The 50,223-nt window shown below is 71.6% G+C and carries 35 protein-coding genes and 3 pseudogenes; 28 read left to right on the top strand and 10 right to left on the bottom strand.

Annotated features, from left to right (window positions below):
• A pseudogene (locus P1P75_RS10415) lies at window positions 1-188 on the top strand (hypothetical protein); the annotation flags it as partial.
• Window positions 189-194: 6 nt separating this feature from the next.
• Here P1P75_RS10415 and P1P75_RS10410 read toward each other — a convergent pair.
• Window positions 195-938 (bottom strand): spermidine synthase, encoded by a 744-nt coding sequence (locus tag P1P75_RS10410; RefSeq protein ID WP_319253825.1) that lies wholly within the window; start codon window positions 936-938, stop codon window positions 195-197.
• 70 nt (window positions 939-1,008) lie between these two features.
• Window positions 1,009-2,694, bottom strand: a complete 1,686-nt coding sequence (locus tag P1P75_RS10405) for a ribonuclease J (RefSeq protein ID WP_319253823.1) — start codon at window positions 2,692-2,694, stop codon at window positions 1,009-1,011.
• A gap of 291 nt (window positions 2,695-2,985) precedes the next feature.
• Here P1P75_RS10405 and pcaC point away from each other — a divergent pair, with 291 nt between their 5' ends.
• The 5 genes from pcaC to P1P75_RS10380 all read left to right on the top strand — a co-directional run bounded on the left by pcaC (window position 2,986) and on the right by P1P75_RS10380 (window position 7,508).
• The gene (pcaC, locus tag P1P75_RS10400) at window positions 2,986-4,287 is read left to right on the top strand and encodes a 4-carboxymuconolactone decarboxylase (RefSeq protein WP_319253821.1); all 1,302 of its coding nucleotides are present in this window, start codon (window positions 2,986-2,988) and stop codon (window positions 4,285-4,287) included.
• A 67-nt stretch (window positions 4,288-4,354) separates the two neighbouring features.
• Window positions 4,355-4,990: an MBL fold metallo-hydrolase gene (locus P1P75_RS10395; RefSeq protein WP_319253829.1), complete on the top strand. Its 636-nt coding sequence runs from the start codon at window positions 4,355-4,357 to the stop codon at window positions 4,988-4,990.
• 39 nt (window positions 4,991-5,029) lie between these two features.
• Entirely contained in the window at window positions 5,030-5,809 is a 780-nt protein-coding gene (locus tag P1P75_RS10390; protein WP_319253819.1) for an exodeoxyribonuclease III, read from the top strand.
• Between the two features lie 272 nt (window positions 5,810-6,081).
• Entirely contained in the window at window positions 6,082-6,504 is a 423-nt protein-coding gene (locus tag P1P75_RS10385) for a DUF6278 family protein (protein ID WP_319253817.1), read from the top strand.
• Window positions 6,505-6,764: 260 nt separating this feature from the next.
• Entirely contained in the window at window positions 6,765-7,508 is a 744-nt protein-coding gene (locus P1P75_RS10380; protein ID WP_319253815.1) for an amino acid ABC transporter ATP-binding protein, read from the top strand.
• 114 nt (window positions 7,509-7,622) lie between these two features.
• Here the strand turns inward: P1P75_RS10380 and P1P75_RS10375 are convergent, their stop codons facing one another.
• Together P1P75_RS10375 and P1P75_RS10370 are read right to left on the bottom strand one after the other, a co-directional pair.
• Window positions 7,623-9,191 (bottom strand): alpha/beta fold hydrolase, encoded by a 1,569-nt coding sequence (locus P1P75_RS10375; RefSeq protein ID WP_319253813.1) that lies wholly within the window; start codon window positions 9,189-9,191, stop codon window positions 7,623-7,625.
• 175 nt (window positions 9,192-9,366) lie between these two features.
• Window positions 9,367-10,128, bottom strand: a complete 762-nt coding sequence (locus P1P75_RS10370) for a hypothetical protein (RefSeq protein WP_266464457.1) — start codon at window positions 10,126-10,128, stop codon at window positions 9,367-9,369.
• A gap of 142 nt (window positions 10,129-10,270) precedes the next feature.
• Here P1P75_RS10370 and ggt point away from each other — a divergent pair, with 142 nt between their 5' ends.
• Complete coding sequence (ggt, locus tag P1P75_RS10365; RefSeq protein WP_319253811.1) at window positions 10,271-12,070, top strand: gamma-glutamyltransferase; 1,800 nt, start codon at window positions 10,271-10,273, stop codon at window positions 12,068-12,070.
• A 13-nt stretch (window positions 12,071-12,083) separates the two neighbouring features.
• On the opposite strand, the gene P1P75_RS10360 is transcribed toward ggt, so the two are convergent.
• Window positions 12,084-14,630: an ATP-dependent Clp protease ATP-binding subunit gene (locus tag P1P75_RS10360; protein ID WP_319253809.1), complete on the bottom strand. Its 2,547-nt coding sequence runs from the start codon at window positions 14,628-14,630 to the stop codon at window positions 12,084-12,086.
• A 362-nt stretch (window positions 14,631-14,992) separates the two neighbouring features.
• On the opposite strand from P1P75_RS10360, the gene P1P75_RS10355 reads away from it, so the two are divergent.
• From P1P75_RS10355 to P1P75_RS10320, 8 genes are all read left to right on the top strand, one after another.
• The gene (locus tag P1P75_RS10355) at window positions 14,993-16,639 is read left to right on the top strand and encodes a hypothetical protein (protein WP_319253807.1); all 1,647 of its coding nucleotides are present in this window, start codon (window positions 14,993-14,995) and stop codon (window positions 16,637-16,639) included.
• A 183-nt stretch (window positions 16,640-16,822) separates the two neighbouring features.
• Window positions 16,823-17,665, top strand: coding sequence for a nitrilase-related carbon-nitrogen hydrolase (locus tag P1P75_RS10350; RefSeq protein ID WP_150473447.1), 843 nt, complete (start codon window positions 16,823-16,825; stop codon window positions 17,663-17,665).
• Window positions 17,662-18,945: an aspartate aminotransferase family protein gene (locus P1P75_RS10345; RefSeq protein ID WP_319253805.1), complete on the top strand. Its 1,284-nt coding sequence runs from the start codon at window positions 17,662-17,664 to the stop codon at window positions 18,943-18,945. Before P1P75_RS10350 ends, P1P75_RS10345 begins: the two co-directional genes overlap by 4 nt.
• Before the next feature lie 58 nt (window positions 18,946-19,003).
• Window positions 19,004-20,590 carry a PucR family transcriptional regulator gene (locus P1P75_RS10340; RefSeq protein ID WP_319253803.1) on the top strand — a complete coding sequence of 529 codons (1,587 nt, stop codon included), beginning with the start codon at window positions 19,004-19,006 and terminating at the stop codon, window positions 20,588-20,590.
• Between the two features lie 268 nt (window positions 20,591-20,858).
• A complete protein-coding gene (locus tag P1P75_RS10335; RefSeq protein WP_319253801.1) occupies window positions 20,859-21,701 on the top strand; it encodes a nitrilase-related carbon-nitrogen hydrolase in 843 nt (280 codons plus the stop codon).
• Between the two features lie 157 nt (window positions 21,702-21,858).
• Window positions 21,859-23,259 (top strand): dihydropyrimidinase, encoded by a 1,401-nt coding sequence (hydA, locus tag P1P75_RS10330; RefSeq protein ID WP_319253799.1) that lies wholly within the window; start codon window positions 21,859-21,861, stop codon window positions 23,257-23,259.
• Window positions 23,260-23,270: 11 nt separating this feature from the next.
• Window positions 23,271-24,290 (top strand): TIGR03842 family LLM class F420-dependent oxidoreductase, encoded by a 1,020-nt coding sequence (locus P1P75_RS10325; RefSeq protein WP_319253797.1) that lies wholly within the window; start codon window positions 23,271-23,273, stop codon window positions 24,288-24,290.
• A 158-nt stretch (window positions 24,291-24,448) separates the two neighbouring features.
• Window positions 24,449-25,975, top strand: a complete 1,527-nt coding sequence (locus P1P75_RS10320) for an NCS1 family nucleobase:cation symporter-1 (RefSeq protein ID WP_319253795.1) — start codon at window positions 24,449-24,451, stop codon at window positions 25,973-25,975.
• A 93-nt stretch (window positions 25,976-26,068) separates the two neighbouring features.
• Here P1P75_RS10320 and P1P75_RS10315 read toward each other — a convergent pair whose 3' ends face one another.
• From P1P75_RS10315 to P1P75_RS10295, 5 genes are all read right to left on the bottom strand, one after another.
• Entirely contained in the window at window positions 26,069-26,734 is a 666-nt protein-coding gene (locus P1P75_RS10315) for a hypothetical protein (protein WP_319253793.1), read from the bottom strand.
• 294 nt (window positions 26,735-27,028) lie between these two features.
• Window positions 27,029-27,445, bottom strand: a complete 417-nt coding sequence (locus tag P1P75_RS10310; protein ID WP_319253791.1) for an SRPBCC family protein — start codon at window positions 27,443-27,445, stop codon at window positions 27,029-27,031.
• Window positions 27,446-27,607: 162 nt separating this feature from the next.
• Window positions 27,608-27,808 carry a DUF2795 domain-containing protein gene (locus P1P75_RS10305; RefSeq protein WP_319253789.1) on the bottom strand — a complete coding sequence of 67 codons (201 nt, stop codon included), beginning with the start codon at window positions 27,806-27,808 and terminating at the stop codon, window positions 27,608-27,610.
• Between the two features lie 235 nt (window positions 27,809-28,043).
• Entirely contained in the window at window positions 28,044-29,831 is a 1,788-nt protein-coding gene (locus P1P75_RS10300) for a transglycosylase domain-containing protein (protein WP_319253787.1), read from the bottom strand.
• Complete coding sequence (locus P1P75_RS10295; protein WP_319253785.1) at window positions 29,828-30,901, bottom strand: sigma factor-like helix-turn-helix DNA-binding protein; 1,074 nt, start codon at window positions 30,899-30,901, stop codon at window positions 29,828-29,830. The genes P1P75_RS10300 and P1P75_RS10295 overlap by 4 nt, the downstream gene beginning before the upstream one ends.
• A gap of 247 nt (window positions 30,902-31,148) precedes the next feature.
• Between P1P75_RS10295 and P1P75_RS10290 the strand changes: the two genes are divergently transcribed.
• The 13 genes and pseudogenes from P1P75_RS10290 to P1P75_RS10230 form a co-directional block, all read left to right on the top strand.
• The gene (locus P1P75_RS10290; protein WP_319253783.1) at window positions 31,149-31,685 is read left to right on the top strand and encodes a SigE family RNA polymerase sigma factor; all 537 of its coding nucleotides are present in this window, start codon (window positions 31,149-31,151) and stop codon (window positions 31,683-31,685) included.
• Window positions 31,675-32,445 carry a hypothetical protein gene (locus P1P75_RS10285; protein WP_319253830.1) on the top strand — a complete coding sequence of 257 codons (771 nt, stop codon included), beginning with the start codon at window positions 31,675-31,677 and terminating at the stop codon, window positions 32,443-32,445. The genes P1P75_RS10290 and P1P75_RS10285 overlap by 11 nt, the downstream gene beginning before the upstream one ends.
• Window positions 32,409-32,619, top strand: a pseudogene (locus tag P1P75_RS10280) (integrase); the annotation flags it as partial. The gene P1P75_RS10285 and the pseudogene P1P75_RS10280, both read left to right, overlap by 37 nt.
• 50 nt (window positions 32,620-32,669) lie before the next feature.
• Entirely contained in the window at window positions 32,670-34,496 is a 1,827-nt protein-coding gene (locus P1P75_RS10275; RefSeq protein WP_319253781.1) for a gamma-glutamyltransferase, read from the top strand.
• Window positions 34,497-34,734: 238 nt separating this feature from the next.
• Window positions 34,735-35,583 (top strand): inositol monophosphatase family protein, encoded by an 849-nt coding sequence (locus P1P75_RS10270; protein ID WP_319253779.1) that lies wholly within the window; start codon window positions 34,735-34,737, stop codon window positions 35,581-35,583.
• Between the two features lie 172 nt (window positions 35,584-35,755).
• Window positions 35,756-37,168, top strand: a complete 1,413-nt coding sequence (locus tag P1P75_RS10265) for an NAD(P)/FAD-dependent oxidoreductase (protein ID WP_319253777.1) — start codon at window positions 35,756-35,758, stop codon at window positions 37,166-37,168.
• Window positions 37,169-37,450: 282 nt separating this feature from the next.
• Entirely contained in the window at window positions 37,451-37,960 is a 510-nt protein-coding gene (locus P1P75_RS10260) for an O-acetyl-ADP-ribose deacetylase (protein WP_150473459.1), read from the top strand.
• A gap of 491 nt (window positions 37,961-38,451) precedes the next feature.
• Entirely contained in the window at window positions 38,452-42,720 is a 4,269-nt protein-coding gene (locus P1P75_RS10255) for a bifunctional nitrate reductase/sulfite reductase flavoprotein subunit alpha (protein WP_319253775.1), read from the top strand.
• Between the two features lie 168 nt (window positions 42,721-42,888).
• Window positions 42,889-46,791: a glycoside hydrolase family 2 TIM barrel-domain containing protein gene (locus P1P75_RS10250; protein WP_319253772.1), complete on the top strand. Its 3,903-nt coding sequence runs from the start codon at window positions 42,889-42,891 to the stop codon at window positions 46,789-46,791.
• 154 nt (window positions 46,792-46,945) lie between these two features.
• A complete protein-coding gene (lpdA, locus tag P1P75_RS10245) occupies window positions 46,946-48,358 on the top strand; it encodes a dihydrolipoyl dehydrogenase (RefSeq protein WP_319253770.1) in 1,413 nt (470 codons plus the stop codon).
• Between the two features lie 275 nt (window positions 48,359-48,633).
• The gene (locus P1P75_RS10240; RefSeq protein ID WP_319253827.1) at window positions 48,634-49,083 is read left to right on the top strand and encodes a hypothetical protein; all 450 of its coding nucleotides are present in this window, start codon (window positions 48,634-48,636) and stop codon (window positions 49,081-49,083) included.
• A 9-nt stretch (window positions 49,084-49,092) separates the two neighbouring features.
• Window positions 49,093-49,449, top strand: a pseudogene (locus tag P1P75_RS10235) (heavy metal translocating P-type ATPase); the annotation flags it as partial.
• Window positions 49,450-49,529: 80 nt separating this feature from the next.
• Window positions 49,530-50,223 (top strand): Ada metal-binding domain-containing protein (locus P1P75_RS10230; RefSeq protein WP_319253768.1); only part of this gene is annotated, 694 nt, incomplete at its 3' end.

Below are 50,223 nucleotides of genomic sequence, written 5' to 3'. Positions count from 1 at the left end.
CCTTCCGCCCCTGGCGCAACCACCTCACCCACCCCCGCGGCCACGTCCAACTCCGCTTCGGCCGCGACGGCTTGTGGTACCCCTACGAATCGGAGCCCGGCCACGACGACTGGTGGCCCCGCGGTACCCCCGACACCGACCCGGTGGGCGCCCTGACCGGCCTGGGCGGTTCGGCCGACGGCCTCTGAGAGGCCTCAGCCGTCGCCCGGTGTGTGGCCCTGGTCTCTGCGCGCCAGATAGACGGTGTTGGTCGCGGTGCCGCTCTGGAGCGGGTTGTCGAACTCCACGACGTGGGCTTCGACGCCCGCGAAGACGCCCGCGAGCGTGGCGGTGAACTCCTCGTCCGGCGGGTCGTTGGACCACAGGGCGAAGACGCCCTCGGGGTGAAGGTGCTCGGCGAGGGCGCGAAGCCCGTCCGGGCGGTACAGGGCGGCGTGGCGGGGGTTGAGCACGTGCCGCGGGGAGTGGTCGATGTCCAGCAGGATCGCGTGGAAGCGGCGCCCCGGTGACCGTGGGTCCAGGCCGGCCGGGCCCGCGGCCGCCTCGAAGAAGTCGGCGTGCACCAGAGCGCAGCGGGGATCGCCTGTCAGGCGGGCGCCGAGGGGCACGAGGTGGCGCTCGTGCCAGTCGATGACCTCGGCGAGCGCGTCCACCACGATCAGGGAGCGCACCCTGGGGTCGTCCAGAGCGGCTCGCGCGGTGTACCCGAGGCCGAGCCCGCCGACCGCGACGTCCAGCTCGGCGCCGCCCGGCAGGCGCGCCAGCCCCAGCTCCGTCAGCGCGATCTCGCCGGCCGTGAAGAGGCTGGACATCAGGAACTCGTCGCCCAGTTTCACCTCGTACACGTCGTCGTCCGAGCCGGGATACCTGCGCCGCCGCAGGCTGATGTCCCCCAGCGGCGTCGGACGCCAGTCGATCTCGTCGAAGCGCGCGCTCATCGGTGTTCCTCGTCTCTGTCCCGGCCGCCGGCGGTGGGCCGGCGGCCGGAGGGTTCGGCCCGGATCAGGCTCAGGCGTCGATGATGACGGGGATGATGAGCGGCTTGCGGCGATAGGTGCGGAAGGCCCAGTTGGCCACCGCACGGGCGATCATCTGTTCGAGCTGGCGTGAGTCGCCCACGCCCTCCTCCGCGGCGGTGGCCAGCGTCTTCTCGATGACCGGGATGACGGATTCGAACGTCGTCTCGTCATGGACGAAGCCACGGGCCAGGAAGTCGGGCGCCTCGGCCAGGGCGCCGGTGTCGGCGTCGACGAGGGCCACGACGGTGACCACGCCCTCCTCGGCCAGGGTGAGGCGGTCCTTGAGGGACGCCTCGGTGACGCCGCCGACCTCCATGCCGTCCACGTACACGTTGCCCGCGGGCACCTTGCCGGTGATGGACGCGCGCCCGTCGACGAGGTCGACGACGACACCGTCCTCGGCGATGACGACCCGGTCGGGGTCGAGACCCGTACGGATGGCGAGGTCGCCGTTGGCCCGCAGGTGGCGGAACTCGCCGTGGACCGGCATGACGTTGCGCGGCTTGACGATGTTGTAGCAGTAGACGAGTTCGCCGGCGCTGGCGTGCCCGGAGACGTGCACCTTGGCGTTGCCCTTGTGGACGACGTGGGCACCCCACCGGGTCAGCCCGTTGATCACCCGGTAGATGGCGTTCTCGTTGCCGGGGATCAGCGAGCTGGCGAGCAGCACGGTATCGCCCTCGCCGATACGGATCATGTGGTCGCGGTTGGCCATCCGGGACAGCGCGGCCATCGGCTCGCCCTGGGAGCCGGTGCACACCAGCGTGATCCGGTGGTCGGGGAGCTTCTCCAGCTCCCTGGTCGTCACGACCAGACCGGACGGCACCTTGAGATAGCCCAGCTCGCGGGCGATGCCCATGTTGCGGACCATCGAGCGGCCGACGAAGGCGACCTTGCGGCCGTGCTGGTGGGCGGCGTCCAGGACCTGCTGGATGCGGTGCACATGGCTGGCGAAGCTGGAGACGATGACCCGGCGCGGAGCCGTACGCATCACCTGCTCGATCGCCGGGTTCAGCTCGCGTTCCGACGTGGTGAAGCCGGGCACCTCGGCGTTGGTGGAGTCGGTGAGGAACAGGTCCACACCCTCCTCGCCGAGCCGCGCGAAGGCACGCAGGTCGGTGATGCGGTCGTCGAGGGGGAACTGGTCCATCTTGAAGTCGCCGGTGTGCAGCACCAGCCCGGCTCCGGTCCGGATCGCCACGGCGAGACCGTCCGGGATGGAGTGGTTGACCGCGACGAACTCGCACTCGAAGGGGCCGAACTTGCGCTTGTCGTCCTCCTTCACCCGCACCGTCCGCGGCCGGATGCCGTGCTCCTTGAGCTTGGCCTCCAGGAACGCCAGCGTCAGCTTCGAGCCGACGACGGGAATGTCGGACCGCTCGCGCAGCAGGTAGGGCACGCCGCCGATGTGGTCCTCGTGCCCGTGGGTCAGGACGACGGCCACGATGTCGTCCAGGCGGTCCCTGATCGAGGTGAAGTCGGGAAGGATCACGTCCACCCCGGGCTGCGTCTCCTCGGGGAACAGCACCCCGCAGTCCACGATCAGTAGTTTGCCGGCGTACTCGAAGACGGTCATGTTGCGGCCGATCTCGCCCAGGCCGCCCAGGGCGACGACCCTCAAACCTTGGGCGGGCAGCGGCGGGGCGGTCTTCAGGCCAGGATGCGGATGACTCATACCTTGACGTTACCGGAGACCGGAGCCCGTGACGTGACCCCGCCACCGCAGCGGCCCGCCCGCCCTCCGCCGAGCGGCCACCGCGAAGTCCGCGCTGGTCAGCCCCCGGACCGCGACAAGGGCCCGAGCCGGCCCGTGCGCCCCCGCCTCCCGCCTCACCGATCACCGTGCCGGACAGCACCCGACGGCCGGTTGTGGACCCTCTCCTCGAGGTCGTCACAACGTGGGACGCCTTGTACGGGGTTGGACCCCCGCACGTGAGAAATCGTGGGATGTGAGACCGTGCAGGGCGTGAGTGAGACACCGACGAACACCCTCCAATACCGCTTTGACGGGCCGGAAGACGCCCCCGTACTGATCCTGGGTCCCTCACTGGGCACCACCTGGCACATGTGGGACCGGCAGGTTCCCGAGCTGGCCCAGCAGTGGCGGATCTTCCGGTTCGACCTGCCCGGTCACGGCGGGTCCCCGGCCTATCCGGCGGGCTCCGTGAGCGACCTCGCCGAGCGGCTGCTGACCACACTCGACGCACTCGGGGTGCAGCGCTTCGGCTACGCGGGCTGTGCGCTCGGCGGTGCGGTCGGTGTGGAGCTGGCACTGCGTCACCCCGAGCGGGTGGCCTCGCTCGCGCTCATCGCGGCCTCGCCGCGGTTCGGCACGGCGGACGAGTTCCGCCAGCGCGGCGTGATCGTGCGGACGAACGGTCTCGACCCCATCGCCCGCACCTCGCCCGACCGTTGGTTCACCACCGGCTTCGCCGCCGCGCAGCCCGCGATCACCGAGTGGGCCGTACAGATGGTGCGCACCACCGACCCCGGCTGCTACATCGCGGCCTGCGAGGCGCTCGCCTCCTTCGACGTGCGGGCCGAACTGGGCATGGTCGGTGTGCCGACGCTGGTCCTCGTCGGCTCGGACGACCAGGTCACCGGCCCCGCCGAGGCCCGCACCCTGGTCGCCGGCATCCCCGACGCCCGTCTCGCCGTCGTCCCCGGCGCCTCCCACCTGGTCCCGGTCGAGCAGCCCGCCGCCGTCACCGACCTCCTGGTCCGGCACTTCTCGACCGCCTGGCAGCCCGCCTACGAGCACAGCACGGGCCAGACCGCCGTCCCCGGCGTCTCCCTCAGGCCGGTGCAGGCCGTGTCCCCGCAGGCCGCGCCCATCGCGGAGATCGCCCCCGCCCCGATGACCGTGCCGGCGCAGATCATGGGCCGCCCCGACCCCTACGACGCCGGGCTGAAGGTGCGCCGCGAGGTCCTCGGGGACGCCCATGTGGACCGGGCACTGGCACAGGCCGACGACTTCTCCGGTGACTTCCAGGAACTGCTCACCCGCTACGCCTGGGGCGAGATCTGGGACCGTCCCGGCCTCGACCGGCGGTCGCGCTCCTGCGTGACACTCACCGCGCTGGTGGCCGGCGGGCACCTCGACGAGCTGGCCTTCCACACCCGCGCCGCCCTGCGCAACGGCCTCACCCCGGACGAGATCAAGGAGGTTCTGCTCCAGGCGGCGGTCTACTGCGGCGTACCGGCCGCCAACAGCGCGTTCCGGGTGGCGCAGCAGGTCATCCGGGAGGAGACGACGCCCTCCGAGTGAGCGGGCCGCCCGGCGGAGGCAGGATGGGACCATGACGGCCATGACTTCCGAGACACCCGTGACGCCCCTGAAGCTCACGAAGAAGGCGCATGCCTGTGTCCGCCTGGAGAAGGCGGGCCGCACGCTCGTTCTCGACCCGGGCGCGTTCACCGAGGAGGACGCGGCGCTCGGCGCGGAGGCGATCCTGGTCACGCACGAGCACCCCGACCACTTCAGCGAGGAGCGGCTGCGGGCGGCCCTGGACGCCGACCCGGCCGCCGAGATCTGGACCCTCGCGTCGGTCGCGGAGAAGATCGCGGGCGCCTTCCCGGGCCGCGTCCACACCGTCGGCCACGGGGACTCCTTCACCGCCGCGGGCTTCGACGTCCAGGTCCACGGCGAGCTGCACGCCGTGATCCACCCGGACCTGCCGCGCGTCACCAACGTGGGCTTCCTGATCGACGGCGGCCGTGTCTTCCACCCCGGCGACGCCCTCACCGTCCCCGGCCGGCCGGTGGAGACCCTCCTCGCCCCCGTCCAGGCCCCCTGGAACAAGATCGCCGAGGTCATCGAGTACGTGAGGGAGGTCGCTCCGCGGCGGGTCTACGACATCCACGACGCCCTCCTCACCGACCTCGCCCGCCCGATCTACGACATGCACCTGGGCAACCTGGGCGGCGCGGACCACGGGCGGCTGGCGCCGGGAGCCTCGGCGCAGATCTGAGCGACGGCGTTGTCGGACCCTGCGGGTAGGTTGTCGGGCATGCGCATCGCGACCTGGAACGTGAACTCGATCACCGCCCGCCTGCCGAGGCTCCTGGCCTGGCTGGAGAGCAGCGGCACCGACGTGCTCTGCCTCCAGGAGGCCAAGGTCTCCGAGGACCAGTTCCCCTTCGCCCAGCTGCGCGAGCTGGGCTACGAGGCGGCGGTCCACGCCACCGGCAGGTGGAACGGCGTGGCGGTGCTCTCCCGCGTGGGCATCGAGGACGTCGTCAAGGGCCTGCCCGGCGATCCGGGCTACGAGGGCGCCCCGGAGCCCCGCGCGATCGCGGCGACCTGCGGCCCGGTCCGCGTCTGGTCGGTCTACGTGCCCAACGGCCGCGAGGTGGAGCACCCGCACTACGCCTACAAGCTCCAGTGGTTCGAGGCCCTCAGGGCCGCGGTCGCCGGTGACGCGGGAGGCAGCCGCCCCTTCGCCGTGCTGGGCGACTACAACGTGGCGCCGACCGACGACGACGTCTACGACGTGGCCGCCTTCGAGGGCTCCACGCATGTCACCCCCGCCGAGCGCGCCGCCCTCGCCTCCCTGCGCGGTGCGGGCCTCTCCGACGTCGTCCCGCGCCCCCTGAAGTACGAGCACCCCTTCACCTACTGGGACTACCGCCAGCTCTGCTTCCCCAAGAACCGCGGCATGCGCATCGACCTGGTCTACGGCAACGCGCCCTTCGCCAAGGCCGTCAAGGACTCCTACGTCGACCGCGAGGAGCGCAAGGGCAAGGGCGCCTCGGACCACGCACCGGTCGTCGTCGACCTGGACGTGTAGGCCCCGGGGAACACGGCCACCGCGCTCGTGGGCAGGGGCGCCAGGGTCACCACGGGAACCCCGGGTACAGGCCGGCACACGTACCGACTCCTCCCGTACATCCGGTCGGTCGTTCCGGCCCACCGCGACGGCGGCGCGTTCCGGCACCGCGACGGCGGCGAGAATGCCACGTACCGGTCAATCCGGTGTGCGGGTGGGGCAGGGGATCCGGCCGCCCGCGGCCGCCCGCGCGCCTGTGGTGCGCACGCCGGTGTGAATGTCACGCTGGGCGTATGAACATCCCTTTCCTGGGCATCAGGCGCAAGAAGCACGCCGAGGCGACGCTGACCGCCGCCGACCCCGAAGGGGTCGCCGAACTCCTCTCCGAGTGCGAGCTGCTGCGCACTCTGGCGGAGCGGGAGGGTATCCGGCTCGACGACACACCGGCCTCGCTGGAGGCGCTCGACCAGTTGCTGCCGCGCTGGCGCGACGACGAGGAGAACCTGCCCTGGCTCGGCAACGACGCCGGCCTCTACCTCGGCACCGTGATCGTGCGCACCGTCCCCGGCGCCGCCTGGGAGGTCTGGCCCGGCGGCCAGCCTGTCGTGCGGCTGGCGTCGGGCCGGGAGTTCGACGTGGTGACGGCCGGGCAGGAGTGGGCGGTCAACGGCGTTCCCGAGCTGACTCAGCGCTACGGCGAGGTGGCGGAGGTCTGAGGCGGAGGTCTGGGTCGGATGTCTGGGGCCGTCTCGGTCGGAGGTCTGGGGCGGAGGTCCGAGGCTGAGATCTGAGGCGGCGGCTCGGGTGGCGGCTCGGGCGGAGGCTTGGGTGGAGGCTGAAGTCGAGGTTCGATCAGAGGGTTTGCCGGGAGCTTAAATACGGCTAATGCGGGACAAGTGCGTGTCGTGTCTTTAGGTCAGTTTTATCTGGATAGTTTGCGGCTGCACGGGACAGCTGAGAGTGAGTAGGGCTGCGCATGGCCGCCGATCCGTTGATCGAGCTGCGTGACGTCAACAAGTACTACGGGGAACTGCATGTCCTCCAGGACATCGACCTCACCGTCGGCAAGGGGGAGGTGGTCGTGGTCATCGGCCCTTCGGGGTCGGGCAAGTCGACGCTCTGCCGGGCCATCAACCGGCTGGAGACCATCCGCTCGGGCACCATCCTGCTGGACGGCAGACCGCTCCCGGACGAGGGCAGGGAACTGGCCCGGCTGCGCGCCGACGTCGGCATGGTCTTCCAGTCCTTCAACCTGTTCGCACACAAGACCGTGCTCCAGAACGTGACGCTGGGCCAGGTCAAGGTCCGTAGGACCGACAAGGCGAAGGCCGAGGAGAAGGCGCTCGCCCTGCTCGACCGCGTCGGTGTGGCCGGCCAGGCCGACAAGTACCCCGCACAGCTCTCCGGCGGTCAGCAGCAGCGCGTGGCCATCGCCCGCGCCCTCGCCATGGAGCCCAAGGCGCTGCTGTTCGACGAGCCGACCTCCGCCCTGGACCCGGAGATGATCAACGAGGTGCTGGAAGTCATGCGGCAGCTCGCCCGGGACGGTATGACGATGGTCGTCGTCACCCACGAGATGGGCTTCGCCCGCTCGGCCGCCAACCGTGTGGTGTTCATGGCCGACGGCCGCATCGTCGAGGACCGCAGCCCGGACGAGTTCTTCACCGATCCGCGCAGCGACCGGGCCAAGGACTTCCTCTCCAAGATCCTCAAGCACTAGCCGAGTCCGCGCCCGCCATGACCCCCCGGACACAACCTCGTCTAGGATGGGTCGTTCATCTGGGCCGTAGGGGCAGATTCACAGGAGCCATACCCGCCCGGCGGCGGCCGGAGATCACTGCTCGCGCAGCGGAATCGACACGTAGGACGGGTCGTTCGGCGGTGAGGAGAAGGTCAGCCGCGCGCCGGTCGGGTTGTGCTCGATGTAGAGCGGGTCGACCGTGTCGACGACCAGCGCCAGCCGGTGCCCGGCCGGGACGTCGTAGGCCGTGGAGAACAGTTCCAGGTCCACGCCGAACGGCTCGCCCGGGGTGCGCGCGTGGAAGGTGTACGGCGCGTTGGTGACCAGCTTGCCGAGGCCGAGCGGCCCCACGTCGTAGAGGTAGGCGACGACGGTGCCGCTCTCCTGGGTGGGCGTCACCGTGGTGTGCAACCTCGCGGTGCCGCGCACCTGTTGGGTCCTGGCATACGCCGGCGACTGCCAGACGGCGGCCCAGCGGCGGGGGAGCAGGGGGATCGAGGCCACCGGGGGCAGCCGGGCGACCTGGTCGAGGATGCTCGACAGGAACACGATCCCGGCGTCCGCACCCGAGTTGACGTTGGCGCGGATGGTGGTGGTGCCGGCGAGGTTCACCTTGCGGGTGGTAGCGGTAACCGATTTCCAGTCCGGGTAACCCTCGTAACCGCTTGTGGAACGGGACTTGATCCGCACCGGCTGCTCACGGCCGATGCCGTTGTCCACGCCCCTGAGGTGGTGGTCGAACCAGCGCACGGTGTCGGTCCACACGTCGTTGGGCAGTCCGAACAGGCCGGTGAGTTCGGCCGTCGCGTGGTCGCCGGGCCGGAACGCCAGCCGCTTCGGGCCGGTCAGCTTCTCGTAGAAGTCCGCGTACTGGTTGGGCGGGAAGACCGTGTCGCCCCAGGTGTTGGCGAGCATGACCGCCGCGCCGTTGTCGTTGAGCTGGTCCAGGTAGGTTACGGGGGAACGTTTCTTCCCCCAGGCGATCAGGTCCTGCTCCTTCGACAGGTCGGCGGAGTAGAAGTCGTCGAAGGCCCGGCGGGTCTCGGCGCTGTGGCGGCCGGTGACCGTGCCCGTGGCGTCCAGCAGGGCGGCCGCCTGGACGTGTTCGGTGCGGCCGGAGTAGATCGACCCGGTCAGGTCCGCCCAGCCGCTGAGCGCCGCGACGGCCTTGATGCGCGGGTCGTGCGCGGCGGCGAGCAGACTGATGCCGGCGCCGTAGGAGACGCCTCCGATGCCGATGTTGCGCGGGTCGGCGGCGGTGTGCGCGAGTGCCCAGTCGACCACCGTGGACGCGTCGGCCACGTCGGGCGGGCCCGCCACCTCGATCTCGCCGCCGGACTGCCAGAAGCCGCGCACGTTGTACGTGAGCACGATGTAGCCCGAGTCGGCGAGCCGCCTGGCCTGGGCCAGGTACTCGACCTGGGGGAAGGACCAGCTCGTCGGGAACACGATCAGGGGGTGGCGGCCGGTGCCGTCGGTGCCCGCGGGCGTGACCACGTTCGCCTTCAGCACGGTGCCGTCCGCGCTCCGGATGTCGACGAAGCGGATGCCGCTCGTGGCGGCCTGCGCGGCGGGGGCGAGACCGAGGACGCCACCGGCGACCAGGGTCGCACAGACGGCGCCCACGGCGGTCGTACGCAGGGCCCTGCGGCGGTGTCCCACGGTCACTCCTCACTCGTGCCGGTGCAAAGTGACCCGACGGTAACCTCTCGCTCCTACCGTAAGTAACCAGCCGGTAAGTTACGTGCGAGTAACGATTGTTGAGCGGGTGAGGAACCGGGTGCGGGTCATCTGCGGACGGGCCGGCAGGAGTGGGGGAGGGGCAGCCGTGCAGACGTCAGGACGCGCGGTGTGAGGCGCGGGTGGCGACGGCCTGCGCGGGCAGCGGCGTCTGGGCGGCCCGCGTCACATCGGCGACCAGTTCCACCACGTCCGGGCCGTACGCCTGGGAGTTGACGACCTTCAGCAACAGCACGAAGGAGTTGTTTCCGTGCTTGCGGTGGAGGCGCTCGTGGTTGCGGGCCAGATAGCGCGTGGCGGCCTGGTTGGTGATCGCGCGCTGGCCGCAGAAGAGGAACACCGGCCGGGCGTCGCGGCGCTGGGCGGCGGTCAGCCGGGCCAGCAGCACGTACTCGGTGACGCCCGCCTCCAGGCGGTGCCGCTCGCTGCCGATCTGGAACGCCCCGCGGTCCGGGCCCGGTTCGGCGTCGACGTTGACCCGCACGCCGGGCAGCATCGCCGCCATGTGCGCCATCATCCGCCGGTTGGAGGCCGGGCCGCCCACGCAGAACTCGGTGCGCTCGCCGAAGCCCTGCTGGGCCGTGTCCTGGGTGACCACCTGGACGTTGGCCCCGCAGTCCTTGATCAGTGCGGACAGCTCCAGGAGCGCGAAGACGTCGAAGCGGTGGACCGCCGGTTCCGAGGCCGCCGGGTCGCGGTTGACGACGAGCAGGCACTCCGAGTTGTCCGGCAGCCCGAAGAATGCCTGCTTGCGCCGTAGTCTGCGTCGCCAGAGGTAGGTGCGGGCGACCCAGCCGAGCGCGGCACTGATACCGGCCGCGACCAGACCCAGAACGATGTTGCGCACGTCGTCATTCATGGGCGCGCATAGTACTGGGGTCCCATGGCCGGAACGTACCCCTGTTCGATGTGTGCCAGTCGTACGACACTGCCCAAAAGGGGCTGTCGGGGGCCTGGCGTTGTGGTTACGCTGCGCGGACGTTCCCGGACTGGAGGTACGGATGCGTCGCTCTGCCGCGCGGAAACTGCTCGTCCTGGCGGTTTCCGCTGCCGTTGTCTCGGTGGGAGCGGCGGCGCCACCCGCCGCCGGAGGGACCGCCGCCGAGAAGACACCCGTCGCCGTCGGCTACGGCGGTGCCGTGGCCAGCGTCGACGCGGACGCCTCCGCGGCCGGCATCGAGATCCTGCGCAAGGGCGGCAACGCCGTGGACGCGGCCGTCGCGACCGCCGCCGCCCTCGGCGTCACCGAGCCCTACTCCGCCGGTATCGGCGGAGGCGGTTACTTCGTCTACTACGACGCCAAGTCCCGTACGGTGCGCACGATCGACGGCCGCGAGACCGCGCCGCTCACCGCCGACGCGCACCTGTTTCTCGAGAACGGCAAGCCCCTCGCCTTCGCCGACGCCGTCAGCAGCGGCCTCGGCGTCGGCACCCCCGGCACGCCCGCCACCTGGGCGACCGCCCTCGACCGGTGGGGCAGCAGGAAGCTCGGCACACTGCTCAAGCCCGCCGAGCGCCTGGCCCGCGACGGCTTCACCGTCGACGCCACCTTCCGCAGCCAGACCGCCGCCAACGAGACCCGCTTCCGCTACTTCCCCGACACCACCGAACTGTTCCTGCCCGGCGGACAGCTCCCGGCCGTCGGCTCCACCTTCAAGAACCCCGACCTCGCCCGCACCTACGCCGAGCTGGGCCGCAAGGGGGTCGGCACGCTCTACCGGGGCGACCTCGCCGAGGACATCGTCGACACCGTGAACAAACCGCCGGTGGACCCGGCTTCGGGCTGGAACGCCCGGCCCGGCGAGCTGTCCGCGAAAGACCTCGCCGCCTACCGCGCCAAGCTCCAGGCGCCCACCAGGACCACCTACCGCGGCCTCGGCGTGTACTCCATCGCGCCCTCCTCCTCCGGCGGCACGACCGTCGGCGAGGCCCTCAACATCCTGGAGCGGACCGACCTGTCCGAGGCGAGCCGAGCCCAGTACCTGCACCGGTACATCGAGGCCAGCCGCATCGCCTTCGCCGACCGCGGGCGCTGGGTCGGCGACCCCGCCTTCGAGGACGTACCGACCGGGGAACTGCTCTCCAAGCGGTACGCCGACTCGCGGGAGTGCCTGATCAGGGACGACGCGGTGCTCACCAGCCCGGTCGCGCCCGGCGACCCGCGCCACCCGGCGGCCTGCAACACGGCGGGCACAGCAGCGCCGACGACCTACGAGGGCGAGAGCACCACGCACCTGACCGTCGCCGACAAGTGGGGAAACGTCGTTTCCTACACGCTCACCATCGAGCAGACCGGCGGCAGCGGCATCACCGTCCCCGGACGCGGATTCATCCTCAACAACGAGCTGACGGACTTCTCCTTCGCCCCGGCCAACCCGGCCGTGCACGATCCGAACCTGCCCGGTCCGGGCAAGCGGCCGCGGTCCTCGATCGCGCCGACCATCGTCCTCGACCGGCACAACCAGCCGGTCGTGGCCCTCGGTTCACCCGGCGGCGCCACCATCATCACCACCGTCCTGCAGACCCTCACCCAATTCCTCGACCGCGGGCTCCCGCTCGTGGACGCCATCGCCGCCCCCCGCGCCAGCCAGCGCAACGCCGCCCAGACGGAACTCGAACCCGGCCTCTACGGCACCGGCCCGGCCCAGGAACTGGCGGCGATCGGGCACTCCTTCCGGCTCAACCCGGAGATCGGCGCCGCGACCGCCGTCCAGCGGCTGCCCGGCGGGAAGTGGCTCGCGGCGGCCGAGACCGTACGGCGGGGCGGCGGTTCGGCGCAGGTGGTGCTGCCGGCGCCGTAGGGCGCCGGGAACCTCACAGCTCGGGAGCGGGCGGCTCGTCGGGGACCGTACGGAACGTGAGCCGCCCGTCCTGGACGTCGACCGTCACGCGGGCGCCCTCCTGGACCCGCCCGTCGAGCAGCAGCCGCGACAGCTGGTTGTCGACCTCGCGCTGGATGGTGCGGCGCAGCGGGCGGGCCCCGTACTCGGGCTGGTAACCGCGTTCGGCAAGCCAGTCGACGGCCGCTTCGGAGAACTCCACCGCGATGCCCTGCGAGTGCACCAGCCGACGGGTCCCGTCCAGCAGCAGATCGGTGATCCGCCGCAGTTGGTCACCGCTGAGCTGGCGGAAGACGACGATCTCGTCGATGCGGTTGAGGAACTCCGGCCGGAAGTGGTCGCGCAGCGGACGCAGGATCTGCTCCCGGCGCGCCTCCTCGTCGGCCTCGGCGCCGCCCGCACCGAAACCGATTCCCGCGCCGCGCCGCGTGATCGCCTCCGAACCCAGGTTGCTGGTCATCACGATCACCGTGTTGGTGAAGTCGACCGTGCGGCCCTGTGCGTCGGTCAGCCGCCCGTCGTCGAGAACCTGCAGCAGGATGTTGAAAACGTCCGGATGCGCTTTCTCCACCTCGTCGAGCAGCAGCAGCGAGTACGGGTGACGACGGACCGCCTCGGTGAGCTGGCCGGCCTCCTCGTGGCCCACGTAGCCGGGCGGGGCGCCCACCAGACGGCTCACGGTGTGCCGCTCCTGGTACTCGCTCATGTCCAGGCGCACCATGCGCTCCTCGCTGCCGAACAGCGCCTCGGCGAGCGCACGGGCCAGCTCGGTCTTGCCCACGCCGGTCGGGCCGAGGAACAGGAAACTGCCGATCGGCCGGTCCGGGCTGGACAGTCCGGCGCGCGAGCGCAGCACGGCGTCCGAGACGACCCGCACGGCCTCGTCCTGCCCGACGACCCTCTCGTGCAGATGCTGTTCCAGGCCGAGCAGCCGGTCCTTCTCCTCCTGGGTGAGGCTCGCGACGGGGATGCCGGTCTGGCGGGAGACGACCTCGGCGATGGCCTCCGCGGTGACCTCCAGATGCTGGCCCTCGTCGGCCTCGCCGTCCCCGGCCGCGTCCGCGATCCGCCCTTTCAACTCCACGATCCGGTCCCGCAGTTGGGTGGCCTGCTCGTACTGCTCGTCGGCGACGGCCTGATCCTTGTCACGGGTGAGCTGCTCGACCTCGCGCTCCATGGCGCGTACGTCGGTGCCCTTGGTGCGGGCGCCGAGACGCACCCGGGCGCCCGCCTGGTCGATCAGGTCGATGGCCTTGTCGGGCAGCCGCCGGTCGGTGAGATAGCGGTCGGACAGCCCCACCGCCGCCACCAGCGCCTCGTCGGTGTAGCGGACCTGGTGGTGGGCCTCGTACCGGTCGCGCAGACCGCGCAGGATCTCGATCGCGTCCGGGGCCGACGGCTCCGGCACCAGGATCGGCTGGAACCGCCGGGCCAGCGCCGCGTCCTTCTCGATCCGCCGGTACTCCTCCAGAGTGGTGGCACCCACGATGTGCAGCTCGCCGCGGGCCAGCGCCGGCTTGAGGATGTTCCCGGCGTCCATCGAGCCGGCCTCGCCGCCACCGCCGGCACCGACCACCGTGTGCAACTCGTCGATGAAGACGATGAGTTCGCCGGAGTGCTCGCGGATCTCGTTCACGATGGCGTTGAGGCGCTCCTCGAAGTCGCCTCGGTAACGGGTTCCCGCAACCACTCCGGGCAGGTCCAGGGCGACGACCCGGCGGCCGGTCAGCACGTCCGGCACGTCACCGTCGGTGATGCGCTGCGCCAGACCCTCCACGATGGCGGTCTTGCCCACACCCGCGTCACCGATCAGCACGGGGTTGTTCTTGCCGCGCCGCGACAGCACCTCGATCGTCTGCTCGATCTCGTCGTCCCGGCCGATCACCGGGTCGATACGGCCCTTGCGCGCCAGGTCGGTCAGATCGCGCCCGTACTTGTCCAGCGTCGGCGTGGAGCTGGGCCGCTGCCGCTCCTGGCCGGTCTGCGGAGGCAGCGTGTCCGCGGGCTCGGACGGGCCGGAGGGCGGCGCGAAGCGGGCCGCGTTGAGGATGTGCCCGGCCGCGGAGTCCGGGTTCGCGGCCAGGGCGCTCAGCACGTGTTCGGGGCCGATGTAGCCCGCCCCGCGCGAGCGCGCCAGGTCGTGGGCGTCCAGCAGGGCCCGCTTGGCGGCCGGCGTCAGCGACAGCGAGGTGGGCGGCGGCACCTCGCCCGGCGGGTGCTGCGCCGGGCCGGAGCGCTCGTCGATCTCCGTCGCGAGGGAGTCGGGATCCGCGCCGGCCCTGCTGAGCAGAGTGCGGGTCGGCTCCGCCGCGAGGGCGGCCCGCAGCAGGTGCTCGGTGTCCAGGTCGCGGCTGCCGTGCTCGGCGGCGTACTGGGCCGCGCCGCGGACCAGTTCCCTGGCCGGCTGGCTGAGGAGCTGGCCGATGTTGATCTGGCGGGGGCCGGGGCGGGGCCCGCCGAAGAAGCGCGCCAGGAATTCACCGAAGGGGTCGCCCTCAGGGCCGATGTAGCCGCTGGTCATGGCATTCCGTTCCCTCGACTGCGTTGCCGGTGCGGACGGGTTTCCTGTCCGGGTCGGGCTACACCACGATGACACGTTCCTTTTGGGGTGGCATGTCCGGACGCGACCTGACGGAGCCGGCGTCGGTGGACGGGGTCCGGAGTGGGCCGCGGAGGGCCGGCGGGTTCCGCGGCGGCTCTTCTGGGGTTTCCGGAAACGTTTGCGGGAGCGCGAGCTGGGGGTGGCCGGAAACCGGTTCCGCTCATCCGTCGGGGCGGTGTCGGGAGACGCTTGCGCCCCCAAGGAAAACTCCCTGTATCCGCGCTGTAACACGTATGGTGTTTTCTACGGACCGGAGTGTTCCGGTCGGCGGGAGTTGGGCGATGGCTTTGGATCAACTCCCAGAGCAACTGCGGGAGTTCGCGAACTACCTGGACGGACTGCTGGCGCGCCTGGATCAGGGTGCCGGTTGGTGCGCGGTCTTCTGGCAACGTGACCCGGACGGTATGCGGGCCTGCCTCGACGGCCGTGAGGTGCCGCCCTGGGACGTCGTGGAGGCCCTGCTCCAGGACCTCGCCGCGCACTACGGCACCCCCGTCGCCGCTCAGCAGGCGGAACGGGCCCGGCCCCTGCACATCGCCGCCCTCGCGGCCTACGACGCCGGACCCGGCGCTCGCGACGCCCTCGGGGACCGGCTCGACGTCATGCTCCGCGAGCAGCGCTACGCCGTCGACCGGCAGGCCGAACTGGGCCGCCTGCTCGCCGCCGCGACCACCCGCGAGGAGGCCGAGGCCATCCGCCTCGACCTCGCCTGGGCACACGACGACCACGAACGGGCCACCGCTCGCTGCGCCGAGCTCCGGTACCGGATCGCCGAGTTGGACCGGCGTGGTGGTGGTGCGGGTGGGGGTGCCGCTGGTGGCGGCCGGATCGACGGAGTCGTGCCGGTCCGGCGGGCGGAAACAGACGTACACGGTTACGCCCGGCCGGCCACGGCTCCCGCTCCAGGCGACCCGCACACCTCCCAGGTCTCCCCGTACGGGGAGACCCGTACCTCTCCGGCATCCCCGTACGCCGGCTCCCGTACGTCCCCCGTGTCCCCGTACCCGGATGAGGCCCCGGCCGCCCCGGCCGCCCGGAACACGGAAGACGGCGGCGCGTACTCCCGCGAGAAACCGCATCCCCACCAGGACCCGCATCCCCACCAGGACCCGCGTTCCCGTCAGGAAACACCCGCCGCCCCGGCCGCCCGCCGGCACGCCCCTGACGACGCCGCCCCCGCCTCCGTGCCCAAGCAGCGCAAGCGTCGTCGGGGCGGTGCGCGGTTCGCCGGGATGGCCGAGGAGGAGGCCGCGCCCCTGGCCGTACCGCCCGTCGACGAGGCTGTGACGCTGCCGGCGCCCGCGCCGAGCACGCGCCGCACCCCGCGCGGTGCCCGGTTCGCCGGGGCCGCCGAGGAGCCGCAGCAGCGGCCGGAGCCGTCGGCCCGGCCGGTGGACGCGGCGGCTCGGCGCGAGACCACCGAGGCGGTGGAGCGGCTGATCCGGCTCCGCAGCGAGGGCCGCAGCGGCGAGGCGCACGCGCTGCTCGTCGAGTTCGCCTACTGGCCCGCCGCTCGCATCCCGCTGCTCGCCGCCGGCCTCCAGCGCTCCGGGCTCACCGCCGACTGGACGACCCTGCTGTGGGAGGCCGCCTCGCTGCCCGCCGACCGGCTCGTCGCCGCGGCGGACGCCCTGGCCGAGGCGGGCCGCACCGCCGACGGGGAACAGATCCTGCGCCAGGGCGTCGCCCGCCCGGCCGAGGAGATCGGGGAGGCCGTCGGCGCCCTGGTGGCCGACGGACGCCGCCGCGAGGTGCGCGCGCTGCTCGACGCCTACGTCCGCGTCCGCACCCCCGAAGAGGCGGCCCGCAGCGTCGCCCCCGACCCGCAGCTCCTGGTCCCGCTGCTGCTGGAGGCCGCCCGCGGCGCCTCGGACGAGCGCCACTGGGACCTGGTCCACGCGCTGCGCGTCGCGGGCTTCACCACCTGACCCGCACGCCCGCGCGTACGCCGTCCGCCCGCGGCTCACCCACCGGAGTGTGAAACGCGATCGACTCAGCGGGTTAACGACGATGGTCTTGGCAAGCCCGTCCCCGAGGCTTACGTTCGTCCCTCTACGACCAGCGTCTACGGGCGTAGAGGGCCCTGACGTTTCCCGTCGAAGGAGCAGCTCATGGCCAACGTCGTACGTGCCGCTCTGGTCCAGGCCACCTGGACCGGCGACACCGAGTCCATGGTGGCGAAACACGAGGAGCACGCCCGCGAGGCGGCCCGGCAGGGCGCGAAGATCATCGGTTTCCAGGAGGTCTTCAACGCCCCCTACTTCTGCCAGGTCCAGGAGCCGGAGCACTACCGCTGGGCCGAGCCGGTCCCCGACGGACCGACCGTGCGCCGTATGCAGGAGCTGGCCCGCGAGACGGGCATGGTGATCGTCGTCCCCGTCTTCGAGATCGAGCAGTCCGGTTTCTACTACAACACCGCGGCCGTGATCGACGCCGACGGCAGCTACCTCGGCAAGTACCGCAAGCACCACATCCCGCAGGTAAAGGGTTTCTGGGAGAAGTACTACTTCAAGCCGGGCAACCTCGGCTGGCCGGTCTTCGACACGGCCGTCGGCAAGGTCGGCGTCTACATCTGCTACGACCGCCACTTCCCCGAGGGCTGGCGCCAGCTCGGCCTCAACGGAGCCCAGCTGGTCTACAACCCGTCGGCCACCCACCGGGGACTCTCCTCCCACCTCTGGCAGCTCGAACAGCCCGCCGCCGCCGTCGCCAACGAGTACTTCGTCGCCGCCATCAACCGGGTCGGCGTCGAGGAATACGGCGACAACGACTTCTACGGCACGTCCTACTTCGTGGACCCGCGCGGACAGTTCGTGGGCGGGACCGCAGGCGACAAGGAGGAGGAACTCCTCGTCCGCGACCTCGACCTCGACCTGGTCGAAGAGGTGCGGCAGACGTGGGCCTTCTACCGCGACCGCCGCCCCGACGCCTACGAAGGGCTGGTCCAGCCGTGAACGACCTCCACGCCCGTCACCGCCGGGTCCTGCCGGACTGGCTGGCCCTCTACTACGACCAGCCGCTGGAGATCACCCACGGCGAGGGCCGCCACGTATGGGACGCCCAGGGAAACAAGTACCTCGACTTCTTCGGCGGCATCCTCACGACCATGACCGCGCATGTGCTGCCCGAGGTCACGAAGGCGGTGAGCGAGCAGGCCGGACGGATCATCCATTCCTCCACGCTCTACCTCAACCGCCCGATGGTCGAACTCGCCGAGCGCATCGCCCATCTGAGCGCCATGCCGGACGCCCGCGTCTTCTTCACCACCTCCGGCACCGAGGCCAACGACACCGCGCTGCTGCTCGCCACCGCCTACCGGCGCAGCAACACGATCCTGGCGATGCGCAACAGTTACCACGGCCGTTCCTTCAGCGCCGTCGGCATCACCGGCAACCGCGGCTGGTCGCCCACCTCGCTGTCCCCGCTCCAGACGCTGTACGTCCACGGAGGCGTGCGCACCCGCGGTCCGTACGCGTCGCTCGACGACAGCGCTTTCATCGCGGCCTGCGTCGAGGACCTGAAGGACCTGCTCGGCCACACCCGGCCGCCCGCCGCCCTGATCGCCGAGCCGGTCCAGGGTGTCGGCGGCTTCACGTCCCCGCCGGACGGGCTGTATGCGGCATTCCGTGAAGTGCTGAACGCATACGGGATCCTGTGGATCGCCGACGAGGTGCAGACCGGCTGGGGCCGCACCGGCGACCACTTCTGGGGCTGGCAGGCACACGACCGCAACGGCCCGCCCGACATCGTCACCTTCGCCAAGGGCATCGGCAACGGCATGTCCATCGGCGGGGTCGTCGCCCGCTCCGAGATCATGAACTGCCTCGACGCCAACAGCATCTCCACCTTCGGCGGCACCCAGGTCACCATGGCCGCCGGCCTCGCCAACCTCTCCCACCTGCTGGAGCACGACCTCCAGGGCAACGCCCGGCGGGTCGGCGGACTCCTCATCGAACGGCTGCGGGCCGCCGCCGCCCAGGACCCGGGCGTACGGGAGGTACGCGGCCGCGGGCTGATGATCGGCATCGAGCTGACCCGGCCCGGCACCGACGAGGCCGACCCCGACCGGGCCGCCGCGGTCCTGGAGGCCGCCCGCGCCGGGGGACTGCTGATCGGCAAGGGCGGCGGCCACAGCACCAGCGCACTGCGTGTCGCCCCGCCCCTGTCCCTGACCGTCGCGGAGGCCGAGGAGGGCGCCGCGATCCTCGAAAGCGCGCTCAGAAGCACGCAGTAACGCCTGAGCGCACCGCGGTGCCTGAGCGCACGCGGCGCCCGAGCAAGGGAACCACGCCATGACCACCACCACCCGGGAGTACCGGGGGCCCGTCGAGCCCTTGGAGCCGGCCCTGTCGGTCCGTCAGGTCCTCGCGCTGGAACGCGTGCTGGCCGGGGAGCCCGAGGTGGTGGCCGGCGCGGCCCAGCTCGACCGGCCCGTGCGCTGGGTGCACGTCGCCGAGGCCGCCGACGTCGGCGTGATGCTCAGCGGCGGCGAGATGGTCCTCACCACCGGAGTACTGCTCGCCGGCGACGAGCACGCTCAGGCCGAGTACATCCGCTCGCTGCACCGTGCGGAGGCCGCCGCCGTCGTCCTGGGCCTCGGCCGGGCCTTCCCCTCCCCGCCGGACACGATGCGGCGCGCCGCCGAACGCTGCGGGCTGCCCATGGTCGTCCTGCACCGGCCCTTCCCCTTCGCGGAACTGACCGAGGAGGTCCAGTCGCGACTCGTGCGGCGCAAGTTCGCCGCCGTCAGCCTCTCCGAGGCCGTACGCACCGCGCTCACCGGACTCATCACCACCGGTGCGCCGCTGCAGCACCTGCTAGACGAGATCGCCCATCACACCGGCTGTCCCGTCGTCGTCACCAACCTCGCCCACCGGGTCCTGGCCACGGCCGGGGAGCGGTCCGCGGTCGACGACGTGCTGCGCGACTGGGAACGCATCGCCCGTCAGGCGGGCGGCAGCGAGGGCGACGGCTGGATCCGCGCCGAACTGGGCGGACGCGGTGAACGCTGGGGTCAGATCATGCTCTGCGGCTACCGCGGCGACACCGCGGGCGGGCGGCTGCTCGCCGACCGGGCCGCCGAGGCCCTCGTCCTGCACCGCATGCTCGGCGGCGCCACCGCCCACTCCTGGGAGGAACAGTCCACGCAGGGTCTGCTCACCGACCTGGTCTCCGGCGTCGTGGCGGCCCGCCAGCTGCTGCCCCGGGCGCGGGCCGCCGGACTACCGGTCAACCGGCGCACCTTCGTCCCGCTGGTCGTCCGGGACGGCGACTGCGCACAGCTGGAGAGGATGCTCCGCCTGCTGGGCATGGCCGGGCTGGTCGCCGAACTCGCCGACGGGGCCACCGCGGTGCTGCTCAGCCTCGCCCGGGACCAGGACGCCGACGCGCTCACCGCGCACTTCGCCGCCCGGCTGCGCACCGAGTCCGGGGAGAGCGGCACCGTCGTGGCCGCCGCCGCGCCCCGCGTCGCCTGGGACGACGTGCCCGCGGGACTGCGCGAGGCCCAGCACGTCGCGGACGCCGTCGCCGACTCCTGCGCGGTCCTCGACCTCCCGGCCGTCGTCCGCCTCAGGGATGTCCATCTCCGGGGGCTGATACGGCTGTTGAGGGACGACCCGCATGTGCAGGCCTTCGCCGAGCGGGAACTGGACGGGCTGCTGTCCGCGGCCGGGGAGGATCTGCTGGCCGTCCTGCGCACCTACCTCGCCACCGGCCGCAACAAGTCCCGCACCGCCCAGCTCCACCACGTCTCACGGCCCGCGCTGTACCGGCGGCTCGAGGCGATCCAGGGCCGGCTCGGGGTGGACCTCGACGACTTCGAACAGGCCGCGTCGGTGCACATCGCCCTCCTCGCGCACGACGCGCAACAGGCATGAGCCGCACCGGTGCGGCCGGCGTCCCCGGCAAGGGGCCGGCCGGCAAGGGGCCGGAAAGCGCGGTGGGCAACACGGGGAAACCGGTCGGCACGGCCGGTGCGCAACAGGAGTGAAACATGCGACGACCTGGGAAAACGGTGGTGAAACATGCGTCGACGAAGTCGTGACACCGTGGCACGCCCAACGCCCCCAGACGTGACACGGTGCACCTCAAAGCCCGCTTTCGGCACTCCTAGGCTCCTCGCACACCCAGCGACCGGAGGTCCCGATGAGCAGAGTGATCCGAGCCGCCGTCTTCCAGACCGCGTGGACCGGCGACAAGGAGTCGATGATCCAGGTGCACGAGCAGGCGGTGCGCGACGCGGCCGCCCAGGGTGCACAGGTCCTGTGCTTCCAGGAACTGTTCTACGGACCGTACTTCTGCCAGGTCCAGGACCCGGCGTTCTACGAGTACGCCGAGCAGATCCCCGACGGGCCGATCGTCAAGCGCTTCCAGGAACTTGCCAGGGAGCACGGCATCGTCCTGGTGCTGCCGATGTACGAGGAGGAGCAGCCCGGCGTCCTCTACAACACGGCCGCGGTGATCGACGCGGACGGCTCGTACCTCGGCAAGTACCGCAAGCACCACATCCCGCAGGTAAAGGGTTTCTGGGAGAAGTTCTACTTCCGTCCCGGCAACGTGGGCTGGCCCGTCTTCGACACCGCCGTCGGCAGGATCGGCGTCTACATCTGCTACGACCGCCACTTCCCCGAGGGCTGGCGCGCCCTGGGTCTGGAAGGCGCCGAGATCGTCTTCAACCCGTCGGCCACCTCCCGCGGCCTGTCCGCCTATCTGTGGCAGCTGGAGCAGCCGGCGGCGGCCGTCGCCAACGAGTACTTCGTCGGCGCGATCAACCGGGTCGGCGTCGAGGAACTGGGCGAGAACGATTTCTACGGGACCTCCTACTTCGTGGACCCGGAGGCGCAGTTCGTCGGCGAGGTGGCGAGCGACAAGGAGAGCGAACTCGTCGTCCGCGACCTGGACATGGCCAAGCTGCGCGAGGTCCGCGACCGCTGGCAGTTCTACCGGGACCGTCGTCCCGACGCCTACCCCCCGCTGACCGCGCCCTGACCGGTGCGGCTCCCCGCGTCCCCCGTGCGGGGCGAAGCCCTCGTCAGGGGGCGCGGGGCGGGGTCCCCGTGAGCCCGGTGCGGTCCCGCACCGGGACGCGACCCGCACCCGCCCACGACCCGTATCTGCCGACCACAACCCAGCGGAGCGTCAACGCATGAGCCGAACCGTCATCCGTGGTGGCCTCGTCATCACCGCGTCCGACGAGATCCACGCCGACGTCCTGATCGAGGACGGCCGTATCGCCGCCCTCGCCGCCTCCGGAACCCCGGCCGCCGAGGCCTGGACCGCCGAGAAGGTCATCGACGCCACCGGGAAGTACGTCATCCCGGGCGGGGTCGACGCCCACACCCACATGGAGCTGCCGTTCGGCGGCACCTTCGCCTCCGACACCTTCGAGACCGGCACCCGCGCGGCCGCCTGGGGCGGTACGACGACGATCGTCGACTTCGCCGTGCAGAGCGTCGGCCACACCCTGCGCGAGGGCCTGGACGCCTGGCACGCCAAGGCCGAGGGCAACTGCGCGATCGACTACGCCTTCCACATGATCGTCTCCGACGTGAACCAGGAGACGCTCAAGGAGATGGACCTGCTGGTGGAGGAGGGCGTGACCTCCTTCAAGCAGTTCATGGCCTATCCGGGCGTCTTCTACAGCGACGACGGCCAGATCCTGCGCGCCATGCAGCGCTCCGCCGAGAACGGCGGCCTGATCATGATGCACGCGGAGAACGGGATCGCCATCGACGTCCTGGTCGAGCAGGCGCTGGCGCGCGGTGAGACCGACCCCCGCTACCACGGCGAGGTGCGCAAGGCACTGCTGGAGGCCGAGGCCACCCACCGCGCGATCAAGCTCGCGCAGGTCGCCGGAGCGCCCCTCTACGTGGTGCACGTATCGGCGATGGAAGCGGTTGCGGAACTGGCGCGGGCGAGGGACGAGGGGCTGAACGTCTTCGGCGAGACCTGCCCGCAGTACCTGTTCCTGTCCACCGACAACCTGGCCGAGCCCGGCTTCGAGGGCTCCAAGTACGTGTGCAGCACGCCGCTGCGCCCCAGGGAGCACCAGGCCAAGCTGTGGCAGGGCCTGCGGACCAACGACCTGCAGGTGGTGTCGACGGACCACTGCCCCTTCTGCTTCGTGGGCCAGAAGGAGCTGGGCCGAGGCGACTTCTCCAAGATCCCCAACGGTCTGCCGGGCGTCGAGAACCGTATGGACCTGCTGCACCAGGCCGTCGTCGACGGCCACATCTCGCGCCGCCGCTGGATCGAGGTTGCGTGCGCCACCCCGGCGCGCATGTTCGGCATGTACCCGAAGAAGGGCACCATCACCCCGGGCGCCGACGCGGACGTCGTCATCTACGACCCGCACGCCGAGCAGACCGTCTCCGCCGAGACCCATCACATGAACGTCGACTACTCGGCGTACGAGGGCAAGCGGATCACCGGCCGCGTCGAGACGGTCCTCTCGCGCGGCGAGCCCGTCATCACCGAGCGGGAGTACACCGGCCGCGCCGGCCACGGTGTCTACACCCCGCGCTCCACCTGTCAGTACCTCAACTAGGAGTGGCGCAAATGGACTTCGGACTCGTCCTGCAGACCGACCCGCCGGCCTCGAAGGTCATCAGCCTGATGCAGCGGGCCGAGCGCAACGGCTTCACCCACGGATGGACCTTCGACTCGGCCGTGCTCTGGCAGGAGCCGTTCGTGATCTACAGTCAGATCCTGTCGAGCACCACCACGTTGACGGTCGGCCCGATGGTCACCAACCCGGGCACCCGCACCTGGGAGGTCACCGCCTCCACCTTCGCCACCCTCAACGACATGTTCGGCAACCGCACCGTGTGCGGCATCGGGCGCGGCGACTCCGCGATGCGCGTCGCGGGCCGCAAGCCCAACACCCTGGCCCGGATCAGCGAGGCCATGAAGGTCATCCGCGCACTCGGCCGCGGTGACGAGGCCGACCTCGGCGGCACGGTGATCAGGTTCCCGTGGATCAAGCCGGGCGCCGAACTCCCCGTCTGGATGGCCGCGTACGGGCCCAAGGCGCTGAAGATGACCGGCGAGGAGGCCGACGGGTTCATCCTCCAGCTCGCCGACCTGTACCTCACCGAGTACATGGTCAAGGCGGTCAAGGACGCCGCCGTCGCCGCCGGGCGTGACCCCGGTGAGGTGAAGATCTGCGTCGCGGCGCCGGCGTACGTCACCGAGGACGACTCGCCCGAGGCGCTCGCCCACGCCCGGGACCAGTGCCGCTGGTTCGGCGGCATGGTCGGCAACCACGTGGCCGACCTGGTCGCCAAGTACGGCGAGCACTCCGCCGCCGTACCGGACGAACTCACCGACTACATCAAGGCGCGCGAGGGTTACGACTACTCGCACCACGGCCGCGCCGACAACCCGGACACCCAGTTCGTGCCCGACGAGATCGTCGACCGGTTCTGCCTCATCGGGCCGGTCGAGAAGCACATCGAGAAGCTGAACGCGCTGCGTGAGCTGGGCGTCGACCAGTTCGCCGTCTACGACATGCACGACGCGCAGGAGGCCACCATCGACGCCTACGGCACCACGGTGATTCCCGCGCTCAACGGCTGAACCGGCGACGGAGACCGGCTCACCGCCGGTCGCCGACGCCCCTCATGCTCCCCCTTCCCGTCGTTCCCGGGAAGGGGGCCCAGGGCGCCTTCCCCGCGCACCCCCCCGGCACCGCCCGCACGGCCTCTCCCGTCCCACCTCGTTCGATTGGCCTGCCCATGACCGACACCGCTTCCCCAGCCATACCGCCGACCTCTCAAGTCACCCTCGCCGACGGCCGGGTGGAGATCGCCCCTGGTTCGCCGCCGCCCAGCGGCCCCTACGCCAACGAGGACCTGCTGCCGGTCCCCGTCGAGAAGCGCACCTGGACCACGTACAACTTTTCCGCGCTCTGGGTCGGCATGGCCCACAACACGGCCTCTTGGACCCTTGCCTCCGGTCTGATCGCCGTCGGCATGGACTGGAAGCAGGCGGTGTTCACCATCGCCCTCGCCAACCTGATCGTGCTGGTGCCGATGCTGCTCACCGGGCACGCGGGACCGAAGTACGGCATCCCCTTCCCGGTCTTCGCCCGTGCCTCCTTCGGCATCCGCGGCGCCAACCTCCCCGCTGTCGTACGGGCGCTGGTGGCCTGTGGCTGGTTCGGCATCCAGACCTGGATCGGCGGCGAGGCCATCTACTTCCTGGCCGGAAAACTGATCGGCAACGGCTGGAGCGAGGCCGGTGAGTTCGGCGGCCACCCCTGGACCATGTGGCTGTCCTTCGCGATCTTCTGGGCGCTCCAGGTGGCGATCATCTACCGGGGCATGGAGACGATCCGCCGCTTCGAGAACTGGGCGGCGCCCTTCGTCCTCGTCGGCGCGCTCGTGATGCTGATCTGGATGAGCAACAAGGCAGGCGGTTTCGGCCCGTTGCTCGACCAGCCCTCCAAGCTCGGCTGGGGTGCCGACTTCTGGAAGCTGTTCTGGCCGTCCCTCATGGGCATGATCGGCTTCTGGTCGACGCTGTCGCTCAACATCCCCGACTTCACCCGGTACGGAAAGTCGCAGAAAGCGCAGACCTGGGGACAGGCCCTCGGTCTGCCCACGACCATGACCCTGTTCGCGCTGCTGTCGGTGATGGTCACCTCCGGTTCGCAGGCCGTGTACGGCGAGACGATCTGGGACCCGGTACAGCTCGCCGCCAAGACGGACAACGTCGTGGGCCTGCTGTTCGCGCTGGTGACCGTGCTGGTGGCGACCCTGTCCGTCAACATCGCCGCCAACCTGGTCTCGCCCGCCTTCGACTTCTCCAACATCGCGCCCCGGAAGATCAGTTTCCGCACCGGTGCGCTCGTCACCTGCGTCCTCGGCGTGCTGATCTTCCCGTGGAAGCTGTACTCCGACCCGGAGGGTTACATCTTCACCTGGCTCGGCCTGGTCGGCGGGCTCCTCGGCACGGTCGCCGGCATCCTCATCGCCGACTACTGGATCCTGCGCCGCGGCAAGCTCGACCTGACCGACCTGTACCGGACCGGCGGCCGTTACTGGTACACCGCCGGCTGGAACTGGCGGGCGGTCGTGGCCTTCGTGGTGGGCGGTGTCCTCGCCGTCGGCGGCGCGAGCTTCAAGCCGCTGATCGACGGCAGGCCCGTCGCGGCGCTGGAGCCGCTGGCCGACTACGGCTGGGCGGTGGGCCTGGGCACCTCGATGGCGCTCTACCTGGCGTTGATGCTGCTGAGAGGACGTGACAGGACCGCCGTGTGACGCGGGAGGAAGGAGGCAGCACGGGCGGGGGCGGCGGCGGGTGAAAAGAACCCCGCCGCCGCCCCCGTTCGCGTTTCCCGTTCCCGGGCGGCCTCAGTTGACCGCGGCGGCCTTCAGTGAGGCAACCGCTTCCTTCGCCGCCTTGATCGCGCCCTTGTTGATCTCGTCGCTGCTGGGAGCCTTCTTCGACTCGAAGTCGCTGCCGTTGTAGGTGACGACGACGAGCGCGTTCCCGACACGCGCGATGACGGTGCCCTCACGGGTCTGCTGCTTGTCCTCCGTGGTCAGGTTCACCACCGAGTAGCCCTCGTCCCCGAGCCCCGGAACGGCTCCGCCGCCGCCCTTCTCCGTGGTGCGGTCCTTGAACGAGGCCGCCGCGTCGTCGTCGGACTCCGCCAGCTCGAACGAGACGTCCAGCCACCGGTAGTCGTACCCCTTGAGGGCGTTCCAGGAGCAGGTACGGCGCAGGGACGTGTCCGTCGACGGGATCTCCTTGCCGGCCGTCTTCGCGGCCGGCACCAGAGAGCCCACCGTCTTGGCGGCCACACTCGTGCACGGTGCGGGCGCGGCGCCGTACGTCTTCGTCACCGCGGTCGAGGACGGCGCGGACGACTCGGAACGGGGTTTCTGCGTGTCCTTGGCCGCGGTGTCCTTGGCTGGGTCGGTCGGACCGGACGACATCGCCCAGCCCGCGCAGGCGAGCACGATCACCGGGGTCAGTCGCGCGGTGAGGGCGAGCGGCAGTGGGAGAGAACGCACGGCGCACTTTCGTGGGGGACGGTGCGGACGAGGTCCACGATGCGGACGGGGACGCCAGTTTCACACGACTGCCTGTGCGGCGAAAGGGCGAACTCGCTCCGTGGTGGCGCGGTGACAGGAGAACGCGGATTTCCTGCCAAGGGCGGGGGCATCGCCCTGCCCGCAGTGGCCGCCAGGGGCCGGTACGCACGGTCTCGGACCGGTCGGCATCTCAGTATCTCAGTGGCGTCGCCGTCGGTGTCCCCGCCGCTGTCTGGTCCACGTCCACGGCTGCGTCGGCGTCTCGGCCGGCGTTCAGTCGCCGCGGCCGTGCGCGGGCGGCCGTACCTGCTCCTCCAGACGTCGCAGGCTGGTGTCCAGGGCCTGGCTCACCGCCTTCTCACCCGGATCGTGCCCGGCGTCGAAGAACGACAGATGCACGGTCACCTCGCTGGTGTCGCCGCCGATGCCGGCCACCTGGAGCCAGCCCGTGTATCCGCCCCCCTCGCGGGTGCCCCATTCCAGCCGCATCTGCTCGCGCCGCGCGCGCAGCAGGGCCGCGGTGTCGTCGTCGGTACGGTCCTCGTGCACCGTGACGGCGGGCAGGTCCCCGGCGGCCTCGACGTGCAGGGCGTCCGGCAGCCAGGCGTCCATCCGGCCGAGGTCGGCGGCCCGGTCGAAGACGCGCTCGGGCGGCGCGGGCATGGTGCGGGAACGTTCGTACTCGGTCATGGTCGGTACCGTCCTCGGCTCGGGTGCGTACGGCGGATCGCGCGTCCGGGCCGGCCCGGCGCGGACGCGAGGTCGGGCGACGCCGTCCCGCCGAGGCGCGCGGCGAGCCGCTGGGCAGGTCCGCGACCTCGGCGGGCGTGTCGATGCGGTGGCCCCCGGTCGTCACCCCTGGTCGTTGCCGAAGATGGCCTTCTGCACATCGTTGGGACCGTCGAACTTCTTCGTCCCGGCGTGCGACAGCTTGTCGACGACCTTCTCGTCGGCGCCGTTGCTGCGGGCCAGCGAGACGAGGTCGTCGCGACTGGCGGGGTAGTCGGCGCCCTTCAGTGCCTTCTGCACATCGATCGGGCTCATGTCGGCCATGGCAGCCTCCTGACGTACGTCGGCGCAGGCGGACCCGCGCGTGGATGCCCCGGGTACCCACCGGCCGGAGGCGGAAATCGCCCCGGGAGACCGACGGCCGGGCCATGGCGCGACGGCCGGGCAGCGGTGCGGCGGGCCGGGTCGCGGTGCCGCGGCCGGGGCACGCTTGCTCCAGGCCGCCCTGGAGCAGATGCCCGGTCTCGCCGACGGCGGCTTCACCGCCCATGCGCCGCCGTCACTCTTCCCGTCGGTCCGCCGCGTCACGCTCCGCGGCACTCTTCGACCCGCCCTTCGTGGCAGCCTCCCAGGTCCCCGCCGCCACCCTCTGTGCGAAGTCCGTCGGCGAGGGCTCGTTCGGCAGCTGCGCGGGCACCGTCGTACCCTTCCGGCTGCCTGCCCGGTCGGCGAACAGCGCGACCGTCAGGGTGAGTCGACTGTCGTACCCGGTGGCCCACACGGTCCGCCGGGTGATCCCGCCACCCGCCCCGGCGACGGCGAAACCCTTCGCCTCCGCAGAGCCTGCGGCGACGGCAACGGCGACGGGCGTCGGTCCGGCCCCCGATCGTACGCCCGCCCTCAGCGCCACCTTCTCGTCCAGGACCTGCCGCACGTCGGTACGCGCGCGGTAGACGGTGCGGCCCTCCCGTGTGATGCGCGCGACGGTGTACGCGGTGGCGTACCTGCCGTCCGCCGCCACCGCCGCGTACGCCGATGCCAGGTTCAGCGGGGTCGGCGCCGCCGTCTTCAGCAGCTTGCCCAACGGCTCGTCCGCGTGCCCCACCTCGCCGAACGGTTCCAGGGCCGTCCCCGCCTCCACCGCCCCGTTCACCGCGTCGTTGAACGACTGCCGCGCATAGTCCGAGCCCCCGTACAGCAGCCGCACCGCTCCGTCGCCGGGCACCATGCCCACGATGGCGGTGTGCACCCGCACGTCTGCGCCCCCGGGATGCTTCTGTACCAGTTGTGCGGCGGTGTCCTGCAGCGCCAGGTCGAAGGTGGTCGTCACGCTGTAGCCGCCGCTCGCGAGCCGGTCCTCGGTGATGCCGAGCCGGTCGGCGGCCTCCTTCGCGGCGACGTCGATCAGGTACTGCCGCTGCCCCTCGGTCTCGCCCGGCGGATAGAACCGGAACGCCGGGAAACGCGCCGCGGCCCGCTGCTTCGCCGTGATGCTCCCGCTCGCGGCCATCGCGTCGAGCACCCACTCCCAGCGGTTCTCCAGCTTCGCGGTCACCTTCGGATCGGAGCCCGCCTTCTCGTAGTACGAGGGGATGTTGAGGATGCTCGCCAGCGCGGCGCCCTGCGCGACCGTCAGGTCTTTCGCGTCCACGCCGAAGTAGTTGCGCGCGGCGGACTGGATCCCGGCGGCACCCCGCCCGAAGTACACGGTGTCGAGATAGCCCTCGAGGATCTCGTCCTTGGTGCGGGTGCGGTCCAGCTTGATCGCGATGAGCGCCTCACGCGCCTTGCGGGACAGCGAGTGTTCCGGGCTCAGCAGCGCGTTCTTCACGTACTGCTGGGTGATGGTGGAGCCGCCCTGCGGGTCGCCGCCCGTCAGCGTCGCCAGCGTGGCCCGCGCGATGGCCCGCGGCGAGATCCCGGTGTCCGTACGGAAAGAGCGGTTCTCCGCGGCGATCACCGCGTCCTGCACATGCCGGGGGACCGCGGACAACGGGATGTCCTGCCGGTCGACCGGTCCGCGCCGGCCCAGATAGGCGCCGTCCGAGTCGAGGAACACGGTGCTCTGGGTGACGGTCTCGGGGTGTGGCTTCGGAATGGACGTCAGGTGGTACGCCACGACGGCCGCCGCACACAGCGTCGCGAGCAGCGTGAGGAAGGCGTAGAACAACCGGCGAAGCCGCCGGCCCCAGTTGCGCCGCAACCGGATCCGCAGCGGCGCGCGCTCGCGGTGCCGGCGCTCCGACAGCCTCCCCTTCCTCGGTCGCCGTGCCGTGCGCGCCGGTCGCGGCAGCCTGTCCGGCCCGTTCCCGTTTCCGTCCCGGGTCCCGTTTCCGGTCACGTTCATATCCGCCACCACTCGAGGTCCGATCGCGCGGCGACCCTGCCCGAGGCGTCGTACACCGTGACGATCCGATCGTCCCCGCCCACGGAGAGGAGCGCCTGCACGTTCTTCCTGTGCAGTGGCGTGCTCGCGTACCAGATGCCCCACCCCGGGCTGCCCGCCAGGACGAGGACCTTCGCGGTGGTCCTGCCGCCGTCGCCGGTTCTCACCTCGACGCGGCCCGGATCACCGCTCAGACCGTGGAAGAGGCCCGACAGGAAGAACCCGCCGTTCACGCTGTCCACCCGGAGGGAGACGCCCGGCTCGTCGAGCGGGCGGTCGCTGTCGTCCCCGGGGAGGGGCACCGACCAGTGCCCACCGTCGGCCGTCAGCCACATCCGCACTCCCGTCCCGGCGGTCACCCGCTCGCCCGGCGCCACGACCCGGACCGGGCTCGTGGCCTGACGACTGCCGTTGGCCGGCCGGGCTCCGGAGGTCCCGTCCTGCGCACCGCCACCCCCGAGACGGTCGGCGGCGAGGAGGGCGACGGGTGTGAGCAGCGCCGCGCAGGCGGCCGAGGCCACGGCAAGGCGGCGGCGTCGCCGGAGGCGGCCCCCTGCCTGAAGGTCGGTCAGCGGCACCTCGCCCGGGACGATGTCCCGGGCGGCACGGGTGAACACCTCGCGCAGCTGCCCGGGGTCGGTGCCGGCCTTCTTCAGACCGTGTCTGGCATGGGCACGCACCGCCCCCACCGAGCAGCCCAGCAACTGGGCGATCTCCGCGTCCGCCAGCCCCTCCCAGACCCGCAGCACCACAACGGCCCATCGGCGCGCGGCCCGCCGTCCGCGCGGTCGGCGCAGGTGGTTACGCACCAGACAGCGCCGCACATGGAAATCCACGTCGTTGCGCGGAACGCGTCGCCACCGCGCGCCCATCCGCACCAGCGTTCTCCGCGCCAGTTCCTCCGCGGCCCCGGGGTCGTCGGTGAGCAGCCGGGCGGTCACGACCAGCCGGGACCAGTGCGTCCGGGAGTATGTGGCGAAGTCGTGGCCGGCGGTGGGGAGTACGGGGAGTACGTCGGGGGTCGGTGGCACGTGGGCGGTCCTTCGGCTCGGGAACTCGGTCGTGGCCGGACGCATGCGTCCGGCCGTCTGGTCGGGCAGGTAGGTTGACCAGGCAGCGAGCCGACACCGTCAGGGAAAGAGGGAGCCTGGAACCCGTGTGCGCCGTCTTCCCGGTGGGGTTGCGCTTCGCCGGCTGCGACCTACGCGACCTACGCGACCTGTACGCACGGCGGAGGTGGCCAGGTTGCAAGGAAAGGGCAGAGATTCCGGTGGGGGCATGACCGAGGACGAGTTCGACGCTTTCTACGCGACCGCGTTCCCCCGGCTGACCGGACAGCTCTACGCCTTCACCGGAGACCATGGCGAGGCCCAGGACGTCGTTCAGGAAGCGTTCGTACGGGCCTGGGACCGGCGACAGCACTTCCTGTCGAACAGCGCACCCGAGGCGTGGATCCGCACGGTGGCCATGCGGCTGGCGGTGAGCCGCTGGCGGCGCGCGAGGCGCTGGCTGGAACTCGTACGGCGCACTCCGCCACCCGACTCCACCCCGGGACCGGGCCCTGAGCACACCGCGCTCGTGGCCGCCCTGCGTGAACTGCCCCAGGCTCAGCGGATGGCGATCGTCCTGCACCATCTGTGTGACCTGAGTGTGGAGCAGGTAGCCTCCGAGACCGGCGCGCCCGTGGGGACGGTCAAGGCGAGGCTGTCCCGGGGGCGGGCGGAGCTGGCGAAGCGTCTCGCGGGCGACGAGACCGACGTACCCGTCGACGAGGCCGACGGTCCGGTCCGGAAGGAGAGCCGCCGTGTCCGATGAACTTCCCGCCGCGCTCCGTGAGTTGGCCGCCGCCCGGGCGACCGCTCCGACCGTCGGCGGCCCCGCGACACGTGCCTGGGCGATGCGCCGCAGGCGCCGCCGCCGTGCCGCCGCGACCCTCGCGCTGCTGGGCTTCGCCCTGACCCTGCATCTCGGCGAGGACCCGGACCACCCGGCCGGGCGCCGAACCCCCGCCATGACACCTTCGGGTTCCGCCCCGCCTTCGGCAACCGCCCCGGCACCCGTCTCCGGCACGCTCGACCTGTCCGGCGGTGACCTCACGTTCGGCGGCCGGATGATGCCGATCCTCTCGACTCTCGACCTCCCGCCCGGGTCCACGAGCACGACCCCGATGACGGTCGTGGCGAAGCCGGTCCGGATAGCGCTGGCCGTCGACGTGCCCTCCAAAGGCCGCACCGTGGTGAACGTCGTGCATGTGGTCGAGTTGCGCGACGGGAAGGGCGGCCCGCTCTACGTCGGCACCTTCCCCCCGGACATCGAGGCCCGGGAGGACTACGACGTCAGAGGCGCCGTGATCGCCCTCGGTGCCGAGGACGCACAGTGGTTCCACGCGCGGATCCACCTCGGCACCAGCATCTCGGTGACGACCGGCCCGACGCCGGCAGCCACCCCCTCGGCCACGGCACCCGGCGCCACAGGGTCCCCGTCCGACGAGGCACACGTCGTATCCCCAGTCCCCGCCTCGCTGCCCGTCGCGGAAGGAGCGGGTTGGTCCTCGAGGCGGGCGAGCCGGTCGTGACCCTCGCCGAGTGGCTGGGGCACTCGTCGCCGACGATCACCCTCGACCACTACGCCCACTTCATGCCCGAGGCGGGGGAGGAAGGGGCGCAGGGCGATCGATAGCCTTCTGGGGGAGCGGGAGGAGGAGGTCCCTGGCGCAAACTCCCCAGATTCTCCCCAGCACCCGTCCTGAGTACCCACCGTCCGGGGGCAGTACCCGTAAACAGCGAGGTGAGAGGCCCTGTGTTCACGACCCGACCCACCCTCCAGGGCACCTTCGGCATGGTGTCCTCCACCCACTGGCTGGCCTCGCAGGCGGCGATGGCCGTACTGGAGGACGGCGGCAACGCCTACGACGCCGCCGTGGCCGGAGCCTTCGTGCTGCACGTCGTCGAACCCCACCTCAACGGCCCCGCCGGCGAGGTCCCCGTCCTGGTCGCCCCCGCGGGCGGTGAGGTGCGGGTGCTGTGCGGGCAGGGCGTCGCCCCGGCCGGCGCGACCGTCGCCCACTACCGGGGCCTCGGACTGGACCTGGTCCCCGGCACAGGCCCCCTGGCGGCGGCCGTCCCCGGCGCCTTCGACGCCTGGATGCTGCTGCTCCGCGACCACGGCACCAAGCCCCTCGACGACGTCCTGAAGTACGCCGTCGGATACGCAGAGCACGGGCATCCGCCCGTGGAGAACATCGGCGCCACCGTCGAGACCGTACGCGAGCTGTTCGAGACCGAGTGGACGTCCTCGGCGGACCTGTACCTGCCCGGCGGCGAGGCACCCCGCCCCGGCCGTCTGCTGCGCAACCCCGCTCTCGCCGCCACCTGGAAGCGGCTCCTCGCCGAGACCGCCGGCGCGGGGGGACGGGAGGCACGTATCGAGGCGGCGCGGGAGGTCTGGCGGACCGGATTCATCGCCGAGGCCCTCGTCCGCCAGGCACAGCGACCCACCCTGGACACCAGCGGCACGCACCACACCGGCACGCTCACGGCCGCCGACCTCGCCGCCTGGTCCGCGACCTACGAGGCGCCGGCGACGTACGACCGCAACGGCTGGACCGTCTGCAAGGCGGGCCCCTGGAGCCAGGGCCCGGTCCTCCTCCAGCAGCTCGCCCTCCTCCCGCCCGAGCTGCCCGAACACGGCTCCGCCGACCACGTCCACCTCCTCGTGGAGGGCTGCAAGCTCGCCATGGCCGACCGCGAGGCCTGGTACGGCGACGCGGCCCCGGTTCCGCTCGCCGAGCTGCTCTCGGCGCCGTACAACGCCGGCCGGCGCGCGCTCATCGGCGACCAGGCGTCGTACGAGCTGCGGCCGGGCGGTCCCGGCGGACGCGAGCCCCGGCTGAGCGCCCACGCGCGCGTGGTGGCCACGGACGAGCCGGGCTTCGGCCCCATGGGCGCCGGTGAGCCGACCGTCGCCAAGCGTTCCACGTCGCCGGTGCCGGGCGAGCCCGAGACCGCCGCGGACGGTGCCACCCGCGGCGACACCTGCCACCTCGATGTTGTCGACCGGTGGGGCAACATGGTCGCGGCCACGCCCAGCGGCGGCTGGCTCCAGTCCAACCCGGTCGTGCCCGAACTGGGCTTCCCGCTCGGCACCCGGCTGCAGATGACCTGGCTGGAGGAGGGGCTGCCGAACTCCCTCACCCCCGGCCGCCGCCCCCGCACCACCCTCACGCCGTCGCTCGCCCTGCGTGACGGCGTCCCGGTCCTCGCCTTCGGCAGCCCCGGCGGCGACCAGCAGGACCAGTGGCAGCTGCACTTCTTCCTCGCCGTCGCCGCACGCGCGCGTGTGCGGGGCGGCCTCGACCTGCAAGGCGCGATCGACGCACCGAACTGGCACAACGACGCCTTCCCCGGCTCCTTCTATCCGCGCGGCATGCGGCCGGGCAGCGTGACCGTGGAGTCCCGCATGCCCCGTGCCGTCATCGAGGACCTGCGCGGGCGCGGCCACGTGGTGACCGTCGCCGACGCCTGGTCCGAGGGCCGCCTGTGCGCGGTCGCCCGCGACCCGGAGACAGGAATCCTGTCCGCGGCGGCGAACCCACGGGGGATGCAGGGGTACGCGGTGGGGCGCTGAGGGGGAGGGCCGCGGTGAGGTGCGGATGCCCTGGGGTGAGGTGCTGAGGCGCTGCGGTGAGGTGCTGAGGGCGAGGGTCGCGATGAGGCTCAGGGCCGCGGCGAGACGCTGAGGAAAGCGGTCGGACGCTGAGGAAGGGGACGCCGGAAGGAGGGCTTCCGTCTGCTCTTCATCCCGATTCCACCCGGTGTGCACCGGCGGGGCGGGGATTGTCAGTGGGGCGTGTTCTCATGGAGACATGATCGGAAATACGGAAACCATCGACGAGTTTCTCGCCCGCCACGCCGGTGACGTGGAGGAAGCGGTCCGCAAGGCCGCCGCCGCGGAGATCATGCCGCGCTTCCGGCAGCTCGCCGCGCACGAGGTGGACCAGAAGGCCGGCCCGCACGACCTGGTCACCGACGCCGACCGCAACGCCGAGCTGTATCTCACCGAGGCCCTCGCCGCCCTGCTGCCCGGCTCGGTCGTCGTCGGCGAGGAAGCGGTGCACGCCAACCCGGCCACCTACGAGGCGATACAGGGCGACGCCCCGGTGTGGATCGTCGACCCGGTCGACGGCACACGGCAGTTCGTGCATGGCGACGAAGGCTTCTGCACCCTGGTCGCGCTCGCCCTGCACGGCGTCGTGCGGGCCTCCTGGACGTACGCCCCCGCCCGCGACCAACTGGCGACAGCCGTGCGCGGCGGCGGCGCCTTCCTGGACGGTGAGCGGCTGTTCGCCGGCCCGCCCGCGCCCGGTCGCGATCTCACGGTGGCGACCTCCCACCCCGACTACACCACCGACGCCCAGAAGCGCGCCCTGCTCGGCGTGTGGGCGGACGGCGTCGCCCCGCGCCCGTGCGGCTCGGCCGGCCTGGAGTATCTCGCCATAGCCAGAGGCGCGTTGGACGCCACCGCCTTCTCCTGGGAGGCCGCCTGGGACCACGCGGCGGGACTGCTGCTGGTCGAGGAGGCGGGCGGCGCCCATCTCACCCTCACCGGCGAGCCGTTCAGGATCACGGGCGGCAACACCCTGCCGTTCACGGCCGCCCGGGACGCGGCCACGGCACGGCTGGTGGCCGGCCTCCTGTCCGGCACCCGCCCCTGACCGCGCCCGAGTTCACGCCCACGCCGCGCCCCGCGGCACCTGTGACGCCCACACCGTGCTCCGGGGGGGCGCGTCCCCCGCCCACGTTCCACCGCGCCGCCGACCGTGTCGTACCCCCGGCATATCCTGAGCCCGGAGGCCGCCGGCTGACGAAGGGGTCCAGGTGTCGTCGATGCTCGATGTCGTCGTGGTGGGAGCGGGGCCGAACGGCCTGACCGCCGCCGTGGAGCTGGCCCGCCGCGGCTTCTCGGTGGCCCTCTTCGAGGCCAGGGACACGGTGGGCGGGGGCGCCCGCACCGAGGAACTCACCCTCCCCGGCTTCCGCCACGACCCGTGCTCCGCCGCCCACCCCCTGGGCATCAACTCACCCGCCTTCCGCGCCCTGCCCCTGGAGCGCTACGGCCTCGAATGGCTGCACTCCGAGCTGGCCATGGCACACCCTTTCCCCGACGGCAGCGCGGCCGTGCTGTCCCGTTCGGTGGCCGAGACGGCCGCCTCCTTCGGCCCCCGTGACGCGGGCGCGTACCGCAGGCTCGTCGAACCCTTCCTGCCCAAGTGGGACGTCCTGGCCCGGGACTTCATGTCCCTGCCGCTGACAGCGCTGCCCCGCGACCCGGTCACCCTCGCCCGCTTCGGCCTCGTCGGCCTGCCCCCGTCCACCTGGCTGACCCGCCGCTTCCGCGACGAGAAGGCCAAGACCCTCTTCGCCGGACTCGTCGCCCACGTCATGGCCCCCCTCGGCGGCCTGGCCACCGGCGCGGTCGGCCTGGTCTTCGCGCTCGCCGGGCACGCCCGCGGCTGGCCGGTGGCCCGCGGCGGCTCCCAGGCCATCTCGGACGCCCTGGCCGCCTATCTGAAAGACCTGGGCGGCGCCCTGCACACCGACTACGAGGTCAAGCGCCTCGACGACCTGCCCCCGGCCCGCGCCTACGTCTTCGACACCTCGCCCACCGCCCTCGCCCGCATCGCCGGCCTCGGCCGTTTCTACGAGCGCTACCGGTACGGCGCCGGCGTCTACAAGATCGACTACGCGCTCGACGGCCCGGTCCCCTGGACCGCAGCTGAGGCCCGCCGCGCCACCACGGTCCAGGTCGGCGCCGACAGTGCGGAGATCGGCGCCGCGCTGCGCGCCGCCTCCCGCGAGGGCCGCCCACCGGAGAGACCGTTCATGATCACGGTGCAGCCGGGTGTCGTCGACCCCACTCGCGCCCCGGCCGGCAAACACGTCTTCTGGGCGTACGGCCATGTGCCCCACGGCTGGACCGGCGACCTCACCGACACCATGGAACGCCAACTGGAGCGCTTCGCACCGGGGTTCCGGGACCGCGTCCTGGCCCGCGCCGTCGCCGGCCCCGCCGAACTCGCCGCCCGCAACGCCAACTACGTCGGCGGCGACATCGGCACCGGCGCGGCCTCCGGCCTCCAGCTCCTGCTGCGGCCCAGGCTCTCCCTCTTCCCGTACTCCACCCCGCACCCGGCCGTCTTCATCTGCTCCTCGGCCACCCCGCCCGGCCCCGGCGTCCACGGCATGTCGGGACACAACGCGGCCAAGGCGGTCTGGCGGAAACTGCGGCAGCAGCCGTAGCGACAGCCGTGGCAGTGACCGTAGAGCGGCCGTAGCAGCAGTCGTGGCAGCGGCGTCGCACGGGCACACGGAAGCCACACGGACACGGGAACACAAGCACACGGAAACACAAGCAAACGGGGACGCAGCACGCGGGAACACAGGCCCGCGGGCGCAGGGCCACTGGCCACGGGGCTGCAGCGCCCCAGGGCCACTGGCCACGGGGCTGCAGCGCCCCAGGGCCACTGGCCACGGGGCGGCAGCGCCCCAGGACCCCTGGTACGCCGAGAGAGGGCCACCGTCATGACCGCCATCACGTTCGTGCGGGGCGACATCACCGCGCAGGCCGTGGACGCCGTCGTCAACGCCGCGAATTCCTCCCTGCTGGGCGGCGGCGGGGTCGACGGCGCCATCCACCGACGCGGCGGGCCCGCCATCCTCGAGGACTGCCGAAAGCTCCGCGCCTCGCACTACGGCAAGGGCCTGCGCACCGGCCAGGCGGTCGCCACCACCGCCGGGCGGCTTCCCGCCCGCTGGGTGATCCATACCGTGGGGCCCCGCCACAGCGCCGAGGAGGACCGTTCGGAGCTGCTGGCCTCCTGCTATCGCGAGTCGCTGCGCGTCGCCGACGAGCTGGGCGCCCGCACGGTCGCCTTCCCCGCCGTGTCCGCCGGCATCTACGGCTGGCCCATGGACGACGCCGCACGGATCGCCGTGGAGACCGTACGGGCGACACCGACGGCCGTCGAGGAGATCAGGTTCGTCCTCTTCGACGAGCAGGCGTACACGGCGTTCGCCGCACGACCCGTCTGACGGGAGCCCGGCCGGCCCCTCGTGCCGTCACCGGGAAACACGCCCTCCCCTGCACACATCACACCATCGCCTCGGTGACGAAACACCGACGCGGGGCCGCCGACGTGGACCTCGGCTGCCGCGGCCGGCTTCGCCCCGCTTCGTCCCGCCCCGCGTCCTTCGCACGCGTGCGGGCCATGATCGTCAGGGCCGCGGGCTTGCCGCGAGCCGTGGTGCGTACCCTGGCGTGACCCGGTACGGCCCCGAGCGCGTGCCGGGCTCGCTCCGGCTGCGTGCCGGGCTCGCTCCGGCCCCGTCCGGTGCACCCGGCGAGGACGCCCGTGCAGGCCGCCGTACGGCCACCCGCTCACATGCGCCCTCCAACCGCTGTGCGCCGGGATTAACTCCCGGCGGCCGGTCCGGGAGACACCTGTGTAATGCACGGTTCGTACCGTCGCAGAAGGCTCGCAGCGGCTCTCACCAGGCCGATCGTCACAAGGAAGGAGGCGCCCGTGGCCCTGCCGGACCCGCGGACCGACAGCACGACGAAGGTGCGTACGGTCTGCTCGTACTGCGGTGTCGGCTGTGGCCTGGTCCTCGACGTCGGCCTAGGCCCGGACGGACGCCGTACGGTCCTGAAGGCGTCCGGCGACAAGGAGCACCCGGCGAACCGCGGCAGGCTGTGCACCAAGGGCGCCACCACCGCCGACCTGCTCGCCGCACCGGGCCGGCTCACCACCGCCCTGGTCCGCCGGGACCGCGGGGAGGAACCCGAGCCGGCACCCGTCGACGAGGCGGTCGCCGAGACCGCCCGCCGGCTGCGGGCGATCGTCGACGAGCACGGTCCCGACGCGGTCGCCCTCTACGTGTCCGGCCAGATGAGCCTGGAAGCGCAGTACCTCGCGAACAAACTCGTCAAGGGTTACCTGCGCAGCAACCAGATCGAATCGAACTCGCGGCTGTGCATGGCAAGCGCGGGAACCGGTTACAAGCTGTCTCTTGGCGCGGACGGCCCGCCGGGCTCGTACGAGGACCTCGACCGGGCGGACGTCTTCCTCGTCATCGGTTCCAACATGGCCGACTGCCACCCCATCCTCTTCCTGCGGATGATGGACCGGGTGAAGGCGGGCGCCAGGCTGATCGTCGTCGACCCGCGCCGCACCGCCACCGCCGCCAAGGCCGACCTGTTCCTCCAGGTCAGGCCGGGCACCGACCTCGCCCTGCTCAACGGTCTCCTCCATCTTCTGCACGAGAACGGGCACACCGACCCCGCCTTCGTGGCCGCGTACACCGAGGGCTGGGAGGCGATGCCGGCCTTCCTCGCCGACTACCCGCCGGCAACCGTTTGCGACATCACCGGCATCCCCGAGGCCGACCTGCGCGAGGCGGCCCGGCTGATCGGCGAGGCGCGGGAGTGGACCAGCTGCTGGACCATGGGCCTCAACCAGTCCACGCACGGCACCTGGAACACCAACGCGCTGGTCAACCTCCACCTCGCCACCGGCAAGATCTGCCGCCCCGGCAGCGGCCCCTTCTCCCTCACCGGCCAGCCCAACGCCATGGGCGGCCGTGAGATGGGCTACATGGGACCCGGCCTGCCCGGACAGCGGTCCGTGCTGGTCGCCGCCGACCGGGCCTTCGCCGAGGACCGGTGGGGGCTGGAGCCCGGCACGATCCGCGCCGACGGCGTGGGCAAGGGCACCGTCGAGATGTTCCAGAAGATGGCCGACGGCGACATCAAGGCCTGCTGGATCATCTGCACCAACCCCGTCGCCTCCGTCGCCAACCGCCGCACGGTCATCGAGGGCCTGGAGGCCGCCGAGTTCGTCGTCGCGCAGGACATCTTCTCGGACACCGAGACAAACGCTTACGCCGACGTTGTCCTGCCCGCCGCGCTGTGGACCGAGTCCGAGGGCGTCCTGGTCAACAGTGAACGCAACCTCACCCTCGCCAGGCCCGCCGCCGACCCGCCCGGCGAGGCCACGGCCGACTGGCGGCTGATCGCGGCCGTCGCCCGCGCGATGGGTTACGAAAACGGTTTCTCCTACGACAGCGCCGAGCAGATCTTCGAGGAGATCAAGCGCTTCCACAACCCGCAGACTGGCTACGACCTGCGCGGAGTGACGTACGAGCGGCTGCGAGCCACCCCCGTGCAGTGGCCGGCCGCCACGGCCGACGGCCCCGGCCGCAACCCCGTCCGGTACGTCGACGAGGACGGTTCGCTCACCTTCCCCACCCCGAGCGGCCGTGCCGTCTTCCACGCCCGTCCGCATGTCCCGCCCGCCGAGATGCCCGACGACGACTACCCGTTCGTCCTCAACACCGGCCGACTCCAGCACCAGTGGCACACGCTGACCAAGACGGCGAAGGTGGCCAAGCTCAACAAGCTCGATCCCGGTCCCTTCGTCGAGGTGCACCCCGAGGACGCGGCCGGGCTCGGCATCGCCGATGGCGACTCGGTGGAGGTCGCCTCGCGGCGCGGCCGGGCCGTGCTGCCCGCCGTCGTCACCGGCCGGGTCCTGCCCGGCTCCTGCTTCGCGCCCTTCCACTGGAACGACCTGTTCGGCGAGTACCTCAGCGTCAACGCCGTGACCAGCGACGCCGTCGACCCGCTGTCCTTCCAGCCGGAGCTGAAGGTGTGCGCGGTGTCGCTGAGCAAGGTGTCGACGCCGGTGAGCGTGCAGGCACCAGGCGCCGCCCCGGCGCGGACGCCGGCCATGGAACCGGCCATGGAACCGGCCATGGCGCCGGCCGTGTTCCGTCCCGCCACCGCGGCGTCCGCCCTCTCCGTCTGCGGCCCCACCGCTTCCGCCGCCTCCGCCGCAGCGGTGTTCGGTCTGGAACCGGCCCCGCCGCCCGTCCTCACCGAGCCGGAAAGGCAGTATCTGGTCGGGTTCCTCGCCGGGATCCCGGCCGGTGCCCCCGGCGTGCCGGTCCTGCCGCCGGACGCGCCCTTCAGCCCCGGCCACGCCTTCTGGGTCAACGGCACCCTCGCGGGGATGTACTCCCGCGCCGCGGCGGGCACCGACACCCGCACGGGCGGCGCGTCGGGGCGGCCCGCGGGACGCCGCGTCGTGATCCTGTGGGCCTCGCAGACCGGCAACGCCGAGGAGGTCGCCGCCGCCACCGCCGACCGGATCGCCGCCGGCGGACACACCGCCTCCGTCGTCGCCATGGACGAGGCCGACCCCGCCGCGCTGCCCTCCGACGCCGATCTCCTCCTGATCACCAGCACCTTCGGCGACGGCGACGCCCCCGACAACGGCGCCGGCTTCTGGGACGGCCTGGCAGGCCTCGGCGCCGGGCGCCTGACCGGCCGGCGCTACGCCGTCCTCGCCCTCGGCGACTCCTCCTACGACGACTTCTGCGGACACGGACGCCGGCTCGACCACCGCATGGACGAGCTGGGCGCCGTACGGCTGGCGCCCCGCACGGACTGCGAACCGGACTACGAGCCGCAGGCGGACGCCTGGCTGCACCAGGTGCTCATCGCGCTCAAGGAGACGGAGCCCGAGGACGGCGGGGGAGCGGCGGGAGCCGGGGAGACGGTAGGACCCGTGGCGGCGGCCGTGCGGCTCTCGCCCGTCCTGCCCACCGCACCGGGCACGCTTTCGCAGCCCGCCGACGCAGGCGCGGGCGCGGGCGCGCGGCGGTCCGGGCGCCCTGCCGCCGTGACCGCCCGCCTGGTCGGCAACCGGTTGCTGAGTCTGCCCGGTTCCGGCAAGGAGGTACGCCGTTTCACCTTCGACACCCGCGACAGCGCGACCCCGTTCGTCTACGAGGCCGGCGACGCTCTCGGTGTCCGTCCCCTCAACTCGCCCGAGCTGGTGGCGGAATGGCTTGCGGTAACCGGTCTCGACGCGCAGGCGCGGGTACGGCTGAACGGTGTCGGCGAACTCGCCCTCGACGACGCGCTGCTGCGCCACCTCGACATCACGCGGATCACCTCAGCCCTGCTGCGCTTCACCGCCGACCGCATCCGCGACCCGCGTGAACTGCGCAAACTGCTGCGCCCGGACAACAAGGGTGAACTGGCGAAGTGGTCCTGGGGGCGACAGGCCGTGGATGTGGCCGCCGAGTTCGGGGTGCGAGCCGGGGCGCAGGAGTGGGCCGAGGTGCTGGGCCGGCTCCAGCCGCGTCTGTACTCCATATCGTCGAGCCCGCTCACCGATCCGTACCTCGTCTCGCTCACCGTTTCCGTGGTGCGTTACGAGAACCTGACCGGTCGCCCCCGGCAGGGTGTCTGTTCGCCCTTCCTCGCCGACGCCGGGCCGGGTACCGAGGTGCCGGTGCACGTACAGCGCTCACCGCACTTCCGGCCGCCCGCCGATCCGGCGACCCCGATGGTGATGGTGGGTCCCGGCACCGGGGTGGCGCCTTTCGTCGGCTTCCTGGAGGAGCGCCGGGCCCGCGGCCACCGGGCCCCGAACTGGCTCTTCTTCGGCGAGCAACAGCGGGCAACCGATTTCTACTACGAAGGGGAACTGACCGCCCTGCTCGCCGACGGCACCCTGGAACGCCTGGACACCGCTTTCTCCCGCGACCAGCGCGCCAAGATCTACGTGCAGGACAGGATGCGCGAGCACGGCTCCCAGCTGTGGTCCTGGCTGCGGGACGGCGCCCACTTCTACGTCTGCGGGGATGCCTCGCGCATGGCCAGGGACGTCGACCGGGCCCTGCGCGACATCGCCGTCGTGCACGGCGGCCTGGGGGAGACCGAAGCGGCGGCCTACGTCAAGCAGCTGTCCGCCGACAAACGGTATGTACGGGACATCTACTGATAGTTGGTCACTCCCCGTGATCGCCGTCAAGTCGCGTTGCGCCGAGTAGAGTTCATATTCGGCCAATGTCGGCGCGTCCGTGTTCGGTTTCCCAACAGTAACGGACAGGATCGGACGCACCCTCTGTCCCGTGCAGCCGCACGGTTCGTCCCGAGGAAGGTCATGGTCATGTCGCACCCGCACGTGTCGTCCATGGACCGGCCGGACCGCCCCCAGCGGGTGGTCGTCAGCCGTCGTCGTCTCCTCGAAGGATCGGCCGCCGTGGTCGGCGCGCTCGCCCTCTCCGGCTCCAGCTCCGTCACCGGCCGACGCGCCGCCGCCGCGGAGGCGACCCCGGAATGGAACGGTCACCTCGACGTCTTCCGGCTCGGCACCGAACCACCCCACACCACCCTCATGCCGTACGCGAACCTCGCCCAGGCCCTCGCCGCCGACCGCACCCGCTCCCCGTACCGGCTCAGCCTGGACGGAACCTGGAAGTTCGCGCACGCCGACCGCCCCGACGACCGTGACGCCGACTTCCACCGCACCGACCTCGACGACAGCGCCTGGGACACCCTCCCCGTGCCCTCGGTCTGGCAACTGCACGGGTACGACCGCCCGATCTACCTCAACATCACCTACCCGTACTGGGGTCCCAACGGCCACGGCGAGGACCCGCAGCCGCCCGCCGCGCCCACCCGCTACAACCCCGTCGGCCAGTACCGGCGGACCTTCACCGTCCCGCGGAACTGGGCCGGGCGGCGGACGTTCCTGCACTTCGAGGGCGTCAAGTCGGCGCACTACGTGTGGATCAACGGTCACCTCGTGGGCTACCACGAGGACTCCTTCACCCCCGCCGAGTACGACATCACCGAGCACCTGAAGCCGGGCACCAACCAGATCGCCGTCGAGGTCTACCGCTACTCCGACGGCGACTGGCTGGAGGACCAGGACATGATCCGGCTGAGCGGCATCTTCCGCTCGGTCCACCTGTTCTCCACCCCGGCCGTCCACCTGCGCGACTTCAAGCTCGACACCCCGCTCGGCGCCGACCACACCACCGCGGAACTGGCGGTGACGGCGAGCGTGCGGGACTACGCGGGCGGATCCGGTGGACGGTATACCGTCGACACGCTTCTGTACGACGCCGGCGGGCATCCCGTCTGGCCCCGGCCGCTCCGGCAGGCCGTCGACGTCGCCCCTGGTGCAGAGGTGTCCGTGCGGGCCGTGAAGGCCGTGCCCTCACCCCGCCTCTGGTCCGCGGAGGACCCCTACCTCTACACCGCCGTCCTGCAACTGCGCGACCCCGCAGGAAAGGTGATCGAAACCCTTTCCCACCGCGTCGGCCTGCGCGAGTTCGCTCTCCAGGACGGGCTGATGCGCATCAACGGCCGCCCCGTCTCCTTCCGTGGCACCAACCGGCACGAGATGCACCCCGCCCGCGGCACCGCCCTCACCCGAGCCGACATGATCCAGGACATCAAGATCATCAAGCGGCTGAACATGAACTCCGTCCGCACCTCGCACTACCCGAACAACACGCAGTGGTACGAACTCGCCGACGAGTACGGCCTCTACCTGGTCGACGAGACCAACCTGGAGACCCACGGCATCCGCTCGGAGTATCCCGGCGACCACCCGGACTGGACGGCCGCCTGCGTGGCCCGCGCCCAGAACATGGTCCACCGCGACAAGAACCACGCCTCGGTGGTCATCTGGTCCCTCGGCAACGAGGCCGGCGGCGGCAGCACCTTCACCGCCATGCACGACTGGATCCGCGCCTACGATCCCACCCGCGTCATCCAGTACGAGGGCGACGACAGGCCCGGCATCAGCGACATCCGCTCAGAGATGTACGACAGCCCGCAACGGGTGGAGCAGCGGGCGAAGGACACCAGCGACACCCGGCCGTACGTCATGATCGAGTACAGCCACGCGATGGGGAACTCCACCGGAAACTTCAAGAAGTACTGGGACCTCGTCCGCCGCTACGACGTCCTCCAGGGCGGCTGGATCTGGGACTTCGTCGACCAGTCCCTCAACTGGCGCACTCCCGCGCGCACCTTGTTCACCGAGACCGGGCCCGCCCGGCTGCGGGGTGAACTCATGGCGTCCAGCGGAACCTTCGACCGCGACCAGGGCGTCACCGGAGCCACCGTCTTCGCCCGCGACCCCCGCCTCGACCTCACCGGCTCCCTCACCCTGGAAGCCTGGGTAACCCCCCGCTACACCGGTTACCACCAGCCGATCATCGCCAAGGGCGACACCCAGTACGCGCTGAAGCAGAGCGACCGGACGCTGGAGTTCTTCATCCACGGCGGCGGCCAGTGGATCACCGCGACCTGGGAGGTCCCCGAGGACTGGACCGGCCGGGAACACCACATCGCGGGCGTCTTCGACGCGGACGCCGGCTCCCTCACCCTGTACGTCGACGGCCTGCCGCGAGCCACCCGCACCACCACCCGCCGCCCCGCCGACAACACCGCTCCGCTCGCGCTCGGCAACGACACCGACAACCACACCCGCGAGTTCAGCGGCAGCATCCGCCGCGCCCGCGTATACGCCCGCGCGCTGACCGCGGCCGAACTCGCCGACGACGGCCGCGGCCCCGGCGACGAGGGCGTGCGGTTCTGGTTCGACGCGGCCACCGTCGCCGTCGACGAGAAGCAACCGCGTGAGAAGACCTTCCTGGCCTACGGCGGCGACTGGGGCGACCTCCCCAACGACGGCAACTTCGTCGCCGACGGCCTCCTCACCGCCGACCGCGGCCACACCGGAAAGGCCGCCGAGGTCAAGCGCGTCCACCAGGCCGTCAACGCCGCACCGGTGCCCGGCGGCACACCGGGCGCGATCACGCTGACCAACGAACACCTCTTCACCAACCTCCACGCGTTCAACGGGAGCTGGTCGCTCGTCGCCGACGGGAAGGCCATCCGGAAGGGCAGGCTGACCCGCGGCCAGCTCGACGTCCCGCCGCTGTCCGCCAAGAACATCACCGTCCCCCTGAAGCTGCCCGCCGCCCCGGCGCCGGGCAGCGAGTACTTCCTCGAACTGTCCTTCACCCTCAAGGAGTCCACCCTCTGGGCCGAGGCGGGATTCGAGGTGGCACGGCAACAGCTCCCGGTCGACGCGGGCAGCCCGGCCGTGACTCCCGTCCCCCTCCGGGACGTTCCCGCCCTCACCCACGAGGACGGCGACACGACGGTCACCGTCACCGGCCGGGACTTCTCCGTCGCCGTGGACAAACGCACCGGCGTCATCACCTCCTACGAGGCCGGCGGCAGCCTTCTGATCACCTCGGGTCCCGCGCCCAACTTCTGGCGGGCGCCCACCGACAACGACCACGGAAACGGCCAGCACACCCGCAACCGGACCTGGCGCGACGCGGGCACCCTGCGCACGGTCACCGGTGTGAGCGTGCGCGCCCTGCGCGACCGGGCCGTCGAGATCAAGGTCACCGGCACCCTGCCGACCACGACACCCTCGACGTACTCCACCACCTACACCGTTTTCGGAAACGCCGAGATCAAGGTCGACCACACCCTCCACCCCGGCGCCACGAACCTGCCGTACCTCCCGGAGGTCGGGAGCATCCTGTTTCTGCCGGCCCGCCTGGAGTACGTGCACTACTACGGGCGCGGGCCCGAGGAGAACCACTGGGACCGCAACAACGGCACCGACGTGGGACTCCACTCGGGGACGGTCACCGGGCAGTGGACGCCGTACATCCGCCCGCAGGAGAACGGCAACAGGACCGACGTGCGCTGGGTCGCCCTCACCGACCGTGACGGCGTCGGCCTGCTCGCCACCGGAGAGCCCCTGCTGGAGGTCAACGCATCCCACTTCACGCCCGAGGACCTGTCCGTCGGCGCCCGCCACGACTACCAGCTCACTCCGCGCCCCGAGGTCGTACTACGGCTGAACCACCGGCAGATGGGCGTCGGCGGCGACAACAGCTGGGGGGCGCACACCCACGACGAGTACAAGCTGTTCGCCGACCGGGACTACGGGTACAGCTACCGGCTGCGTCCGCTGAAGCGCGTCAACCGGGCGATGGAGGCCTCGCGACGGCCGACGGCGACGGAGTAGCCGTCCAGGGAGGGGTCCGCCGGTGCAGCCGCCGGCGGACCCCTGTCCAGGGCGATCCCGGACACATCGTGATGATCTCTGTGGCGGTGGGCGCGGTGGAGCGGAACAATCCACCACGGAACGGGTATCGCCAACCGAGGAAGAGGAACGTCCCATGGTGGAGCAGGACGAGCGCTTCGATGTCGTCGTACTCGGCGCCGGGCCCGGCGGCTACGTCGCCGCCGTGCGCGCCGCCCAGCTGGGGAAACGTGTTGCCGTCGTGGAGGAGAAGTACTGGGGCGGCGTCTGTCTGAACGTGGGCTGCATCCCGACGAAGGCCCTCCTGCGCAACGCCGAACTCGCGCACATCTTCACCCGTGAGGCGAAGACGTTCGGGATCAAGGTCGACGGTGAGGTCTCCTTCGACTACGGCGAGGCCTACCGCCGCAGCCGCAAGGTCGCCGACGGCCGCGTCAAGGGCGTCCACTTCCTGATGAAGAAGAACAAGATCACCGAGTACGACGGCCGCGGCACGTTCCTCGATGCGCACAACCTTCGGGTAACCGGTTACGACGGAGAGACCCGCACCATCGGGTTCGAGCACTGCATCATCGCCACCGGCGCCACGCCCAGGCTGCTGCCCGGCACCAAGCGCAGCGCACGGGTGGTGACGTACGAGGAGCAGATCCTCGCCGAGGACCTGCCGCAGTCGATCGTCATCGCGGGGGCCGGCGCGATCGGCATCGAGTTCGCCTACATCCTGCACAACTACGGCGTGAAGGTCACGATCGTCGAGTTCCTGGACCGGATGGCGCCGCTGGAGGACGCCGAGGTCTCCGCCGAACTGGCCAAGCAGTACCGCCGACTGGGCATCGACGTGCTCACCTCGACCCGGGTCGAGACGATCGACGAGTCCGGCCCGCAGGTCCGGGTCACCGTCACCGGCAAGGACGGCTCCCAGCAGGTACTGGAAGCCGACAAGGTCCTCCAGGCCATCGGCTTCGCGCCGAACGTCACCGGTTACGGCCTGGAGAACACCGGCGTGACGGTCACCGAGCGCGGAGCCGTCGACGTGGACGGCCACTGCCGCACCTCCGTTCCGCACATCTACGCCATCGGTGACGTCACCGCCAAGCTGATGCTCGCGCACGCCGCCGAGGCGATGGGGATCATCGCCGCCGAGACCCTCGCCGACGCGGAAACCATGGAACTCGATTACGCGATGATTCCGCGTGCCACCTTCTGCCAGCCCCAGATCGCCAGCTTCGGCTACACCGAGGCCCAGGCCCGCGACCTCGGGCATGACGTCAAGGTCGCCAAGTTCCCCTTCACCGCCAACGGCAAGTCGCACGGTCTGGGCGACACCACCGGCTTCGTGAAGCTGATCAGCGACGCCAAGTACGGCGAGCTGCTGGGCGGCCACCTCATCGGCCCCGACGTCACCGAGCTGCTGCCCGAGCTGACCCTGGCCCAGCAGTGGGACCTCACCGTCCACGAGCTCGCCCGCAACGTCCACGCCCACCCGACCCTGAGCGAGGCCGTCAAGGAGGCCCTGCACGGCCTGGCCGGACACATGATCAACATGTGAGTCGCCGATGGCGGGACCGTTCACCCGGACGGCCCCGCCGCGCTCGCCCTCGCCGTACGGCCGGGATGTCCTGACATCCGGGGAACCGCCGTCGGACGAGGGAGAGCACCATGGCGGACTGCGGCGCCCCCTCGGGCGGCACGGGCGGCGTCGGCGGCCCGGACGCCGAGCGGGCCGGGCACGAACGGCTGTCGCACGAACGGCTGCCGCACGGACGGTCCGCTGATGCGCGGTCCCACGGCAGCGCGCAGACGGAGATCGGGACGGCCTGGTCCGTGCCGCCCGGCGGCCCGCGCCCGCCGGCCGGGTCGGACGCCCCGTTCACCGGCGGTGTCGCCTTCGCCGGCACGCTGATGCTGTGCAGCGGTTTCCTCGCCTTTCTCCAGGGCGTCGCGGCGATCGCAGAGGACGACGTGTACGCCCGGGTCGGCTCGTACGTCTACGGGCTGAGCCTCACCGGCTGGGGCTGGATCCACCTCGTCCTGGGCATCCTGGCCGCCGGCACCGGCGCGGGCCTCCTCAGGGGCGCGGACGGGGCCCGTCTCCCCGGCGTCCTCCTCGCCTCGCTCAGCCTCGTCGCCCAGTTCCTGTTCCTGCCGTACGAGCCGGTGTGGTCGGTGGTGGTGATGTCGATCGACGTGCTCGTCATCCGGGCCCTGGCGACCTGGCGGCCAGGGCCGGGCGACAGGGAAGGGAGGCCGCCGGGCCGGGCCCGGTGGAGGTGAGCGGGCACGGGCCGCAAGGTGCTGTTCGTCGGTGACGGGGTCGACGACGCACCCGCGCCCGCCGCCGCCCGCTCGGGTCCGGCGATGGGCCGGGCGGGTTGCGACCTGGCGCTGGAGACGGCGGACGCGGTCGTGATCCGCGACGACCGCACGGCCGTACCGGCGGTCGTACGGCTCTCGCGGAGCGCGCGCCGGCTGGTGCTGCGGAACCTGGTGATCGCGGGTACCTTCATCACCGGCCTCGTCCTCTGGGACCTCGCCGGCCACCTTCCGCTGCCGCTCGGTGTGGCCGGTCACGAGGGATCGACCGTGCTGGTCGGACTCAACGGGTTGCGGCTCCTGCGGGAGCGCGCCTGGCAGGGGTGATCGGCGTCGGCGCTGGACAGGTGAGGTCGATGTCGGATTCTCGCCAGCGACGGACGGGCCGGTGGCCGATGCTGGACCACATGCTGAACGGGATGTACACCGACCGGGAGCGCTGTGTGCGCGCCGTGCGGTCCAAGGACGCGCGGTTCGACGGGTGGTTCTTCACCGCGGTCCTGACCACCGGCATCTACTGCCGGCCGAGCTGTCCGGTGGTGGCGCCGAAACCGGAGAACATGGTTTTCCACGCGAGCGCCGCCGCCTGCCAGCAGGCGGGCTTCAGGGCCTGCAAGCGTTGCCGGCCCGACACGAGCCCCGGCTCCCCGGAGTGGAACCGTCGGGCCGACCTCGTCGCCCGCGCCATGCGGCTGATCGCCGACGGTGTGGTGGACCGTGAGGGCGTTCCCGGCCTCGCCGGGCGCCTCGGCTACAGCACCCGTCAGGTGGAGCGCCAACTCCTCGCCGAACTGGGGGCGGGCCCGCTCGCGTTGGCGCGGGCCCAGCGGGCCCAGACCGCCCGCCTGCTGGTCGAGTCCACCCCACTGCCCATGGCGGACGTGGCGTTCGCGGCGGGGTTCGCTTCCGTCCGTACGTTCAACGACACCGTGCGCGAGGTCTTCGCCCTCTCCCCGACCGAGCTGCGCGCCCGCGCCTCGAAGCGGAACGACGCCACCGCGGGGGCACTGCGGACCGCGCCCCCGCACACCCTGCCGCCGCACGCCCCGCCACCGCACACCCCGACGCCCCGCACGCAGCCGCCCGGCACCACCGCGACAC

The sequence above is a fragment of the Streptomyces sp. ID05-39B genome, from assembly GCF_033794725.1.
GTDB classification, from domain to species: Bacteria; Actinomycetota; Actinomycetes; order Streptomycetales; family Streptomycetaceae; genus Streptomyces; species Streptomyces bobili.
The sequence above is the reverse complement of the archived record's forward strand: the minus strand, read 5'-3'. Positions and strand labels throughout refer to the sequence as shown.

Excerpts from the sequence above, each read along its gene's own strand:
- P1P75_RS10410 (WP_319253825.1), bottom strand. The coding sequence starts at position 938 with ATGAGCGCGCGCTTCGACGAGATCGACTGGCGTCCGACGCCGCTGGGG.
- P1P75_RS10405 (WP_319253823.1), bottom strand. The coding sequence starts at position 2,694 with ATGAGTCATCCGCATCCTGGCCTGAAGACCGCCCCGCCGCTGCCCGCC.
- P1P75_RS10390 (WP_319253819.1), top strand. The coding sequence starts at position 5,030 with ATGCGCATCGCGACCTGGAACGTGAACTCGATCACCGCCCGCCTGCCG.
- P1P75_RS10385 (WP_319253817.1), top strand. The coding sequence starts at position 6,082 with ATGAACATCCCTTTCCTGGGCATCAGGCGCAAGAAGCACGCCGAGGCG.
- P1P75_RS10380 (WP_319253815.1), top strand. The coding sequence starts at position 6,765 with ATGGCCGCCGATCCGTTGATCGAGCTGCGTGACGTCAACAAGTACTAC.
- P1P75_RS10370 (WP_266464457.1), bottom strand. The coding sequence starts at position 10,128 with ATGAATGACGACGTGCGCAACATCGTTCTGGGTCTGGTCGCGGCCGGT.
- ggt (WP_319253811.1), top strand. The coding sequence starts at position 10,271 with ATGCGTCGCTCTGCCGCGCGGAAACTGCTCGTCCTGGCGGTTTCCGCT.
- P1P75_RS10360 (WP_319253809.1), bottom strand. The coding sequence starts at position 14,630 with ATGACCAGCGGCTACATCGGCCCTGAGGGCGACCCCTTCGGTGAATTC.
- P1P75_RS10355 (WP_319253807.1), top strand. The coding sequence starts at position 14,993 with ATGGCTTTGGATCAACTCCCAGAGCAACTGCGGGAGTTCGCGAACTAC.
- P1P75_RS10350 (WP_150473447.1), top strand. The coding sequence starts at position 16,823 with ATGGCCAACGTCGTACGTGCCGCTCTGGTCCAGGCCACCTGGACCGGC.
- P1P75_RS10340 (WP_319253803.1), top strand. The coding sequence starts at position 19,004 with ATGACCACCACCACCCGGGAGTACCGGGGGCCCGTCGAGCCCTTGGAG.
- P1P75_RS10335 (WP_319253801.1), top strand. The coding sequence starts at position 20,859 with ATGAGCAGAGTGATCCGAGCCGCCGTCTTCCAGACCGCGTGGACCGGC.
- hydA (WP_319253799.1), top strand. The coding sequence starts at position 21,859 with ATGAGCCGAACCGTCATCCGTGGTGGCCTCGTCATCACCGCGTCCGAC.
- P1P75_RS10325 (WP_319253797.1), top strand. The coding sequence starts at position 23,271 with ATGGACTTCGGACTCGTCCTGCAGACCGACCCGCCGGCCTCGAAGGTC.
- P1P75_RS10320 (WP_319253795.1), top strand. The coding sequence starts at position 24,449 with ATGACCGACACCGCTTCCCCAGCCATACCGCCGACCTCTCAAGTCACC.
- P1P75_RS10310 (WP_319253791.1), bottom strand. The coding sequence starts at position 27,445 with ATGACCGAGTACGAACGTTCCCGCACCATGCCCGCGCCGCCCGAGCGC.
- P1P75_RS10305 (WP_319253789.1), bottom strand. The coding sequence starts at position 27,808 with ATGGCCGACATGAGCCCGATCGATGTGCAGAAGGCACTGAAGGGCGCC.
- P1P75_RS10300 (WP_319253787.1), bottom strand. The coding sequence starts at position 29,831 with ATGAACGTGACCGGAAACGGGACCCGGGACGGAAACGGGAACGGGCCG.
- P1P75_RS10290 (WP_319253783.1), top strand. The coding sequence starts at position 31,149 with ATGACCGAGGACGAGTTCGACGCTTTCTACGCGACCGCGTTCCCCCGG.
- P1P75_RS10270 (WP_319253779.1), top strand. The coding sequence starts at position 34,735 with ATGATCGGAAATACGGAAACCATCGACGAGTTTCTCGCCCGCCACGCC.
- P1P75_RS10265 (WP_319253777.1), top strand. The coding sequence starts at position 35,756 with ATGCTCGATGTCGTCGTGGTGGGAGCGGGGCCGAACGGCCTGACCGCC.
- P1P75_RS10260 (WP_150473459.1), top strand. The coding sequence starts at position 37,451 with ATGACCGCCATCACGTTCGTGCGGGGCGACATCACCGCGCAGGCCGTG.
- P1P75_RS10250 (WP_319253772.1), top strand. The coding sequence starts at position 42,889 with ATGTCGCACCCGCACGTGTCGTCCATGGACCGGCCGGACCGCCCCCAG.
- lpdA (WP_319253770.1), top strand. The coding sequence starts at position 46,946 with ATGGTGGAGCAGGACGAGCGCTTCGATGTCGTCGTACTCGGCGCCGGG.